General features: G+C 71.7%; 37 protein-coding genes and 1 pseudogene. 22 read left to right on the top strand and 16 right to left on the bottom strand.

Annotation, left to right across the window (positions count from 1 at the left end; genetic code table 11):
* The first annotated feature begins 315 nt into the window (after window positions 1–315).
* From ABT116_RS06035 to ABT116_RS06065, 7 genes are all read left to right on the top strand, one after another.
* Window positions 316–2004 carry an ATP-binding SpoIIE family protein phosphatase gene (locus ABT116_RS06035; protein ID WP_351628453.1) on the top strand — a complete coding sequence of 563 codons (1689 nt, stop codon included), beginning with the start codon at window positions 316–318 and terminating at the stop codon, window positions 2002–2004.
* A gap of 88 nt (window positions 2005–2092) precedes the next feature.
* Complete coding sequence (locus tag ABT116_RS06040; RefSeq protein ID WP_351628455.1) at window positions 2093–3643, top strand: sugar ABC transporter ATP-binding protein; 1551 nt, start codon at window positions 2093–2095, stop codon at window positions 3641–3643.
* Window positions 3643–4698: an ABC transporter permease gene (locus tag ABT116_RS06045; protein ID WP_351628457.1), complete on the top strand. Its 1056-nt coding sequence runs from the start codon at window positions 3643–3645 to the stop codon at window positions 4696–4698. The genes ABT116_RS06040 and ABT116_RS06045 overlap by 1 nt, the downstream gene beginning before the upstream one ends.
* Before the next feature lie 46 nt (window positions 4699–4744).
* Window positions 4745–5908, top strand: coding sequence for a substrate-binding domain-containing protein (locus tag ABT116_RS06050; RefSeq protein ID WP_351628460.1), 1164 nt, complete (start codon window positions 4745–4747; stop codon window positions 5906–5908).
* Between the two features lie 166 nt (window positions 5909–6074).
* Window positions 6075–7181: an NAD(P)/FAD-dependent oxidoreductase gene (locus ABT116_RS06055; protein WP_351628463.1), complete on the top strand. Its 1107-nt coding sequence runs from the start codon at window positions 6075–6077 to the stop codon at window positions 7179–7181.
* 132 nt (window positions 7182–7313) lie between these two features.
* Complete coding sequence (locus ABT116_RS06060; protein WP_351628465.1) at window positions 7314–8717, top strand: cytochrome P450; 1404 nt, start codon at window positions 7314–7316, stop codon at window positions 8715–8717.
* A gap of 468 nt (window positions 8718–9185) precedes the next feature.
* The gene (locus ABT116_RS06065) at window positions 9186–10667 is read left to right on the top strand and encodes an MFS transporter (protein ID WP_351628551.1); all 1482 of its coding nucleotides are present in this window, start codon (window positions 9186–9188) and stop codon (window positions 10665–10667) included.
* Window positions 10668–10693: 26 nt separating this feature from the next.
* Here ABT116_RS06065 and ABT116_RS06070 read toward each other — a convergent pair whose 3' ends face one another.
* Window positions 10694–11785, bottom strand: a complete 1092-nt coding sequence (locus ABT116_RS06070) for an SGNH/GDSL hydrolase family protein (protein WP_351628468.1) — start codon at window positions 11783–11785, stop codon at window positions 10694–10696.
* 256 nt (window positions 11786–12041) lie between these two features.
* On the opposite strand from ABT116_RS06070, the gene ABT116_RS06075 reads away from it, so the two are divergent.
* Window positions 12042–15470 carry an NACHT domain-containing protein gene (locus tag ABT116_RS06075; RefSeq protein ID WP_351628471.1) on the top strand — a complete coding sequence of 1143 codons (3429 nt, stop codon included), beginning with the start codon at window positions 12042–12044 and terminating at the stop codon, window positions 15468–15470.
* Window positions 15471–15537: 67 nt separating this feature from the next.
* Here ABT116_RS06075 and ABT116_RS06080 read toward each other — a convergent pair whose 3' ends face one another.
* The 5 genes from ABT116_RS06080 to ABT116_RS06100 all read right to left on the bottom strand — a co-directional run bounded on the left by ABT116_RS06080 (window position 15538) and on the right by ABT116_RS06100 (window position 22312).
* A complete protein-coding gene (locus ABT116_RS06080; RefSeq protein WP_351628473.1) occupies window positions 15538–18450 on the bottom strand; it encodes an ATP-binding protein in 2913 nt (970 codons plus the stop codon).
* A 193-nt stretch (window positions 18451–18643) separates the two neighbouring features.
* Window positions 18644–19648 (bottom strand): (-)-alpha-amorphene synthase, encoded by a 1005-nt coding sequence (locus ABT116_RS06085; RefSeq protein WP_351628475.1) that lies wholly within the window; start codon window positions 19646–19648, stop codon window positions 18644–18646.
* Entirely contained in the window at window positions 19632–21020 is a 1389-nt protein-coding gene (locus tag ABT116_RS06090) for a cytochrome P450 (RefSeq protein ID WP_351628479.1), read from the bottom strand. Before ABT116_RS06090 ends, ABT116_RS06085 begins: the two co-directional genes overlap by 17 nt.
* Before the next feature lie 347 nt (window positions 21021–21367).
* On the bottom strand, window positions 21368–21838 hold the full coding sequence (locus ABT116_RS06095; RefSeq protein WP_351628492.1) for an SRPBCC domain-containing protein: 471 nt from the start codon (window positions 21836–21838) through the stop codon (window positions 21368–21370).
* A 69-nt stretch (window positions 21839–21907) separates the two neighbouring features.
* Complete coding sequence (locus ABT116_RS06100; protein WP_351628495.1) at window positions 21908–22312, bottom strand: DUF779 domain-containing protein; 405 nt, start codon at window positions 22310–22312, stop codon at window positions 21908–21910.
* A 150-nt stretch (window positions 22313–22462) separates the two neighbouring features.
* Here ABT116_RS06100 and ABT116_RS06105 point away from each other — a divergent pair, with 150 nt between their 5' ends.
* Window positions 22463–23398, top strand: a complete 936-nt coding sequence (locus ABT116_RS06105) for a phosphotransferase family protein (protein WP_351628498.1) — start codon at window positions 22463–22465, stop codon at window positions 23396–23398.
* A gap of 6 nt (window positions 23399–23404) precedes the next feature.
* On the opposite strand, the gene ABT116_RS06110 is transcribed toward ABT116_RS06105, so the two are convergent.
* Window positions 23405–25444 (bottom strand): CocE/NonD family hydrolase, encoded by a 2040-nt coding sequence (locus ABT116_RS06110; RefSeq protein WP_351628501.1) that lies wholly within the window; start codon window positions 25442–25444, stop codon window positions 23405–23407.
* Between the two features lie 16 nt (window positions 25445–25460).
* Window positions 25461–26774, bottom strand: coding sequence for an ATP-grasp domain-containing protein (locus ABT116_RS06115; RefSeq protein WP_351628503.1), 1314 nt, complete (start codon window positions 26772–26774; stop codon window positions 25461–25463).
* Between the two features lie 210 nt (window positions 26775–26984).
* Here ABT116_RS06115 and ABT116_RS06120 point away from each other — a divergent pair, with 210 nt between their 5' ends.
* From ABT116_RS06120 to ABT116_RS06130, 3 genes and pseudogenes are all read left to right on the top strand, one after another.
* On the top strand, window positions 26985–27155 hold the full coding sequence (locus ABT116_RS06120; protein ID WP_351628506.1) for a hypothetical protein: 171 nt from the start codon (window positions 26985–26987) through the stop codon (window positions 27153–27155).
* 41 nt (window positions 27156–27196) lie between these two features.
* Window positions 27197–27316, top strand: a pseudogene (locus ABT116_RS06125) (NAD(P)-dependent oxidoreductase); the annotation flags it as partial.
* 97 nt (window positions 27317–27413) lie between these two features.
* Window positions 27414–27581, top strand: a complete 168-nt coding sequence (locus ABT116_RS06130) for an SDR family oxidoreductase (protein ID WP_351628508.1) — start codon at window positions 27414–27416, stop codon at window positions 27579–27581.
* Window positions 27582–27587: 6 nt separating this feature from the next.
* Here ABT116_RS06130 and ABT116_RS06135 read toward each other — a convergent pair whose 3' ends face one another.
* Both ABT116_RS06135 and ABT116_RS06140 read right to left on the bottom strand, forming a co-directional pair.
* Window positions 27588–29984: a SpoIIE family protein phosphatase gene (locus ABT116_RS06135; protein WP_351628511.1), complete on the bottom strand. Its 2397-nt coding sequence runs from the start codon at window positions 29982–29984 to the stop codon at window positions 27588–27590.
* Between the two features lie 198 nt (window positions 29985–30182).
* Complete coding sequence (locus ABT116_RS06140; protein WP_351628513.1) at window positions 30183–30809, bottom strand: LysE family translocator; 627 nt, start codon at window positions 30807–30809, stop codon at window positions 30183–30185.
* Between the two features lie 111 nt (window positions 30810–30920).
* Between ABT116_RS06140 and ABT116_RS06145 the strand changes: the two genes are divergently transcribed.
* Window positions 30921–31373, top strand: coding sequence for an Lrp/AsnC family transcriptional regulator (locus ABT116_RS06145; protein ID WP_053674366.1), 453 nt, complete (start codon window positions 30921–30923; stop codon window positions 31371–31373).
* A gap of 24 nt (window positions 31374–31397) precedes the next feature.
* Here the strand turns inward: ABT116_RS06145 and ABT116_RS06150 are convergent, their stop codons facing one another.
* Window positions 31398–32336: an aminoglycoside phosphotransferase family protein gene (locus tag ABT116_RS06150; RefSeq protein ID WP_351628515.1), complete on the bottom strand. Its 939-nt coding sequence runs from the start codon at window positions 32334–32336 to the stop codon at window positions 31398–31400.
* Window positions 32337–32518: 182 nt separating this feature from the next.
* On the opposite strand from ABT116_RS06150, the gene ABT116_RS06155 reads away from it, so the two are divergent.
* From ABT116_RS06155 to ABT116_RS06165, 3 genes are all read left to right on the top strand, one after another.
* Window positions 32519–33355 (top strand): alpha/beta fold hydrolase, encoded by an 837-nt coding sequence (locus ABT116_RS06155; protein ID WP_351628518.1) that lies wholly within the window; start codon window positions 32519–32521, stop codon window positions 33353–33355.
* Between the two features lie 114 nt (window positions 33356–33469).
* Window positions 33470–34453: a helix-turn-helix domain-containing protein gene (locus ABT116_RS06160; protein WP_351628521.1), complete on the top strand. Its 984-nt coding sequence runs from the start codon at window positions 33470–33472 to the stop codon at window positions 34451–34453.
* A gap of 203 nt (window positions 34454–34656) precedes the next feature.
* Window positions 34657–35319, top strand: coding sequence for a DUF5701 family protein (locus ABT116_RS06165; RefSeq protein ID WP_351628524.1), 663 nt, complete (start codon window positions 34657–34659; stop codon window positions 35317–35319).
* Between the two features lie 6 nt (window positions 35320–35325).
* Here ABT116_RS06165 and ABT116_RS06170 read toward each other — a convergent pair whose 3' ends face one another.
* Complete coding sequence (locus ABT116_RS06170; RefSeq protein ID WP_351628526.1) at window positions 35326–37650, bottom strand: helix-turn-helix domain-containing protein; 2325 nt, start codon at window positions 37648–37650, stop codon at window positions 35326–35328.
* A 145-nt stretch (window positions 37651–37795) separates the two neighbouring features.
* Here ABT116_RS06170 and ABT116_RS06175 point away from each other — a divergent pair, with 145 nt between their 5' ends.
* The gene (locus ABT116_RS06175; protein WP_351628529.1) at window positions 37796–38554 is read left to right on the top strand and encodes a DNA alkylation repair protein; all 759 of its coding nucleotides are present in this window, start codon (window positions 37796–37798) and stop codon (window positions 38552–38554) included.
* Between the two features lie 48 nt (window positions 38555–38602).
* Window positions 38603–39586, top strand: a complete 984-nt coding sequence (locus ABT116_RS06180; RefSeq protein WP_351628532.1) for a BtrH N-terminal domain-containing protein — start codon at window positions 38603–38605, stop codon at window positions 39584–39586.
* A gap of 70 nt (window positions 39587–39656) precedes the next feature.
* On the opposite strand, the gene ABT116_RS06185 is transcribed toward ABT116_RS06180, so the two are convergent.
* Window positions 39657–40757: an AI-2E family transporter gene (locus ABT116_RS06185; protein ID WP_351628535.1), complete on the bottom strand. Its 1101-nt coding sequence runs from the start codon at window positions 40755–40757 to the stop codon at window positions 39657–39659.
* 215 nt (window positions 40758–40972) lie between these two features.
* Window positions 40973–41188: a hypothetical protein gene (locus ABT116_RS06190; RefSeq protein WP_351628537.1), complete on the bottom strand. Its 216-nt coding sequence runs from the start codon at window positions 41186–41188 to the stop codon at window positions 40973–40975.
* 263 nt (window positions 41189–41451) lie between these two features.
* Here ABT116_RS06190 and ABT116_RS06195 point away from each other — a divergent pair, with 263 nt between their 5' ends.
* Window positions 41452–42234, top strand: a complete 783-nt coding sequence (locus ABT116_RS06195; protein ID WP_351628540.1) for a class I SAM-dependent methyltransferase — start codon at window positions 41452–41454, stop codon at window positions 42232–42234.
* A 50-nt stretch (window positions 42235–42284) separates the two neighbouring features.
* Here the strand turns inward: ABT116_RS06195 and ABT116_RS06200 are convergent, their stop codons facing one another.
* The gene (locus tag ABT116_RS06200) at window positions 42285–44189 is read right to left on the bottom strand and encodes an SMI1/KNR4 family protein (protein WP_351628542.1); all 1905 of its coding nucleotides are present in this window, start codon (window positions 44187–44189) and stop codon (window positions 42285–42287) included.
* Window positions 44190–44457: 268 nt separating this feature from the next.
* On the opposite strand from ABT116_RS06200, the gene ABT116_RS06205 reads away from it, so the two are divergent.
* The 3 genes from ABT116_RS06205 to ABT116_RS06215 all read left to right on the top strand — a co-directional run bounded on the left by ABT116_RS06205 (window position 44458) and on the right by ABT116_RS06215 (window position 54612).
* Window positions 44458–49677, top strand: coding sequence for a family 43 glycosylhydrolase (locus ABT116_RS06205; RefSeq protein WP_351628544.1), 5220 nt, complete (start codon window positions 44458–44460; stop codon window positions 49675–49677).
* A gap of 275 nt (window positions 49678–49952) precedes the next feature.
* Window positions 49953–52385, top strand: coding sequence for a SpoIIE family protein phosphatase (locus tag ABT116_RS06210; RefSeq protein WP_351628546.1), 2433 nt, complete (start codon window positions 49953–49955; stop codon window positions 52383–52385).
* 478 nt (window positions 52386–52863) lie between these two features.
* On the top strand, window positions 52864–54612 hold the full coding sequence (locus ABT116_RS06215; RefSeq protein ID WP_351628549.1) for a hypothetical protein: 1749 nt from the start codon (window positions 52864–52866) through the stop codon (window positions 54610–54612).
* Between the two features lie 68 nt (window positions 54613–54680).
* On the opposite strand, the gene ABT116_RS06220 is transcribed toward ABT116_RS06215, so the two are convergent.
* Window positions 54681–54771: adenosylhomocysteinase (locus tag ABT116_RS06220; protein ID WP_351628554.1), on the bottom strand; the 91-nt coding region annotated here is incomplete at its 5' end.

Consider the following 54771-nt stretch of genomic DNA (forward strand, 5'->3'; position numbering starts at 1 on the left):
ATGGCCTCCACCTCGTAGCGCTGCGGCGTGAGCGGGTGCTCGGCGCGGGCGAGTTCGGTGAGGGTGCATTCCGCTGTCTCTGGCGCAGCAGAGTATGTGGGTGCTCAACCAGATGGACACCGACGCCTCGACCTACAACATCCCGATGGCGCTGCGTCTGGCACCGGCAGCGGTCGGCGTCGCGGCGAGTCCGATGCCGCCGTCCCGGGCGGCGGGGCCCGGGGTGTTCCCGAGCCCGACGGGGCCCTCGCGGCCGACGGAGGCGGGAGCGCCGCGGGCGGGCAGTCCGAGGCGGCCTTCCCGGCCCGGGGTCTGGTGATGCTGGGGGAGCCGCAGGTCGGGGCCTACGCCCTCGCGGCGCGCCGCCGCCTGGAGCTGCTGTCCGAGGCCAGCACCCGCATCGGCACCACCCTGGACGTGCGCCGCACCGCCGAGGAACTGGCCGAGACCGCGGTCCCCGGACTGGCCGACTTCGTCACCATCGACCTGCCCGACGCCGTGCTGCGTGGCGAGGAGTCCGCCGACCCCCTCGCCGACCTGCGCCGCACGGTCGTCCACGGCATCCGCGAGGGTCTGCCCTTCACGCCGGCCGGCAAGCGCATCGACTTCGGCCCGGCCACGCCCCAGCTGCGCTGCCTCAGCAGCGGTGAGGCCGTGCTGGAACCGGACCTGAAGGCCGCCGCGGGCTGGCTCGCCCAGGACCCCGAGCCGACCGCACGCCTGCTGGCCCACGTGCACTCCCTCATCGCGGTGCCCCTGCTCGCCCGCGGTGTCGTCCTGGGCGTCGCCTGCTTCTACCGCGCGGGGGGCTCCTTCGGCGACGACGACCGCTCCCTCGCCCAGGAACTGGCCTCCCGCGCCGCCCTGTCCATCGACAACGCCCGGCGCTACACCCATGAACGCACCATGGTCCTGGCCCTCCAGCGGCGGCTCCTCCCGCACGGCCTGCCCGACCAGGACGCCGTCGAGGTCGCCCACCGCTACCTGCCCGCCGAGTCGGACGTGGGCGGCGACTGGTACGACGTCATCCCCTTGCCCGGCACCCGCGTCGGTCTCCTCGTCGGCGACGTCGTCGGCCACGGCATGCTCTCCGCGGCCACCATGGGGCGGCTGCGCACCGCCGCCCGCAGCTTCGCCGAGCTCGACTTCCCGCCGGACGAGGTCCTCACCCACCTGGACAACCTCGTGGGCCGCCTCGACCGGGAGGACCCCGACGGCAAGGGCGCCGGCGTCATCGGTGCGACCTGCCTCTACGCCGTCTACGACCCGGCGGCCCAGACGTGTCTGATGGCCCGCGCCGGCCACCCGCCCCCCGCGCTCGTCCGCCCCGACGGCACCGTGACCTACCCCGACCTGCCGGCCGGGCCTCCGCTCGGTCTCGGGGGCCTGCCCTTCGACGCCGTCGAGGTCGACCTTCCCGAGGGCAGCCAGCTCGTGCTGTACACCGACGGGCTCATCGAGGACCGGCACCGCGACGTCGACGTGGTCCTGGAGCAGTTGCGCGAGGCCCTGGCCCACCCCGAGCGGGCCCCGGAGGAGACCTGCCAGGTTGTCCTGGACACCGTGGCGCCCGCGCACCCGCACGACGACATCGCCCTGCTCGTCGCCCGCGTCCACGCCCTGGACCCCGGCCGCATCGCCGCCTGGGAGCTGTCCGCCGACCCGGCTCTCGTCGGCGAGGTACGGGCGTCCGCCGTGCGGTGGCTGTCCGACCGGGGGCTCGACGAGGCCGCGTTCGCCGCGGAGCTGATCCTCAGCGAGCTGATCACCAACGCCGTCCGGCACGGCGCCGAGCCCATCCGGGTGCGACTGCTGTATGACCGGACCCTGATCTGCGAGGTCTCCGACGCCAGCAACACCGCACCGCACCTGCGCCGGGCGGCCAGTACGGACGAGGGCGGACGCGGCCTGTTCCTCGTCGCGCAGCTGTCGCAGAGCTGGGGCACGCGCTACCTGCCCGAGGGCAAGGTCATCTGGGCCGAGTGCGGGCTCGACACGGTGTGAGGCGACCATCGGCCGGGGGCCGGGGAGGCCACTCCCCACCGGAGCCACAGCAGGCTGAAAAATGCCCGGAATGCTGTAATTTGATCGAGTGCGCGACGCTCCCGACACGCCCCCGGAGACGGCTTCGCCCTTCGGGCCGGAACCCCTGGTCCGGATCCGCGGACTCAGCAAGCGGTTCGGCGGCACCGTCGCGCTGGCCGGCGCCGACCTCGACGTCCATCCCGGCAGCGTCCTGGCCCTTCTCGGGCCCAACGGCGCCGGGAAGTCCACCCTCATCAAGATCCTCGCCGGAGTCCACCACGCCGACGCGGGGCAGGTCACTGTCGCCGGGGAACCCCTCGGCAGCCCCACCGCCGCCCGGGCGATGTCGTTCATCCACCAGGACCTCGGTCTCGTGGAGTGGATGACGGTGGCCGAGAACATCGCCCTGACCACCGGGTACGGGCGCCGGTCCGGGCTGATCTCCTGGCGGCGCACCCGCGCGCGCTGCGCCGAGGCCCTGCGGGTCGTCGCCGCGCACCTCGATCCGGACACGCCGGTCTCCGATCTCGCCCCCGCCGACCGCTCGCTGGTGGCGATCGCCCGGGCCCTGGCCGCCCGCGCGCGGCTGATCGTCCTCGACGAGCCGACCGCCCGCCTGCCCGCTGCGGACTGCGCCCGGCTCTTCCGTGTCCTGCACGACCTGCGTGACCGCGGACACGCGGTCCTCTACGTCAGCCACCGCCTGGACGAGGTCTACCGCGTCGCCGACACCTTCGCCGTCCTGCGCGACGGCCGGCTGGTCAGTCACGGCCGGCTCGCCGAGCGCAGCCCCGCGCGTCTGGTTCACGACATCGTCGGCGAGACGGACGGACCGGTCGCCCGCCGCCGTGCCGGAACAGCGGCCGGCGCACCCCCCGTCCTGACCCTCGACGGCGTGCGCACCGCCCGGGCCGGGCCCGTGACCCTCGAACTGGCCGCCGGGGAGGTCCTCGGCCTGGTCGGCCTCTCCGACGCCGGGCACATGGACCTGGGCCGCGCCCTCGCCGGTGCCCGCCCCCTCCTGGACGGGCGGGCCGTGCTGCACGGACGGCCGTACCACCCCCGTACGGTTGCGGAGGCCGTCGCCCTCGGGGTCGGCCTGGTGCCGGGCGACCGGCTGCGGGAAGGCTGCCTCGCCGAGCTGACCGTGCGGGAGAACCTCCTGGCCAACCCCCGCGCGGGAGGCCTGCCCGCACCGCGCTGGATCGGCCCCGGCGGCGAACGGGCCCGGGCCGCCGCCCTGATGGACCGCTTCTCGGTGCGCCCCCGCGACAGCGAGACGCCCATCGCCACACTGTCCGGCGGCAACCAGCAGAAGGTCATGCTCGGCCGCTGGCTGCGGACGGACCTGCGGCTGCTGATCCTGGAGGAGCCCACCGCGAGCGTCGACATCGGCGCCAAGGCCGCGATCCACGACCTGCTCCACGAGGCGCTGGAGGCGGGCCTCGCGGTGCTGCTGCTGTCGACCGACTTCGAGGAGGTGGCGAGCGTGTGCCGGCGCACCCTGGTCTTCGTGCGCGGAACCGTGACGGCCGAGCTGAGCGGCCCCGCGCTCACCGTCGCCGGACTCACCCGGGCGGCCTCGGCCATGCCCCCGTCCCCGGCCGGGCACCAGTGATGCCCCCGGCCCGGCCGCGACGCCGTCCCGGCGGCCACCACATCGGCGCCTACGGCCTGCTCGCCCTTACCGCCCTGCTCTACCTGGCCTTCTCCCTCGCCCTGCCGGACACCTTCCCCACGCTGGACACCCTCGACTCCATCCTGTCCAACCAGTCGATCCCGGCCGTCCTCGCGCTCGCCGCCATGGTGCCTGTCGTCACCGGCGCGTTCGACCTCTCCATCGGCTACGGCCTGGGCCTGGCCCATGTGATGGTGCTGCAGCTCGTCGTCAACGAGGGCTGGCCCTGGCCGCTCGCCTGCCTCACCGTGCTCGCCGGAGGGCTGGTCGTGGGCGTCCTCAACGGTGTCATCGTCGAGTTCGGCCGGATCGACTCCTTCATCGCCACCCTGGGTACCGGCAGCATGATGTACGCCGTGACCGGCTGGATCACCGACGGCGGCCGGATCGTCCCCGGCCCGCAGGGCCTGCCCTCCGGGTTCACCGACCTCTACGACTCCTCGTTCCTCGGCCTCCCGGTCCCCGCCTTCTACGTGCTCGCCCTCGCGGCCGCCCTCTGGCTGGTGCTGGAGCGGCTGCCGCTCGGCCGGTACCTGTACGTCGTCGGGTCGAACCCGCGCGCCGCCGACCTCGTGGGCATCCCGACCCGCAGGTACACCGTCTACGCGTTCGCCGCCTCGGGCCTGATCGTCGGCTTCGCCGGGGTGCTGCTCGCCGCCCAGCAGCAGATCGGCAACCCGAGCGTCGGCCTCGACTACCTGCTGCCCGCCTTCGTCGGCGCCCTCCTCGGCTCCACGGCGATCAAACCCGGCCGGCCCAACGCCCTCGGCACCGTCGTCGCCGTCGCCGTGCTAGCCGTCGGTCTCACCGGCATCGCCCAGCTGGGCGCCGAGTTCTGGACGGTCCCGCTGTTCAACGGCGGCACCCTGCTCATCGCCGTGGGCCTGGCCGGATACGCCGCCCGCCGCCGGCTGCGCGGCGGCGCGGCCCGCGACACGCCCGCCGCGCCGCCCCCGTCCTCTCCCGCGCGGGAGGGCGGCACGGCCCCGCCCTGACCCCTACGGCTCGCCCCGCCGCGTCGATCCCCTCACTGGAGCTCCCGTGCACCACACCCGCAAGGCCGCCCCCGCAGTCCGCGCCGCGCGGCTCGCCTCCTGCGCCCTGCTGGCCACGGTCGCCGTCCTCACCGGCTGCGAACGCGGCTCCTCCGACGACACGGACGAGAGCACCACCGGCCCGAGCGGCTGCCCCGCCGTCCACACCCGGGCCCGGGAAGCCGTCACCCGGGCCGAGCGGACCGACATCCCCTGGGGCGGACCCACCAGCGGCCCCCGGGCGGTGTCCGGCAAGACCCTCGTCTACGTCGCCCAGACCATGACGAACCCCGGTGTCGCGGGCGCGGCCGACGGAGTGCGCGACGCCGCCCGTGCCATCGGCTGGAACGTCCGGGTGATCGACGGCGGCGGCACCCCGGCCGGAATCCAGGCGGCCATGAGCGAAGCCGTCGCCCTGCGGCCCTCGGGCATCGTCATCGGCGGGTTCGATCCCGACTCGACGGCCCAGCAGACCGCCCGGGCCAACGCCCAGGGCATCCCGCTGATCGGCTGGCACGCGGTCCCCGACCCCGGCCCCAGCCGCCGGCCCGACCTCTTCACCAACGTCACCACCCGCGTCGAGGACGTGGCCCGCATCAGCGCGCAGTGGATCATCTCCGACTCCAACGGCCGCGCCGGGGTCGTGCTCATCACCGACGCGTCGATCCCCTTCGCCCGGAACAAGTCCGACCTGATCCGCGAGGAACTGGCCGACTGCCAGGGCGTGCGGCTGCTCTCGGTGGAGAACATCCCGATCCCCGACGCGAGCAGCCGTACCCCCCGGGAGATCTCCTCCCTGCTCTCCCGCTTCCAGGACCGCTGGACCCACTCCGTGGCCATCAACGACCTGTACTTCGCCGACGCCGCCCCCGCCTTCCGCGCCGCCGGTGAGAAGGGCTCCGGCCCGCCCTTCAACATCGGGGCCGGGGACGGTGACCCGTCCGCCTTCCAGCGCGTCAACAGCGAGCAGTACCAGGCCGCCACCGTGCCCGAACCGCTGTCCCTCCAGGGCTGGCAGATCGTCGACGAGTTCAACCGCGCCTTCTCCGGCCGCCCCGACAGCGGGTACGTGGCCCCCGTGCACATCGCGACGGCCGACAACAGCGAAGGGGCCACGGCCTGGGACCCGTCGGGCTACCGGGAGTCCTACCGGAAGATCTGGGGGAAGTGACGGCCGCTCAGGTGACGATCCCTTCACGGAACATGCACGGAACCCCGGAATCCCTTTAACTTTCAATCGCTACTGTCACGTCAGTCGAGTGGCCGCCGGGGGCCGATCCGAGCGGGGCCCGTCCGCGGCGGCCCTCGCTCCCCTCACCAGGTACAGGAGACTCGGTGTGCATGACGGCGACGTAGTGGTGATCGGCGGCGGCTACGCCGGTGTCCGGCTGGCCAGGCGGCTCGACGGCACGGCCCGGGTCACGCTGGTGGACCGCAAGGAGGTCTTCTTCCACCGCATCGCCTCCCTGCGCGCCGGGGTGCACCCCGAGTGGACGCACGCGCCCTTCATCCCCTACGACCGGCTGCTGCGCCACGGCCGCCTGGTCACCGGCAAGGCCGTCCGCGTCGACACCGCCGAGCGGCAGGTCGTCCTCGCCACCGGCGAGCGGCTGCCGTACGACGTGGTCGTGATCGCCACCGGCGCCGACTACCCCGAGCCCGCCCGCTTCACCGGCACCACCACCGAAGAAGCGGCCAAGTCGTTCGCCGAGCACCAGCGCGACGTCGCCACGGCCGAGCACGTCCTGGTCGTCGGCGGCGGCCCGGGCGGCGTCGAACTCAGCGCCGAGATCCGCCTCGCCCGCCCGGACGCCCGGGTCACCCTCGCCCACTCCGGGTCCGCGCTGCTCGACTCGGCGGGCACCACCCGCCCGGGACGCAAGGCCCTGGCCTGGCTGGAGTCCCACGACGTGGAGGTGCGGCTCGACTCCTTCATGTCGCCCGGCACGGAATTCGGCACCTACCGCGACGCCCGCGGCACGATCGTCGAGGCCGACCTGTCCTTCTGGGCGACGGGCACCACCCCCAACACGCTCTGGCTGCGCCTGGCCGGACACGGCGACTGGCTCAACGCGGCCGGCCGCGTGAAGGTCGACCCCACGCTCCGGGTGGAGGGCAGGCCGGACGTGTTCGCCGTCGGCGACGTGAACGACGTCAGCGAACTCAAGGTCACCCCGGCCGCCCTCGCCCAGGCCGACACCGCCGCCCACAACATCCGTACCTACCTGCGAAGTTCAGGCAAACACCGCAGGGAACCGCGCCTCTACCGCCCGACTCGGCGCACCCCGCTCATCGTGCCCTTCGGGCCCGCCGACGGACTGACCGTGCTGCCCGTGCCGGGCGGCGAGTCCGCCGTCCTCGGCAGCCGCACCACCACCCTGGCCAAGGCCAAGAGCCTCATGACGCCCTACATGCGCCGTCAACTCGGTTACACGGCCGCCTGACCCGGACCGGGCCGTCCCCGCCACCCACCCCCGGCCGTTACCCGCGAGTTCAGCCTGGGGTAGGGTCCCCACCGTTTCCGGCTACCGGCTGATGGTGTGCCGGTACAGGGCGTGTCGGAGGGTGGCAAGAGGATGGAATCCCAGCGGGGTGACGGCGGATCCGTGGACCTGGAGGGCACGGGACTGGAGACGCTCGCTCCCGAACCGCTGCTGACCAGGGACTACGAGACACGCCCCGCGCTCGTGTACGAACGGCTGCGACAGCAGCACGGCCCGGTCGCGCCGGTCGATCTGCTGGGGGTGCCGGCCTGGCTGGTCCTCGGTTACCGCGAGTCGCTCCAGGTGCTCCAGGACGACGACGGATGGCCCAAGGGCCTGGAGAACTGGCGGGCCCGCACCGAGGGCAGGGTGCCGGCCGACTGGCCGCTCGGACCCTCCCTGGAGGTCAACCACATCCTGATCCAGGGCGGCCCCGGCTACCGGCCGCTGCGCAGCGCGTGGGACGTCGCCCTCAAGCCCTTCCAGGACCCCCGCCACCCCCAGGCCAAGCGCCTGAAGTCAGCCGTCACCGCCTACGCCGACGAACTGATCACCCTCGTCGGACAGGGGGGAAAGACGGGCGTGGCGGACCTGTCCGCGCAGTTCTCCCGGCCGCTGCCGCTGATGGTGGCCAGCCATCTGCTGGGCTTCCCCGGCTCGCAGGGCGACGACGCGCTGATGGACATGTGGCGCGTGCTCGACGCGGGCCAGGACGCCGAGGCCGCGCTGGAGCGCCTGCTGGCGACACTGGCCGAACTGGCCGCGCTGAAGCTCCAGAAGCCGGGCGACGACTTCCCCTCCTACCTGCTGGCCGCCCACCGGGACCTCTCGCTCGACCAGCTCGCCCGCGAGCTGTTCATGCTGCTCGGCATGACGTCCGACCACGTCGGCATCCTCATCTCCAACACCGTCGTGGAGGTCATCTCGGGCGAGGGCAGCGTGCGCGCCAGCCTGTCCGCCGGGATGGTGAGGGAAAGCATGAACCGGGTCGTCATGCGCAAGCCGCCCCTGGTCAACTTCGTCCCGCGTTTCGCAGCCCGGGACACCCCCCTCGGCAACTACACGATCAGGGCCGGCGAGCCCGTGTGGGTCTCCCCGGGCGCCGCCCACGCCGACCCGCTCTTCGCCGACCACGTCGCCTCGGGCACCACCATCAGCACCCGGGCCCACCTGTCCTGGGGAGCCGGGCCGCGCCAGTGCCCGGCGCGGGAGCTCGCCTCCGCGGTCGCCGCGGCCGGGGTGGGGCGCCTGTTCGAGCGGTTCGACCACCTCGACCTCGCCCTGCCCGCCGACCAACTGCCGTGGCGCTCCTCGCCGTTCATGCGCGGCCTGCGCTCCCTGCCCGTGCACTACGAACTCGCCTCCGCGCCGCCCCCGCGGCCGTGGGCGGACGACCCCGCACCCGGGGTGGCCGAGGATGTCCTGCCGGACCCGTCCGCCCGGCAGCGCTCCTCGCTGTGGCGGTATCTGACGGGCCTCATCCGCGGGGGCCGCTGAGCTGCGAGGACCGGAGCCGAACACCCGGGCCGCATCGGCGTTCCGCACGGTCCCCGGGATGACGCCTCCACACCGTACGCGTGACGAAAGGTGCTGGTCGGCGGCCCACCCGTGCCGGGATGCTCGTGTCGGATCCCGGGACCGGGCACGAGGGTCCGGGGCGCGCCGCGTCGATCCGGTTGCGGCCACCGGTCTTCCGCGTGATCGCCGACAGGTGGTTGCCTACCGTCGGCGGGCAGCCGCAGCACCTTCCTCGTGCGGGTCAGCGGATCGGCTCCCGCGTCCAGCGCGAACTCGGGGTCGAGGAACCGCTGCCCCCCGACCAGCCGCTGCCGGGCCGACGGTGATCGATTGGTGGGGCGCGAGGGCCGGGCGTACCGTCGAACGGTGGACACCGCAGGCAGCAGCCCGCAGCCGGCTTCACCACAGACGACCACCACCAGGGAATCCGGTGGTGGCGGAAGCACGATGGCACTTCTCGTCATCGCCTCGTGCCAGTTGATGGTGGTCCTCGACATCACCATCGTGAACATCGCGCTGCCCCACATCCAGAGTGCGCTGGACTTCTCCACCACCAGTCTGTCCTGGGTGGTCAACGCCTACACCCTCACCTTCGGCGGTCTGCTGCTGCTCGGCGGCCGGGCCGGCGACATCCTCGGCCGGCGGCGCGTCTTCATCTTCGGCGTGCTGCTCTTCGCGCTCGCCTCGCTGCTCGGCGGATTCGCCCAGAACTCCGGCCAACTCCTCGGCGCACGCGCCCTGCAGGGCGTGGGCGGCGCCATCGCCTCCCCGACCTCGCTCGCCCTGATCAGCACCACCTTCCGCGAGGGGCCGGAACGCAACCGGGCCTTCGGGGTCTTCGCCGCGGTCTCGGCCGGCGGCGGCGCGATCGGCCTGCTCGCCGGAGGCATGCTGGTGGAGTGGCTGAACTGGCGGTGGGTGCTGTTCGTCAACGTGCCCATCGGCCTGCTCATCGTGCTCGCCACACCGCGCTTCATCAGGGAGTCCGAACGCCACCCCGGGCGTTTCGACATCGCCGGCGCACTCACCTCGACCGCGGGCATGGTGCTGCTCGTCTACGGCTTCATCAGAGCAGCGCAGGAAGGCTGGCGCGATGCCCTGACCGTCGCCTCATTCGCCGGGGCGGTCGTGGTCCTGGCGGCCTTCATCATGATCGAGCGGCGTTCGAAACAACCCATCACGCCGCTGCACATGTTCGCCGACCGCAACCGTGCGGGCACCTACGGCATCATGCTGTGCCTGGCCGCCGCCATCTTCGGCATGTTCTTCTTCCTCACGCTCTTCGTGCAGGACGTGCTCGGGTTCAGCCCGCTCGCGGCGGGACTTGCCTTCCTGCCGGTCAGTGCGGTCATCGCCGTCGGAGCCGGACTGGCCTCGCGGTTCCTGCCCATCTACGGGCCCAAGCCGTTCATGGTGGTGGGCGCGATCCTGGCGGCGGCCGGCCTGGCCTGGCTGACCCTGACCGACGTTCACTCCACGTACGCGGGCAGCGTCCTCGGCCCGATGCTCGTGTTCAGCCTGGGCATGGGCATGGAGTTCGTGTCACTGACCCTCATGGCGCTGTCCAACGTGTCCACGCCGGAGACCGGTGCGGCCTCCGGGCTCCTCAACGCCACCCAGCAGGTCGGCGGCTCTCTCGGCCTGTCCATCCTCGTCACGATGTTCGGCACGGCCAGCACCAACGAGGCGAACCGGCAGGTCCCGGACTTCCTCCGGCAGGCGACCCCGGCCGAACGCATCCGCTTCGAACAGACCGGGCAACTGCCCAAGCCCTGGTCCGACGAGGTCCTCACCGCAGGTGTGTCGGCCGCCTTCATCATGGCGGCGATCTTCACCGCGGTGGCCGCGCTGATCGCCCTGGTCGTCATCCAGGTCCGCCCCTCGGACCTGGAACGTCTCAAGGGAGGAGCGGGCCCCGGCCCGATGTGAGACCCGCCCCCTGACCTTCAGGCCCGCTACGAGCCGATCCGCGCCGCGATGACCGGCGCCAGCCGGTCGGCGATGACCCGGTGCCCGCGGTCGTTGGGATGCACCGAGTCCGTCAGATCGCCCGACCCCAGCCAGCCGGTCGTGTCGACGAAGGACACCCGCGTGTCACCCGCGGCCACGGCGGCCTTCACCGCGGCCTCTGTCTGCGGGACGAACCGCCCGCGGAACGTCTCCAAAGCGAAGATCCACGCCTGCGGATACGCGGCCCGCACCTTGCGCAGCAGGCTGCTGTACGCCGACTGGAACTGCGCCGCACTCACCCCGTGCCCGACATCGTTGGTGCCGAGATTGATGACGACCGCGTCGGCCCGGTAGCGGGAGAAGTTCCAGTCGGGCGTCGCCGCGTTCGGGTTGAGCTTGGTGAACTGCCGCTCCAGCCCCACGCATCCGTCCGCCGCGGCGACCAGACATGCCCCGCCCTGCGCGATCTGCGTGTGCTCCACGCCCAGCCGCTCCCCGATCAGCCAGCCGTACGCGGTACGGGCGTTCTGCGAGCTCGTCGTGCCCACGGTGATGGAGTCGCCGACGAACTCGACCAGCTTGGCCGGGGCCGGTGGTGCGAACGTCGTCGCGCCACTGTCCAGGACCAGACCCTGGAAGACGGCGTCGCCCTTGTAGGACCCGGCCACCACCTGGTAGTTGACCTGGAGCGTGTGGTTGCCGGGGGCCAGGGCCGTCGGGGTCAGGTTCACCGTCCCCCTGACGTCGTCGTAGAACCGCACCGGACCGTTGTCGATCCGCGCCCACAGGTCGATCGTGTTCCGTTGCTTCAGCTTGACCGTCCGGCCGGTGAAGCCCGCCCGGTAGTAGGCACCCGCCCAGTACGGGGTGTAGGCGGTGGTCGAGCCGGTGGTGTCCCAGCGGCCGACGAACTTGATGTTCGGGTCGCCCGGCTGTCCGGGGGCGGCAGCCGTCACCGTGGTGCCGGTGAATCCGGGCTGCGCAGCGGCGGCCTGCGCGGGCGAGCCGTCCGCCCAGGAGAGCAGGCAGGCCATGAGCACGGCGGCGAGGAGGGCCGGCACGGCGTGTCTCGGGAAGGTGTGGGGGGAGGTCTGCACGGGATTCCCTTTCACGTAGGGATGGACCGCAGGGATGGGCTGGGAGCGCTCCCATAGGCGGCCGTTCGAGGGAAGCAGTGAAACGGTTCAGCGTCAAGCACGCGGCCGTTGAGGGGAGTCGAGGCGGAAGCACCCGGCTGCCGCTCGCGCGGCACTGGCGCCATACGGCCGGGTGGCGGGTGCCCGCGGCGCTTCCGTCGGGTGAATCCGAGGCCGCCCGTGCCCGAACCGTCCCGCACGGCGGAAGCCTCACAGGGTGAGCGAAGGAGGAGGAGCACCGCACCGGCGGCTCGGGCGGGTGCTGCGCGACGGGCTCGGGGTCCGCGGTGCCCTGCACCGGCGCCGGCTGATGCGGCAGGGCTACGACCGCACCAGGACCTGGCGGGTCCGCAAGAACGGCGGGTACGTGGCCCTGCTGGTGCTGACGTTTCTCGGGGCACTGCTCCTGCTGTTCCTGGCCATCACGGCCCTCATCACCCTGCCGCAGGAGAAAGGCTTCGAATCCCCCGTCCGATGGATCGACCAGCAGTGCAAGGCGGACGGTTTCAGCTGCACCGTCCTGCAGTCGCTCTTCATGCCGTTCCTCACCCTCGCCCTGGCGACCGTCACCTATCTGTTCTTCCGTTTCAGGTATGTGCGCCGGGCCTACGTGCGCAAGGCACTGGAGGACCCGCACGAGCTCGTGGAGACCGCGGGCGGCATCTTCGGGCGGGTCGTCGGCCGCGACCAGCTCTGCTCCGTCCTCATGGAGGACCTGCGCGACCGCCGCTTCCGCCGTACGCACGTCGTCGTCGGCGGCATCGGCACCGGCAAGACGGCGCTGGTCGTGCTGCTGACCCAGCGGCTCGCCGAACGCGGGGCGGTGCCCGTGCCGCTGCGGCTGCGCGCCGCCGACACGAAGCTGGACTTCCGCGAGCTGGCCTTCGAGCGCTTCTGCCGGGAGGTGCAGGGCACCATCCGCTCCGGCGCGGAAGCGGAGAAGGTGTGGCGGCGGCTGAGCCAGCAGGGGCGGATCGTGGTGCTCGCCGACGGTCTGGAGGAGGCGCTCACCGGCGGCGACCTGACGGAGGAGCGCGACACCATCATCCGGCTGGCCATCCGCCGTGCCAACGAGGAGGGCCTGCCGCTGATCATCACCTCCCGGCCGCACGATTCCCTGCGCGGCATGGAGGCCTCGCTGACCGAACTGGAGCCGCTGAGCGAGGAGGCCGCCCTCACCTACATCTCGTCCGGGGGCGCCGGGGAGGACCGGCAGCGGCTGGACTGGATCGTCGAGCGGGCGGGCATCGCCGAGGCCCCGACCTACCTGGAGATCGCCGCCGAACTGCACGAGCAGGGGCTGCTGGAGCGCGCCCTCAGCGTCCCGACGGAGGAGGAGGCGGTGGAGACCCGGGGCGGCGACCGGGCATCCCTGCGGTTCCATCTGTTCGAAACCTGGCTCAGCGCCCTCATCAATGGCCGCTTCCGGCCGCACCTGCCGCTTTCCCCGGAGGAGCGCCGCTCGACCGTCCACTACCTGTCCGCGCTCGCGTGCGTGGGACTCGCCCTCGACACCTCCGAGGTGCGGTTCGCCGACGTGGTCGACGAGCAGGACCCGGGCCGCTCCCGCTTCCCCGAGATCGTCCGTGAACTGGCCCGCAGGGTCGGCGACAGTGGCATCGACCTCAGGCTCGCCGCCCACTGGGGAGCCCGGATGGAGCTGGTCGAGCTGGGCGGCGACCGCGTCCGTTTCCAGCACAGTGTGATCCAGGCCCAGCTGGGGGCCCGTTTCCTGAACGCGGTGATCCACCCCGACGTCCCGGCAGAACCCCGGGAGGGCTCGTTCTTCCCGGCGGCCCTGCAAAGACCGGGCCGGGAGCTGCTCATCGCCATGGTGCTGCACTCCCGGCTGCCCGACGGCGCGTGCGTCCACGAGGAGCCGGGCGCGGCGGGTCCGGACGGGACGTGCTGGTGCCCGGTGAGCGCTGCCCGTGACCTGCTGATGGAGGCCGCCTGCCAGGCTCAGACGGCCCGCAACTCCGGCCCCGGCGACGGCGACCGGCAGGAGGTGCGTCCCCTCTTCGGCCGCACCCTGCACAGCAAGGCCCTGGAGCTCTATGCGGCCGCCCTGGAGATCGACAGCGTCGACGCCGAGCCGGAGCAGCACCTGATCGCCATGCGGCTGTGCACCTCCTGGCCGGACCTGCGGGCCCGCGACCCGCACACCCTGCAAACCGCCAAGGCCCTGCTCGTGACCCGGTTCGGCGAGGCCATGCGCGGAGTCGCCCAGCGTCAGACCCTCCGGCCCGCCTACCTGGAACTGTTCGAGATCGCGCGCCTGGAGCCCTCGTACGCCGTCCGTCTCGCCATCGCGCAGGAGATCGGCGCGGGCGGCGACCTCGCCTTCGAGGCGCTCCAGCCCAGACTGCGGGGACCGCAGGTGGTGGAGAGCGGACGGGTGGAGCGGGAGTCCGACTGGACGGAGGAGATCTGGGGCGGCCAGCAGCCCGAGGTCGTCGGCGAGCGCGAGAGCCGACGCCGCCGGCACGGCGAGGGCCAGGTCGCCCGTATGAAGCGGGAACTGAAGGAACGTGAGCAGCAGCGGCGTCAGGAACGCCGGCGGGAGCGTGAGGACCGCGAGGCCGAGGAACGGCAGTGGCGGGACAACACCCTGTGCGCCTGGCTGGTCCCGCTGCTCGTCGGCTCGGTCACCACCCACCGGCACCAGGACACGCCGTACGCCTTCCTGGAGAGCTGGGTGCGCCGCGTCGGCATTCCCGAGGACAGCCCCAACGCGCGCGCCGGACTCGACCTCAACGTGGAGGTGGCACTCGCGCAGGGCTTCAAGTACGCGGCGAACCGGCGGCACCGTCATCCGCACGCCCGGTCCGAAGCCCGCGAGTACCTCAGCGAGCAGGCCTGGGACATGCTCAAGCGCACCCGCTTCTGGTTCACCCGCCTCACACTGCTGCACGCGCTGACCCTCTGGGACCTGCCCGACGGCGCCACGGCCCCCCGCCCGGCGAGCGGCCACGGTTCCGACCCCGCCCAGCAGGTCCGTCAATGGCTGGCCCGGCCGGACGGCGAACCGGAGCACCCCTTCGTGACGGCGGCCGGGAAGCTGTGCGTGTGGGCGCTCGAGACCCGGCAGCCCGAACGGTTCCTGTGGGTCGACGAGTCGGGCGTCGCCGCGCACGTCGGCTCCCAGACGGCCCGGGGCGAGGCCCGCAAGCACAACCTCTGGATCCCGCCCTCCACCGGCTGGAGCGCCCTCCACCCGAGCGCGCAGCAGCTGCTCGCCGACGTGCTGCTGCTGCTCAACCTGGCCGAGCGCGGCGACTGGCCCACCGACCGCATCCGCCGCCTGCAGCACACCGCCCGCCCCGACCTGCCGCCCTGCCTCACCCTGGACCGCAGCCCGCTCGACCCCGGCCGTACCACCGTCCGCACGGCGTCCTCCCAGGCGGGCTCCAACTGCCGCGACGACTGCGCCTTCGAACTGTGCCCCTACCCGCCCAAGGGCCTCGACGGCCAGCGCGTCGAACTCGGCGAGGCCTTCTGCCGCGCCCAGGCCACCCTCCTGTCCCCCTCCCGCTCGGGCCTGCACCCCAAGGCGTCCTGGCAGCGCCGTACGAGCACCGCGCAGTTGCGGGCGTTCTGGGAGTCGATGGGGCATCGGGCGCAGCACAATGCGCGGCCGCGGTGAAACGGGCACCGGTGCGGTGCGGAGCCGTCCGGGCGTTGCTCGACGGCGTGCCCGGGACGGACACCTGTCACGGCCGCGGCCTGGGGAACGTCTCCAGCGCCGCGGCCAGGCCCGTCGCGTCCGTGCCGATCTTGCGGTAGACGGACGAGAGCAGCTGCCGCACGCCCTCCTCGGTGAGGTGCAGTTCCTTGGCCACGACCGCCGAGGCGTGGCCCCCCACCGTCATCTCGGCGGCCTTGCGTTCCCGCGCGGTGAGCGTGTCCGTCTGTGCGTAGCGCAGGGGCAGCGGCCGCAGTCCGGCTGCGGACAGTTCCCTCCTGGCCCGGGCGGCGAGGCCTTCGGCACCACAGTGCACCGCGCCCTCCAGGCCTTGGTAGAGCCGGTCGGCGGCGTGGTGCAGACGGCCGTCGCGGGCCAGCGCGGCACCGTGGCCGACCAGGGCACGGGCCAGTTCGTACGCGGCGGGCGACTGTTGCAGATGGTCGACGGCCTGCGCGTGCAGGTCGAGCCCCGCCTCGCCTCCCGTCACCTCCGCCTGTGCGTGGAGCGCCTGGCCGATCGCGGATGCCGCGCCGAAGTCCCGGGCCCGCTTCACCGCGTCCCGGGCGTGGCGCACCGCCCGGTCGGGAGCACTGCGCGACAGGGCCGAGGCCAGTCCCAGCTGCCAGGGGCACCACGCGGGGTTGCGCCACTCCCGGCCCTCCAGCCATTCGCCGACGCGGGTCAGCAGGGGAGCGGCCTCGTCGGCCCGGCCCTCCGCCAGGAGCAGCTCGGCGTAGACGGTGCGCGGGTCGGGGTAGATGACGGCGTTCGGGATGACGTCGCCGTAGCGGTACGTGTCGGCGAGCCGGCGTGCCGCCACGACGCGGCCGCGGGCCAGGAGCGTCTGGATCAGGATGCCGACGGCGAAATACTGAGCGGGCACCGCGCCTTCCACCCGGTCGGCGATGCGCAGGCCCTCCCGCACCAGGTTCTCGGCCTCGGCCAGACTGCCCCGGCGGTAGCGGATGTACCCGGAGAGCGTCTGGCCCAGGGCCAGATGGGAACCGCGCCAGCCCTTCGACTGGCACTCGGCCATGCCCTTCGCGAACAGTTCCTCGGCACGCCGCGGCTGGTCGCAGTACATGAACACCAGCGCGACCGAGACGGGCACCTCGAAGCCATGGTTCTCATGGGTCCAGCTCAGCCCGCCACGCAGGGCCTTCTCGGCGTACGCGAGGGCCTTCTGGCGGGGTTCGCCGCACATCATCGCGTCCCAGGCGCGCGACCCGATGATGTAGCGCTCCTCCAGAGCGCGCCCGGGCAGGCGGTCGGCGAGCCGGGCCAGCTTCCGCGAACGGGCGGACGAGTCCGGCTCGTCGGTACGGAACGCGCTCCACACGAAGTGGTCGGCCTGCATCCGCAACCGGATCCGAGGATGGGCGGCGGCCCGGTGCGCCTCGTCCGCGGCCACCGTCGCGGCCTCCGCCATCCGGTCGGTGTGGGCCAGAGCCTGGGTCAGCCGGTACACCATCGAGGCACGCAGCTCGGGGTCGATGCCCGGGTCCGCGAGCGCCTCCCGCAGATGCGTCACGGTCGCCGTCGGCTTGATGAGGAAGGTCGCGCAGGCGAGTTCGTGCAGCAGCCCGGCGCGCTCCTCCGGCAGCGGTGGTTCCTGCAGGGCCCGGTTGAGCAGTCGCCGGGCCGCCTCCGGGGCGCCGGAGTGCAGTGCTTCACGGGCGGCCTCCCGCAGACAGGCCACGGCCTCGGCGCTGCCTTCGCAGGGAACCTCCAGCAGGTGGCGGGCCGCTGCGGCGTGGCCGAGCCCGGCCGCCCGGACGGCCTCCGCCGCCGAGTTGTGCAGGCCCTCCCGCAGACTCGGCCCGATGGACCGGTAGATCGTGGTGGCAATCAGCGGGTGAAGGAATTCCAGGGTCTCTCCGCGCACCTCGCCGTCGGCCAGCACACGGGCGGCGCGCAGCTTCTCCGTCGCCTCGGCCGCCGCCGTGCTGCCGATCGCCGCGATACGGGCGGCCAGTTCCGGTGAGATGGCCCGCCCGAGGACGGCCGCGGCGTAGGCGAAGCGGACGGTGGTGGTGCCCAACCCCTGAAGTTGCTCGATCAGGCCGGGTCCCTTCACCGCGGCGGCCAGGTCGCGCATCGTGGGCAGGTCCTCGCTCGTGCCCCTCAGATTGCGCTCGCCGAGCCTGATGGAGAGTTCCACCGCCTCGAACGGGCTTCCTCCGGTGACCTCCCAGCATTCCTCGCAGAACGCGTCCTCGGCCTCCTCGCCGACCTCGTCCCGCACGATCCGGGCCACGGCCGTGGCACTGAGCGGCGCCAGGGTGAAGGGACGGTTCCCCAGGTCGGCGGACGGGGAGCTGAAGGCCGCCGCCTCGAGCGGCAGTTCGTCGGGCCGGAAGGCGACCACGATCAGCAGCGACAGGTCCACGGCCCGCGGCGCGAACGAGGCCAGCCAGGTCAGGGACTCGACGTCGGCCCAGTGCAGATCGTCCAGGAGCAGGACGACGGGCGTCTTCGTCACCGCCAGGCGCGTCATCACCCAGTCGAGACCGTCCCGGACCCCGGTCGGGTCCGGGACATGGCCGCTCGGCGTGGCGACCAGACCGAGAGCGGCGGCGACGATGTCGTACCAGCCGCCCAAGAAGGTACGGAGCTCCCCTTCGTCCATCGACGCCAGCGCGGGCTGGACGACCTGGCGCACCAGGTGGAACGCCAGCTCCTGCTCCTTCTCGCCGCCCCTGCCCGACAGCACGGTGAACCCCTGCGCCCGGGCACGGGCCCGGGCCTCGGTCAACAGCGCGGTCTTGCCCATCCCGGCCGGGCCGGTGAAGGCGAGGAGCCCACCGCGCGGTGCTTGAGGCACGCCGTCGACGGTGTCCCGCAGGCCTGTCAACGCCGAGTCCAGGGCCCGGAGCTCCTTGCGGCGCTCGAGCAACGGCCGTGTCTCGGGCGTGGGTTGCCGCAGCTCGTTCGCCATGTGCCGTACCGCTTCCTGTCGTCGGCCATCGGGAGGCAGCGCGAGCGTACGCCTCCCGATGGGCACCGTTCCGGAATCCGGAACGAGCACGACAAAGAAGGGTGAATGACCTGCTATCGCCGCGTGAAATGCGGGCCGGGCGGGTACCGTGGCCCGAATGGGCGCCCGGCACGCACCCTGACGACGCGCCCTCTCACCGCAGGCCCGAAGTCGCCGCGTCCGCGTAGCGCGGCACGGTGCGGGACCAGTAGTAGCAGCCACGGATCCAGCCGGCCATGCCTTCCACGTAGCCGACGCCCGAAGGGCTCAACTCCGGTTCGATCTCGGCGTAGAGGCTCTCGAACTCCCGGATCGTGCGGTTGATCTGCTGGATGGCCAGGGTGACGGCCACCGGCAGAGGGCACTGGTGGGCCCGCTGGTAGGCGAGCGCAAGGTTGATCATTTCGCCGGACCGCTGCTCCTTGACCGCGGAGAAGAGGTCGGGGATCCACACCGCGGCGTCGGCCGACAGCCGGCTCAGCTGCCGCATGACCGGGTGATGGAGTTCCTCGGAGGTCAGCTCGCACGGCTGCGCGGCCTCGCACAGCGGGTGGAAGGGCTCGACGCCCGCGGTGAGGGACCGTATCGAGGTGCACAGCCCGGACCGCAGGGGGGAGGGATGAGCCTGGGCCACCGCCTCGTACAGCAGCCCGTGCACGTACTCGCGGCTCTTCCACGCCCACCGGGCGGCCTGTGCGGGTGTGCACCGTGCGCGGATCTGGCGGTAGAGGTCGGACAGGGCCACTCCGAGCGGAGTGCTGGGCGGTGCGCCGTCCCGCAGGATCGCGATGCTCTCGCCCAGCATGGGCAGCAACCGGCCGGGCCGGTGCCGGCCGACCTCCTCGGCCCGGTCGTCGAAGACGAACTGGTAGGCGATCTGGTGGGCGACGAGCTGCAGGATGCCGGGATCCGCGTCCGGGCTGTTGTAGGACGCGAGTTCGGCCGGGCGGGTGTGGGAGATCATGGCCGAGACGCCCGGTTCGCCGCTCAGCCCGGTCGCGCGCAGCCACTCGTCGACACCCGCCGTGACCGCCGCCTCGTGCGGACTGCGCCGGAACGGGAAGGGCATGTAGAGGTGAGCGTCGATCAGCTCCACCAGAGTGGACGCGGGAAGCACGTCCTGCGCGACGGCCGCCCTTTCCTCATGCGTGGTGGACACCGTTGTCACCGTCCCTCCGTGTGCTCTCCGCCCCGGATGCCGCCGTCACGGTTCCGGGCGCGAGGGCGAGGCCGTGCGGCGCGCTGCCGCCCGGTGCGTCCGCCCGTGATGCGCAGATCATCGTCAGGGACCTCGGCCCCAGCGTCGCCCCGGGGCGCGGTGATGCGACGCGCCCGGCCGGATGCCGTAGCCGCCAGCGACCGGCGATGGTCGCCAGGGCCACCGTCATCTCGGCCATGGAGAACAGGTCACCGATGCACTTGCGGTTGCCGGCCGCGAACGGGATCAGCGCCCCGCGCGGGCGGGCGGCGGCCTCGCCCTCCAGCCAGCGCTCGGGCAGGAACCGGTCGGGCTCGGGGAACGACGCGGGATCGTGATGCAGGAGATAGGGGCTGTACAGGACCGTGGTCCCCCGCGGCAGCCGGCGTCCTGCGAACTCCGTATCCCGGGTGGTGACCCGGGTGAAGAGCCAGCCGGGCGGGGAGTGGCGCAGCGACTCGGTGAGGACGGCCCGGGTGTAGACCAGCCGCGGCAGATCGTCGACGTCCGGTAACCGGCCGGCGAGGACGGTGTCGACCTCGGCGTGCAGCCGCCGCTCGACCTCCGGGTGCCGGCCCAGGAGACTGAAGGTGGAGGCCAGACACATCGAAGGGCTCTCGGAACCGGTGAGCAGGAGGGACACCAACTGGTCGTGGACCTCCCGGTCGGTGACCGAAGGACCGCCGTCCGCGTCCGCCGCGGCGTTCAGCAGGAGCCCCAGCAGATCGTCACGGGGAGTGCCCCGGCGGCGCTCGTCGATGGCCGTGTCGATGAGTTCGCGCACCCGCTCGACCGCCCGCCGGTAACGGCGGTTGGCGGGTGTGGGGAGACGGAACAGGGCGTCGACCGGTACGACCGTGCGTACGAACAGGCCTCGGACGATGGCGGCGAGGCAGTGCCGCACCTCGTCGGCCGCGGCAGGACCGAGCGAGTCGGACAGCAGCAGCCTGCTGATCAGCCGGGTCGTCAGACCCAGCGTGGCGGCACTGACATCGACCCGCTGCCCGCTGCGCCAGTCCCGGCACAGCGACGCGGCCTCCTCGGCCATCACATCCGTCTGCGCGGCGACACCGGCGGGGCGGAAGGTGGGTTGCAGCAGTCGGCGCTGACGCCGGTGCTCGGCATGCGGGCAGGTGACGACGCCGTCACCCATCAGTGCCCGGAGCCTCTCGTACTGCGGGCCGCCCTTGTCGAACGTGCGGGTGTCCCGGAGCATCCGGTGGACCAGTTCCGGGTGACACACCATCCACGCCCGCTGGGGCCCGAGGCGTATCTCGACCAGATCGCCCTGCCCGGGAAGAGAATTCAGAAAATCCAGCGGCCGACGGAACAAGGCGATACCGTGGCCGATGGATGGGAATATGCCTGGAGCAGTACCAACCGTCCATGCCTGTTCCGTTTCGGGAACGCAGCTGTTCATGGAATACCACCTGCTTCAGTCGACCTGGGAAAACGGTGACGTTTCACCGATGCGGCGCTTGCCCCATGTCCTGCCCAGTCCCAGTGGCCGCCGACTTGGCGAACCCTTTCTCCAGGGGGGCGCACGGGTGCACGGGGCAGCGCTGGGTGAATCACTTCCGAAGCACGTCTTGCGACAGGCGGTCTTCGTCCCTCACTCCGGCTTCTCGGGCAGTCCTCGTATCTTTTCCATATACACACATCCGGAGGAGAAATGCCGTTTCAGAGGGAGCCGTCGCCCTCCACGAGCCGTGCCAGGTTCGCCAGGGCCATGCGTGTGCCCGTCTCGTTGTCGGCGGCGGGCACGGCGTCGGGGATGCCCTCGTGCACCATCAGGACATCCGTGCCGCCGCCCTCCGCATCGGTGAGCGTGGTCGTCAGCGTCATGGCGCCGCCCAGCTCCGGGTCGGCGGTCTCGAACTCCAGCACCTCCACCACCTGCTCGTCCGGCACCAGCCGCGCGAAGTGTCCGTGGTAGATGTCGGTGCGCCCGGCCGACTTCCCGGACGCGTCCGGTGCTTCGTAGGTGAGCGAGACACGGAACCTGCCGCCCTCGCGGGCGTCGAACTCGTGCACCTCGCCGCTCATGCCGGCCGGCACCCGCCAGCGTGCGATCGCCTCCGCGCTCACCAGCGCCCGGTAGACGGCGGCACGAGGAGCGTCGACGTGGCCGGAGACCCGGGACGTGTACATGGGACCACCCTAGGCGCTGCCCCGGAGATCGGGTCGCGGACGCGGGCGGGCGGTCCGCACGAAAACGGCCTACGCGGTGTGGTCCGCCCCGTTCGGCAGGGGCGGTTCCGAGGCGAGGCGGCGCAGCTCCTCGTCGGTGAGGAGGCGGGAGCGGAGCAGGAAGCGGACGCCCTCCGGGGCCTCCAGCGAGAAGCCGCTGCCGCGGCCGGGAACCACGTCCACGGTGAGATGGGTGTGCGACCAGTACCTGAACTGGTCCGCGCTCATCCAGAACGGCGTGTCCCCGGCCACGTATCCCAGCAGGACGTCCGAGGCACCCACCCGGAACTCGCCCCGCGGGTAGCACATCGGGGCGCTGCCGTCGCAGCAGCCGCCGGACTGGTGGAACATCACCGGCCCGTGCGTCCCGGTCAGACGCCGCAGCAGCTCCTCGGCGGCGGGGGTGAGTTCGACACGTCCTGTGCGCACGGTCATGTGGTCCTCCTTGCGGCGACGGTGGGTCGGGAACCGGTCCGTATCGCGAGTCCTCCAGTATCCGCCGCCGTACGGGCAGGGGCCATGAGGAGGGAGCGGCAGGGATGGCCTGCCGACCGGCGCGGGGACCCGACCGGGGGCGCTGGTTGAATGCCGGACGTGACCGACACCGACACGCACCAGTCCGACCGCTGGGTCCGGTACTTCGCCCGACGTGGGTATCCCCGTGCCCGGCGGCTCGCCGCCGGCATGGAGGGGACCGTCTACCTGCTCCGCGACGGGCTCGTGGCGAAGGTGTGGGACGGGCGCCCTCCCGAGAACTTCGGCCTCACCCGACGGCTCTACGCCGACATCGCCGCGCATCCCCTGCCCTTCGGCACTCCGGAGATCCTCGACGTCGAGGAGCACGACGGAGTGCTCGTCAGCTATGAACGCGAGCTCGGCGGGCGCCCGTTGCGCTCGGACCAGGACGGCGGCGGGCCGGCCGCCCGTGACCTCCCCCGCCGGGAGACCGACGCCCTGCTCACCGTCTTGCGCGCCCTGGCCTCGGTCCCGGGCAGCGAGGCCATGCGGCGCCTGGTGATCCAGGGAGACGACCGGCCGCTGTGGCAGGGCCACTCCCGCTTTCCCGACGCGCTCGCCGCCCTCGTGGAACGGGCCGCCGGCCGGAACCGCGACGCCCTCGCCGCGCAGGTGCCCCGACTTGCGGACGTCGTGTCCCGCACGGCCGCCGCGCTGCGGGCGCTGCCCGACCGGGCCGACAGCGTCGTCCACGGCGACCTGGTGCCGCCCAACATCCACATGGACGAGGCCGGGCGCCCGGTCGCAGTCCTCGACTTCGGGTTCTGCACCACCGCCGGCGATCCCGCCTTCGAGGCCGCGGTCACGGCCGCCGTCTGGGACATGTACGGACCCGACGCCGACCGTCACACCGCCGAGCTGACCCGTCTCTTCGCCCGGGAACTGGGCCATGCCGAAGAGGACCTGATCCTCTACCGGAAGGCATACGCCCTCATCACGTACGACCTCTTCGGCATGGGCCCGCACGACGGGCACTTCCGCTGGTGCGCCGCCCTGCTGCGGTGACGCCGACTACAGCAGGTCGCGGGGGACCGTCTCGTTCCAGGTGCGGGAGAAGACCCGGCGGTCGGACTCGTACGCGTCGAGGGTCGCGTCGACGAAGAAGTCCGTCTCGTCGCACGTGAGCCGGGTGTGGGTGACCACGCGTACGTCCCAGTCGTCCCGACCGAAGCGCATGGTCCACGTGGTCTCGCCGCCGACCGAGGTGAAGTCGTCGGCGACCGCCGTGTAGCGCTCGTGGGCGCGGCGGCCGGACTCCAGGCCGATGTCCTCGAAGCGGACCGTGCCCCGGTCCTTCACGATGTCCAGCTCGGAGCGGTAGTCGATCAGATCCCGCTTGACGTCCCAGCGTTCCTCCGGGGGCGTCACCTGGGTCATGGCGAGCGGGGGAGTGCCCTCGGGTTCGCCGAAGGGCGACGACGGCACCTCGTCGGGCTCCTCCACCGGCCGCACCGGCAGGGTGAGCGTGCTGGAGTGCTCGTGGACGCTGAGCAGGGCCGGCTTCGGTGCCGGCCAGGCCAGCGGCCAGTAGGACGTCGACAGGGACAGCCGGATGCGGTGGCCGGGCGGGAACGCCTGCGCCACACCGTTCAGCGGGATGGTGGCCCGGTAGCGCCGCCCCGGCTCCAACGGCTCAGGATCCTCCGTGCTGTCACGGCGGGTCAGGTTCAGGATGCCGTACGAGACGCGCGTCGCCGCGCCGTCGGGGCTCACGTCGGACAGCCGCGCGGCCACCATGGCGACCGGCTCGCTGACCGACAGGTCGAGCTCCACGCTCGGCGAGCCGAGGATCTCCACCGGCTCGGTCAGCGGTTCGGTGTCGAAGACGAGCGAGCCGCCGTCCTCTTCGCGCTGGTCGTAGGGCAGGTCCGGGGGCGCGTTGTAGGAGGCCCACTTGCCCGCGAACTGGCCGACGGACAGCGGCGAGCGCACGGTCATCGCCGCACCGCCCTCGGACTCCTGCGCGGTCGCGTCCCGCGCGGGCCCGATCGTGTGCCGGCTGAGCGGGTGCGTGACGGGCCGGATGTGCGGGGACGGCCAGTGCGGCTCGCCCACCCAGCGGCCCGGCCGCTCCTCGTACGAGGTGGAGGGCGGCACGCTGTCCTGCATCCACGCCTGGAGCATCGGCCCGTCCATGACGCCGTTGTCGACGCCCTTGAGCCAGTGGTCCCACCACCGCACGAGCTCCTGGAGGTAGCCGATCGCGGGGCCGGGCTCTCCGAGGTGGGGGAACTTGTGCGACCAGGGGCCGATCAGCCCCTTGCGGGGCACGTCCAGGTTCCCGAGCAGCCGGGTCACGGCGTTGGAGTAGCCGTCCGCCCAGCCGCTGGAGGCCAGGACCGGACATTGCACGCTCGTGTAGTCCTCGCACACCGAGGCGTGCCGCCAGTAGTCGTCGCGGCGCTGGTGCCGCAGCCACTCCAGCACCCAGGGCTCGGTGTTCTCCAGCCGCTCGTGCCACATCTCGCGCCAGCGGTCGCCGACCACGGCCGGGTCGGGCGGGCAGGTGCCGTAGGCGAACATGGTGCCCGCCTCGGCCAGGTTGTCCGACAGCAGGGCGCCGCCCATGTAGTGCATGTCGTCGGAGTGCCGGTCGTCCGTGAAGGACGCGATGGCGATGGCCTTCAGGCTCGGCGGCCGGCGGGCCGCCACCTGCAGCGCCGCGAACGCCCCCCAGGAGATGCCCATCATGCCCGTGCCGCCGTCGCACCAGGGCTGCTCGGCCAGCCAGGCCAGGACCTCCTCGGCGTCCGCCTGCTCCCGTTCCAGGTACTCGTCGCGCAGCACACCCTCCGAGTCACCGGTGCCGCGCAGGTCGACGCGGACACAGGCGTAGCCGTGCCCGGCGAGGTAGGGGTGGTGGATCGAGTCCCGTACGGCCGTCAGGTCGCGCTTGCGGTACGGGATGTACTCCAGCACCGCCGGCACCGGCTCCTGGTCGGAGGAGGTGGGGCGCCAGATGTGCGCGGAGAGCCGGACCCCGTCGGACATCGGGATCGTGACGTGCTCTTCTTCCTTCGTCTCGTACGGCAGGTTGCTCACGTAACGCATGGAAGTGACGTGCTCCTCACTTTCGCGCGGCGTCGGTCTCGGCCGGGGCGTCCTCGAAGGCCAGGCCCAGGGCGGCCACGCAGTGGTCGAACTTCTCCCGCAGTTCCGCCTCGTCGGCCCCGCCGGTGTAGATGTGCGCCAGCTCGTAGCTGTAGCTGTCCTGCCCGGGCAGCTCCGAGAGCCTGTCGCCCTGGCCGGGGATCACCTCGATGCGCACGCCCGGGGTCTCCCGCTCGATGCGGGCGATCTCCTCGGGGCCCGGCACCCGGCGCACCACACCGTCGGTGAACCAGCGGTGGTACCACTTCGCCGCCATCGCGTACGAGCCCTCGCGGTGCGGCATGTGCGGGTCCTCGCCGAGGGCGAGACGGACCATGCAGTGGTGGTTGGGCACGCCGTCGACGTACTGGAACAGCTCCGCGTGCGACTGGGAGTGCCGCGGGTTGATCTCCAGCAGGTTGATCTCCTGGGTCCGCGGGTCGTAGAAGTACTCGATGCTGAAGGTGGCCGAGTCCATCCCGATCTGCCGCATCACGCGCTCGCTCACGTCGTGCAGCTGCGCGATGACCGGAGGCGGCAGCATCGAGGGGTACTGGTGGCGCAGGAAGCAGGAGGAGTCCGGGTACTGGATGGAGTCCAGGACCCCGTAGACCGTCACCTCGCCCTGGTGGACGTAGCCCTCGACGGCGACCTGGACGCCGGACATCGCCTCCTCGGCGAGACAGACCCGGCCGCCCACACCGTGCATCTCCGGCGGCAGGTCGATGCGTTCGAGGATGTGCTCGAAGGGACGGCCGATGCGAGAGATGCCCCCGCGGATCTCGGCGACCGCCTTGCGGAACTCCTCCTCGTCATCCACTCCGAAGGCGAGCTCGGAGGAGTACGAGAGGGCGGGCTTGAGCCACATCGGGAAGGTCACGTCCTCCGGCGGGCGCGGCGGCTCGGCCGACAGGTCGACCTGGCCGAAGCGCGGGTGCCGGTCGGTGGCCTTCTGCTGCTCCAGCCGGCTCCAGTACTTGTGCTCGCACTTGACCACGGACTCCAGGCTGGTGCTGCGGGTGTCGTAGCGTTCGCTCAGCATCGGGACGAGAGTGCTGACCGGGAAGTCCCAGTAGCCGACGATCGCGTCGATGCTGCCCTCGAACGCGTCGAGCACGCCGCAAGCCTTGTCGAGCAGTGCCGGCAGGTCCACCTCGCCGACCTGGAGCTCCTCGATCGTCAGCAGCTGGTGAAAACGCAGCTGGTCAGCTCCCGGGACCTGCTGAAGCGTGGGCAGGTTGGCTTCGTCGAGCCCGATCACGAAGACGTTCTTCACCGTCTCGTCAGACACGGCTCTCCTTCCGACGGCGTACGGCCCGAAGGCCGGCTTGCAAGATCGTCGGAGTACCCCTGGTGCCTCCCGGCATTCCGCTCCGGGCACCGCGCCCGTTTTGGACGAGAAGGGACATGCCTGCCGCAGTGGTGGGAACGCGGGGCGGGCAATGACGACGTGGCCGGTGAGCCGAGCCGCGCCGTGGACGACACCGGCAAAGGGGAAGATGTGCAGCCCGAGCAGGAAAAGTCCGCACCCCAGGTCGTGTCCGAGCCGGACCCGCTCTACGACTCCGACAAGCAGGCGCGGCCCGGCCTCGAGGCCGACATGCGCACCGAGCCGCGCTACCGGGCGAGCCGTTACCGGGCCAGCGGGAAGCTGGAGGGGAGACCGCGCTGATCACCGGCGGTGACTCCGGCATCGGCAGGGCCGTCGCCCTCCTGTACGCGCGCGAGGGCGCCGACGTCGCCGTCGTGCACCTGCCCGAGGAGCAGGTGGACGCCGAGCGCGTGCGCGGTGAGGTGGAGGAGCAGGGCAGGCGCTGTCTGCTGCTGCCCGGCGACCTCACCGACCCGGAGTTCTGCCGTGCGGCCGTCGAACGGACGGTGGCGGAACTCGGGGCCGACCTGGACACCCCTCAACGAAGCGGATCCGCACATGCCGCCGGACGGGCTCGCCCGCATCGGCAGCGAGGCCCCGCTGGAACGCGCGGCCCAGCCCGAGGAGATCGCGCCGACGTACGTCTACCTCGCCTCCGACGCCGACTCCAGCTACACCGTCGGCGAGGTCATCGCGGTGACCGGCGGCATCGTCGACACGCGGTAGCCCGGCTCACACCCCGGCGGGCAGGGGCTGTTCCGCCCAGATGGTCTTGCCCGTGGCCGTCTGGCGGCTGCCCCACCGCTCCGCGAGCTGGGCGACGAGCAGCAGCCCGCGCCCGCCCTCGTCGAAGACCCGGGCCCGGCGCAGATGGGGCGCGGTGCTGCTGCCGTCGGACACCTCGCAGATGAGGGTCGCGTCGCGGATCAGCCGCAGCTCGATGGGGGCGCCGCCGTACCGCAGCGCGTTGGTGACCAGCTCACTGACGATCAGTTCGGTGGCGAACTCAGCCTCCGTCAGCCCCCATTCGGCCAGCTGCTCGCCCGCCATCTTGCGCGCCCGGGCCACGGCCGCGGGGTCCGGTGGCAGCTGCCAGGTGCGGACCTTCCCGGCGTCGAGCACGGTCGTCCGCGCCAGCATCAGCACGACGTCGTCGTCGGGCCGGCCGGTCAGCAGCGTGCGCAGCACCTGCTCGCAGGTTTCCTCCAGCGCGCCCGCGGAGCCGCTCAGTGCCTGGCGCAGCAGGGCGGTACCGACCTCGATGTCGTGCCCGGGCGCCTCGAGCAGGCCGTCGGTGTAGAGGGCGAGCAGGCTGTTCTCCTCCAGCTGGATCTCGGAGGCCTCGAACGGCAGGCCGCCCAGGCCCAGCGGCGGCCCGGCCGGCAGGTCCAGGAACCGCACGCCGCCGTCGGGCGTGACCAGCGCGGGCGGCGGATGACCGGCGCGGGCCATGGTGCAGCGGCGGGACACCGGGTCGTACACGGCGTACAGGCAGGTGGCGCCGACCTGCCCCGGCGTCTCCTCCGCCCCGCGCACCTCCGGGCCCTCCTCCCGGTCGAGCCGGATGACGAGGTCGTCCAGCTGGGTGAGCAGCTCGTCGGGGGCGAGATCGACATCGGCGAGCGTGCGTACCGCCGTCCGCAGGCGGCCCATCGTGGCCGACGCGTGGATGCCGTGGCCGACCACGTCGCCCACCACCAGGGCCACGCGGGTGCCGGACAGCGGGATCACGTCGAACCAGTCACCTCCGATGTCCGCACCGGACCCGGTCGGCAGATAGCGGTAGGCGATGTCCATCGCCGCCAGGTCCGGAAGCCGCTCGGGCAGCAGACTGCGCTGGAGCGCCAGCGCCGTGCGGCGTTCCCGCGTGTAGCGACGGGCGTTGTCCACGCTCACCGCGGCCCGGGCGACGATGTCCTCCGCGAGCAGCAGGTCGTCCTCGCTGAACGCGTCGGGGGTCCGGTGGCGCAGGAAGTGCACCATGCCCAGGGTCACGCCCCGGGCGCGCAGCGGCACCATCATCACCGAGTGGATCAGATACCTGGACACGGTCTCGGCGCGGGCGGGGGAGGACTCGAGCCATTCCAGGAGATCCGGATCCCCCGGCCGGTGCCGGGCGCCCCGCTCGGCGGCCAGGGTCCGCAGTGGAAGCGTCCCCACCGGGTAGTGGATCGCGCCGCCCGGCGCGACCACCGACTCGGGGCAGCCTTCCAGTACCGACCGCTGCGCGCTGCGCCTCAGCACGACCGGCGTGTTCGGCGGCAGCGGTCCCGGCTCGTCACCCCGGGCCACGGATTCCAGCAGATCCACGGTGACGAAGTCCGCGAATCCCGCGGTGACGGCCACCTCAGCCATCTCCTCGGCCGTCCGGGTCACGTCCAGGGTGCTCCCGATCCGCAGACTCGCCTCGTTGATCACCGCCAGCCGCCGTCGGGCCCAGGACTGCTCCGACGTGTCGAACACGGTGGCCGACATGCCCTGGACCGTGCCGGTCTCGTCCTTGAGCGGCGAGAGGAACATGGACCAGGCGTGCGGCCGGATCTCGCCCGGGGCCTTGCCGTGCTCCTCGTGGAAGATCATCTCGCCGGTGCGCAGGACCTCCCGCTGAAGGCGGTCATAGGTGTCGAAGGGCGGGTTCGGTTCGATCTCCCACAGGGTCAGGCCCCTCATCTCCTCCTCGGACCTGCCCATCACCTCCGTCATGATGTCGTTGGCGCCGACCAGCCGGGCATCCCGGTCGTAGACCGCCACCGGCACGGGGAGCTGGGCGAGCGTGAGGTCCCACAGGGTCAGGGACCCGTGCGCGGCCCGCGGATACGCCGGTACGGTGCCGGTCACGAGCCAGAGCCGCCGGCCCGCCGCGTCCCGCAAGGGCGTCCCCCGCAGCCGGACCACGACCCGGTCACCGTCCCGGTGCCGCAGAGACACCTCGCCGGACCACGGCCGGCCCTCGGCCACGTGCCGCCGCGTGGACTCCGGAAGGCCGGTGGTGAGCAGGTCGGTGACGGGCCTGCCCACGAGTTCGGCGGGTTCGTGTCCGAGCAGGCGGCGGGCACCGTCGCTCCACACCATGATCACCCCGCCGGCGTCGACGACGACCGCCAAGTCCTCCGGTACGCGTCCCTGCACGGTGCCTCCGGATGTACCTGCCTTCTCGGTCCCTGCACCCGATTGTCCCGCTACCGGCTCGCTGAGGCTCGTCTGCCGTCAGGCACCACTGTGACCAGCGCGTACGTTCCTCCCGCGCCGACACCGCGCGCACCGACCGCAAGCACCTGGTCGGCCTGCTGCCTCTTCCGCGCCCCGGCAGGGGGGCCGCCCGGGCCCTCAGCCGGCCAGGCGTTCCACCAGCAGGAACCCGCCGATGGCGATCATCATCGCGCCGGACATCCGGGTCACCGCCCGGGCCGCGGAGGGCCTGGTCCTCAGGACCGTGCGGGCGAGGACTCCGACGCTGAGGTAGACGACGGCGCAGGCGGTCATGTGCAGCGAGCCGAGCAGGCCGGTCTGGCCCGCGACCGGCCAGGCGCCCGCGGGGTCGATGAACTGCGGGAACAGGGAGAAATAGAGCAGCAGGGCCTTGGGGTTCAGTCCGCTGATCCCTATCCCCCTGAGCAGGACCCGCGCACGGGAGGACCCCTCGGCACCCGGTTCCTCCGCGCCGGCCGTCAGGGCCGCCGGCTGCCGCAGCACCCCCCAGCCGAGCCACACCAGATAGCCGGCCCCGGCCACGGTCAGCGCGGTGAGCAGCGTCCCCGAGCTCGCCACGATCACCACCAGTCCCGCCACGGCGAGCAGCGTGTACCCCGCGTATCCGGCGACCAGCCCGGCGACGGCCGGCACGACCGACCGGTCCCGCAGACCGGCAGTGATCGCATAGGCCCAGTCCGCGCCGGGGGTGAATACCAGCAGGAGATCCACTGCCAGAAAGGCCGCCAGCGTGGTCGTGTCCATCGATCGTTCCCTCTCACGTGCTGTGGTGCGAGAGGAAGGCTAGGCCGGATCTGCCCGAAAGTGTTCCCTTCTTTTCTCCTTGATCGCATGATCTGGGGCAGAATCTTCTCCATGGATGCCATGGATCGAAAAATTCTTACCGAGCTGCAGCTGGACGGCCGTCTCACGGTCACCGAGCTGGCGGCGCGCGTGCAACTGAGCGTCTCGCCCTGCCACCGCAGGCTGCGTGATCTCGAACGCGACGGTGCGATCCGCGGCTACCGCGCGGTGGTGGACCCGGCCGCCGTGGGCCTGAACTTCGAAGCCCTCGTCTTCGTCACCATGCGCCTGGAGGACGCCGACACGGTCTCCGCGTTCGAAGAGGCGGTGGCCGCCGTCCCGCACGTGCTCCAGGCCCAGCGCCTGTTCGGCGACCCCGACTACCTCCTGCGCGTCGCCGCCACCGACCTGACCGCCTTCCAGCAGCTCTACGACCAGCAGCTCGCCCGGCTCCCGGGCGTACAGCGCCTCAACTCCACCCTCGTCATGAAGCACGTCGTCGACGACCGCCCGCTGCCCGGATGAGGGGACCCCCGCGGGCCGCCGACCTCAGCCGCCCAGCCCTCCGGCGAACGGCATGGACCGCCACTGCTCGACGGCCGGCCCCAGCGCGTCGACCAGCAGAGGCAACTGGGGCGCCAGCGCGAGACAGGCCACCGCGCGGGACATGCCCACGGCGTTGACGACCCGCAGGACATCCTTGTCCAGCTGCCGCAGACCGAGGCGCCCGGCGGCGGCGTCGTACGCGGCCTCGCACTCGGGGCCGAAGGCCGACAGGTCCCACTCGACCGGTCCGAGGGTGGTCAGTTCGAAGTCGGAGTACAGCACGCCGTCCGGGCCGGAGACGATGTTGGCGGCCGGGGCGTCACCGTGGACCGGCTGGAACTCGATCCCGGGGAACACCGCCTCGAACCCCGCGCGTGAGGCGACCACCGGCTCCAGCACCTCCCACTCGCGCCGGGCCCGGTCGAGATCGGCCGGCTCCAGAAGATCGGGACGCCCTTCCAGTGCGGCAAGGCCGTCGGTGACGAACCGCGGTTCGGCCGCCGTGAGAAACGGCAGTTCGCCGGGGTAGGAGCGCAGCGCGGCGTGCAGGTCGGCGACCAGCCCGGCGTGGTGCACGTAGTCGGGCTCGGAGCTCTGGTCCAGCTCGACGAACTGCCAGAACGTCATCGAGAACCCGTCGCGCCGCACGGGCTCCCGCGGCACGAGCGGACTCGGCGGGATCACCGGGTGCCCCTGATCCGCGAGCCACCCCACCACGTCCAACTCCTGCCGCTGCCGCGCGGCCTGGGAGTCGGCGTCGGCGTACGACGGCAGGACGGTCGGCACCCTGACCACCACCGGTGACGGAGCCAGGTGCACCACGACGGAGAACACGTCGTAGATCACCCTCGCGTCGCCCACGTCGAGCCCCAGATCTCTCCCCGCACCGACGGCGGCGGCGAGGGCACGGGACGTACGCACGGACATCTGATCAGGTGTCATCAACCCTTCCATGGCGCCGATGGTGTCACGCCGGGTGCACAGGGGCACCCGGAAATGGTTCACGGCCCGCGTGTGCGCGCCAGGTCAACCACCGGTGCGCTGCAAGGCAATCGGGGCGTCCGCGCGCGGCCTAGCGTGGCCGTGTCCCTTGCACCAGCCGCTCGGAAACGAGGAAGCAGCACATGCCGTACATCACCGTGGGCCAGGAGAACTCCACCGCCATCGACCTGTACTACGAGGACCACGGTTCCGGGCAGCCGGTCGTCCTCATCCACGGTTTCCCGCTCGACGGGCACTCCTGGGAGCGGCAGAGCGCCGTCCTGCTCGACGCCGGCCACCGCGTGATCACCTACGACCGGCGCGGTTTCGGCCAGTCCTCCCAGCCGACCACCGGCTACGACTACGACACCTTCGCCGCCGACCTGAACACCGTGATGGAGACCCTCGACCTGCGGGACGCCGTCCTGGTCGGCTTCTCGATGGGCACCGGCGAGGTTGCCCGGTACGTGTCCCGTTACGGTACGGACCGGGTCGCCAAGGTCGCCTTCCTCGCCTCCCTGGAGCCCTGCCTGCTCAAGTCCGACGACAACCCCGACGGCGTCGCTCCGAAGGAGTTCTTCGACGGGGTCGTCGCCGCGGTGAAGGCCGACCGCTACGCCTACTACACGGACTTCTACAAGGACTTCTACAACCTCGACGAGAACCTCGGCACGCGGATCAGCGAGGAGGCCGTCCGGCACAGCTGGGACGTCGCCGCGGGCGGCGGCTTCTTCGCCGCGTCCGCCGCGCCCGCGACCTGGTACACCGATTTCCGCGCCGACATCCCGGCGATCGACGTGCCGGCCCTGATCCTGCACGGCACGGGCGACCGCATCCTGCCCGTGGAGGGGACCGCGCGCCCGTTCCACAAGGCCCTTCCGGCCGCGGACTACGTGGAGATCGAGGGCGCACCGCACGGTCTGCTCTGGACCCATGCGGAGGAGGTCAACTCGGCCCTGCTCGCCTTCCTGGCCAAGTGACCGGATTCTTCCTCCGATTCTTCCTGGACCGCCCCGGGGCGGCGTGGTGACATCGTCAAGGTCGGCAGCGGATCCCGCCCGCCGGCCTTCGATGATCTCCAGGGGGGAATCCAGGTGTCCGTCGTCCTGTCCACCGCGTCACTGCCGGCGGCCGAACGGGGGGAGCGCTGGCACCACGCGGTGTCCCGGACCTTCATCCCGCTCGACGTGCGACTCCTCGAGGACGATCCGTCGCCCGGCAGCATCGTCAGCCACCGGCTGGGTTCCTTAGGGGTCTCGCAGGTGCAGGCGGGCCCGCAGGTCGTGACCCGCAGCAGGCGGCTGATCGCCCAGGACGGCAAGGAGTTCCTCATCCTCACCCTGCAGCGGCGGGGCAGCGCCCTCAAGGAGCAGGACGGGCGGGAGGCCCGCATCGGGCCGGGCGACTTCTCCCTCTCCGACTCCTCCCGGATGTTCCGGAAGAAGGTGCACAACGCGTTCTGCTTCACCTCCTTCCACTTCCCCCGCGAGGATCTCCGGGTGCGTGACGAGGACCTGCGGGCGCTGACCGCCACGGCGTTCTCCGCCCGGGAGGGCAGCGCCGCCCTGGTGGGGACCTACTTCGCGCGTCTGGCACGCGAAGCGGCGCATCTCGACGCCTTCGCCGGCCGTCAGTTCGCCGCCACGGCGCTCGACCTGCTGGCGCTGCTGATCAACGAGCGGAGCGGCCGCTTCGTCCCCAGGGCCCCGGAGAACGCCGCCGCCACCCTCGTGCGCGTCAAGGACCACATCGCGCGCCACCTCGCCGATCCCGGCCTGGCACCGCCCGGGATCGCCGCGGCGAACTTCATGTCGGTCCGCTATTTGCACAAGCTGTTCCAGTCGGAGGGCGTGACGGTGGGGGAGTGGATCCGGACGCAGCGGCTGGAGCGGTGCCGCCGCGATCTCCTGTGCTCCCCGGCCCTGGGGCAGGGGGTCGCGGCCGTCGCCAGGCGCTGGGGCTTCACGAGCCCCAGCCACTTCAGCCGGGCCTTCCGCGCGGCCTACGGGACGACGCCCCGCGAGTGGCAGCTCCATGGCCTGTCCGGCGAGGGGACAGGCACAGCCGTAGGGACGTGAACACACCCGGGCGCAGGCAGGCAGGGGGACAGGCGCGGGGAGAACGGAAGCGGCGGAGCGGGAACGTCCCGACGGACCGGCTCGTTGCCCATGAGTTCGCCCGCGTCCGAGTTCGCCCCGCCGGTGCTCGGCCGCGTCCGAGTTCGCCCCCGCCCGTATTCGCCCGCGTCCGAGTTCGCCCTGGCGTCGACCCGAGGAGCATCGTGCCCGACACCACATCCGACCCGTCCACCGTCCTCCCCGCACTCCCGGCCCTGAGCGCGCAGGCCGAGCGGCTGATCGAGCTGGGGGTGCACGAGATCGGCGGGCTGTCCGCCGAAGAGATCCGCACGTTCGCCGCGGAAGCCGGGGCCGATGGCGACGGCGCGCTGCTGGCCGTACATCCGGACCGGGCCCCCGCCTCCGCCCTCACGCCGCTGCTCCGCCGCGACGGTAAGCCGGGCTTCGTCGTCGTCGACATGCCCGACGTCGACGAGTTCGAGCCCAGCGCCCTCGACCTGCCCGACGCCCCGCTCTACCTCGTCACCGGCATCGACCGCGGCGACCACCTGGCCAACTGGTCCCCGGACGAGGCCCTGCCCGCCCTCACCAAGGAGGACCGCACCCCGCTGGTGCTCACGGAGGGCATCCACTGGGTGCTCCAGCAACCCGAGGCACTGGAGCGCAACCGCTGCTTCATGACCATCGGCTCCCGGCTGCGCAAGCCCAACGGCACTCTGGACGCCCGCACCCCGGCCCTCTGGATCAGCAACGGCACCGGCCGGGACGGCCGCGAACGCCGCAACGCCCCCAAGGTCGGCTGGTGCTGGTGGAACAACCGGCACACCTGGCTGGGCTTCGCCTCCGCGACCGGCCGCAGAGGCTGAGGCCCGTCACTGCGTGAACCGGGCGAGCGGCGCCGGCCGGCCCGCGGCCAGTGCGGCGAGCCCCGCGAACGCCTCGTCCCGCACGTCGGCGGGAGCATGGCCCTCCATCGCGAGCACGGCACGGTACTCGGCGGCGGCCTCGGCCGACTCGCCGAGACGGGCCAGCGCATGAGCCAGATGCAGGTGGACCTTGCCCGCCTGCTTGTGCCATCCGCGGGCGTCAAACTGCCCGCGGATGGACCGCAGCGCTTCGGCGGCCTCCTCCCACCGCTCCTCGTCGAGATGGACGAACGACACCGCGTAGAGGGCCGTCAGGACGGTGAACTCAGCCACGTTGGGCGGAATCCGGTCCCGGTGGCGGGGATCCCCGAGCGCGTCCATGATGTCCCCGCAGGTCTCCACCGCCGCCTGCGCGCGTCCCGCCCCGCGCAGCACCCGGATCATCCCGCAGGAGACCTGGAGGTACCCGTTGACGTCGTCCGCCGCCGTGAACAGCTCCGCGGCGCGCAGATAATGGTCGGCCGCGAGCGACAGGTCGTCGGCGGCGTCCCGCAGCCAGCCGAGATACGCGTGGGCCCAGGCGTGCTGGAGGACGTCCCCGGCCGTCCGGGCGAGACGCAGCGCGGTCGTGGCCGCCTCCACCGCCTCGTCGTGCCGGCGCGCGCAGGCCCAGTACGCCCAGGCGAGGTAGTTGCGGTGGGCCGCCTCCAGCGCGGCGTCCCCGAGGGCCGCCCCGGCCGCGGCGGCCCGCTCGTAGACCTCGACCCAGTGACCCCAGGACACCCAGTGGTCGGAGAACCAGTGCATGGCCTCCGCGACCTCGACCACACGCCCGTGCTCGCCGTGCGCCGCGGCCTCGCGGTACGCGGTCAGCCAGGTGTCGCCCTCGGTCCTGATCCAGCGCGCCGCCTGCTCGCGGTCCTTGAGGGCGACCAGCCGGCCGGGGTCCGCGGGTGGCATCCCGTAATCCGGTTCGTACCAGCGGCCGGCGAGGACGGCCGTGTCCAGCAGCCAGTGCCGCAGCCGGGACCGCGCGGCGAGCGACCTCTCCTCCCCGTCCTCCGAGCGGCGACGGGCAGCCGCGTACAGGCGCAGCAGGTCGTGCAGGCGGTAACGGTTCTGACGAGACGTCATGAGCAGCCCGGCCTCCAGAAGTTCCTCCAGGAGATCCTCGGTGTCGGGCAGGGGCACGTCCGCGAGCACGGCGGCCGGGGCGGCGCCGAAGTCACCGGCCGGCAGGAGCGACAGCAGCCGGAACATCCGGGCGGCCTCGGGGGCGAGACGGGAGCAGGACAACGCGAAGGCGGAGTTCACCTTCAGGTCGCCCGCGCTGAGCGCGTCGAGCCGGCGGTCCTCGTCCACGAGCCGGCCGGCGAGCCGCTCAAGGCTCCAGTTGGTGCGCGTGGCGGCCCAGTTGGCGGCCACCCGCAGCGCCAGCGGCAGATGCCCGCACAGCTCGGTCACGACGTCCGCGGCCCCCGGCTCGGCGTCCACGCGCCCGGCACCCACGACAGAACGCAGCAGGGCGGCGGACTCCCGCGGGCTCAGCGCCCCGAGCGTGACCCGTCGTACGCCCTCCAGACCGGCGAGCGTGCGTCGGCTCGTCACCACCACGAGCAGCCGGCCCGCACGCGGCAGCAACGGCCTGACCTGGGCCTCACTGCCCGCGTTGTCCAGCACCAGCACCGCGCACAGCCCTGCGGCCACGTCGTGGTAACGGGCCAGCCGCTCTTCGGCGGTCAGCCGGGCCAGCTCGGCGTCCTCGACGCCCCACGAGCCCAGCAGCCCGGCCACGGCCTGTTCCGCCGACAACGGCCGCGCGTCCAGACCCCGCATGTCCACCAGGAACGCCCCGTCGGGGCAGGGCGACGACGGCTCCTCGGCCAGCCGAACCGCCAGCGAGGTCTTGCCACTCCCGGGCGGGCCGGACACCACGGCCACCGGGGGCGCGACCACGGCGCCCTCGGCGGCCTCCCGCGCGAGAGCGCGCAGCTCGGTGAGTTCCGCCTGCCGGCCGACGAAGTCCCGCACGCCTCTCGGCAGCGTGTGGGGCGAGGCCCTGACCGGCTCGGCGAGCCGCGCCCCGGGCCGGGCCGCGCGGGCGGCGGCGAGGAGGCCGGCGTGCGCCGCGTCGTCCAGGTCCAGGCCCTGGGCGAGCGCGGTGATGGTGCCCCGGTGCGGACGCCGGCTCCGGCCCCGCTCCATGTCGCCGATGGCCCGCCCCGAGATCCCCGACGCCTCGGCCAGTTCCTCGATCGTCAGCCGGCGACTCTGCCGCATCGCGCGCAGCAGCCGGCCGAACGGCGCCGTGATCCCCACCCCAGTGCCCACCGCGCGATGATACGGGGACGACCGGCGCTCACGCGGCGGAGGGAGGGCCCGCCCTCGCCCGAGACTCCTGTCTCTCTCACTTCGATCGAGGTGATGGATGGGACCGAGGTCATGGAGGGATCGACGTGATGGAGGGATCGAGGCAATGGACGTGGCAGCCGCCGCCGGGGACCTCCTGGCGTCCCTGGCGGTGCGGGGCGACGCGGATTTCGCGGCCGGAACGCAGCGGTACTTCCCTCAGGAGATCCGCGCTCTGGGCGTGAGCAACGCCTCCGTCGTCGAAGTCGCGAACGCCTACTTCCGTGAGCGGCCGGACATCCCCCCGGCGACGCGCCTGGCCCTGACGGAAGAGGTGCTGTCACGCGCCTCGCACCACGAGGAGGTCCTGCTGGGTTTCGCGCTGCTGCACAAGGTCGCGAGGGCCGGCCTGGGCGACGAACTCCTCGACCGCTGTGAGTACTGGCTCGAAACGTATGTCTCCAACTGGGCGCAGTGCGACGACCTGTGCCTGAAACTGCTGTATCCGTTCTTCCGCGGGCACCTCGACCGGATCCCCCGGACGCGGCGCTGGGTCGCGTCCCGGTCGCCCTGGGCGAGACGCGCCGCGAACGTGGCCGTCGTGAAGTTCGTCCGGCGAACCGTGGGGCGGACCGTGTTCGAACTGCCCCTGTCGCACGTCTTCGACAACTGCACCCGGCTCATGGACGACGAGGACGTGTATGTGCAGAAGGGCTGCGGATGGCTGCTCAAGGTCACCGCCGAGGTCCATCAGGACGAAGTGGCCGCGTTCCTGCACACATGGCACACCCGAATGTCCCGCGATACCTTCCGCTACGCGATCGAGAAGATGGATCCGGAAACGCGGGCTTCCCTGATGGCGCTGGGCAAGAAGGCCCACGGGTAAGGTCTGCGGGCCGGTATGTGACAACAACCGTCCCCAGAGGGAGAAGCAGTGCTGATCCTCGAAGCGCAGCCCTACGTCGGTCATCATTGCGAATCGACATCCCTGGTCAACCTTCTTCGGCAACACGAGATCGGATTGTCGGAGTCGCTCGTCTTCGGCCTCGGCAGAGGCCTGTCCTTCACCTACTGGCGTACCAAGCAGATGCCGACGCCGTTCCTCGGTGGCCGGATCAAGCCGGATCGACTGACCGCCCATCTCACCGAGGCGCTCGGTCTTCGACTGACCGTCAGGGAGACCTCCTCGGAAAAGCGGGCCCGCGAACAACTGCTCCAGGAGCTCGACTCGGGGACAGTTGTCGGTCTCAAGCTCGACCGCTACGACCTCGACTACTCCACGGACGACTACCGGTTCGCGGCCCACTACGTCGCCTGCGTCGGCTACGAGGACGACCGGTTCGCCCTCGTGGAGACCAGGCCGCTGGGGCTGCGGTGGGCCTCCGGCGCGTCCCTGGCGCGTGCGCGCAGCGCCCGGGGCCCGATGAGCTCACGCAACCTCTCGTTCACCATCGCCCCTCCGCAGGGCCCGCTGCCCGACCTCGGCGAGGTCGCCCGCCGGTCCGCCAGGGCGACAGCGGAAAGCTTCCTGAACCCACCGATCTCCAATCTGGGGTTCAAGGGAATGCACAAAGCGGCCGACCTCATGCCCGGCTGGATCGACGACCTCGAATTCCCGGAAGAGGCGCTCGTCGAGATCTCCACGATCATGGAGGAGGGCGGAACGGGCGGCGGTTTCTTCCGCACCCTGTGGGCGGACTTCCTCGCCGAGACCGCCGAACTCACGGGTGCGGGGGAGTACCAGGATCTTTCGGACGCATACCGCGTGGTGTCGGGGAAATGGACCCGTGTGGCGGAACTCCTCCGCGAGGCGGGAACCACCAGGGACCGGGCCCCCATCGAGCGCGCGTCGAAGCTGGTGCATGAACTCGCGGAGGAGGAACACCGCCTGATGCGGCGGCTCTCGGACCCCTGCTGAGCCCCGGCCCCTCACTTCGGGGTTTCGTGGAAGGACTTCGGCGAGACGAACGGGGGCACCCGCGAGGCACTCAGGCAGCCTCGCCCGTACGGCTTCGCAGCGCCTGGTACACGGACCACACCACGGCCACGAGTGGTACGGCCACCACCGCACCGATCACCCCTGCCGCGACCGCCCCGCCGACCACTGCCAGGGCGACCACCACCGGGTGCAGTCGCACGGCCCAGCTCATCACGACGGGGTGCAACACGTGGCCCTCGAGCTGGCCGATGACCACGACCAGCGCCACGACCACCAGGGCGATGAGCGGCCCCTTCGACGCCAGCGCGACGACCGCCGCGATCGCCAGGGCGATGGGCGAACCGATCAGCGGGATGAACGCCGCCAGGAACTCCAGCAGGGCCAACGGCACGGCGAGCGGCACCCCGAGGGCGAACAGCGCGATGCCCACGAGGACCGCGTTGGTCGCCGCCACCAGCAGGATGCCGTGCGTGTAACCGGTGAAGGTCCGCCAGGCTGCGCCGGCCCCGACCGCGAACCGCTGCCGGGCCCGGTCGGGGAGCTGGTCGCACAGCCACTGCCACTGCTTGTCGCCGGAGTGCGTGAAGAAGACCGCGCAGAACAGGGCCAGTGCGAGCACGGTCAGCACTTCGAGCAGCCGGCTCGCGCCGCTGACCGCCGTACTGATGAGGGTGGAACGGTGGTCCGACAGGAGTTTGCCGATGCGGGACTGCAGATCGTCGAACGCGTTCGCGGGAAGCCGGAAGGGCGGCTCCTCCAGCCGCCGTTCGATCCGGTCGATCCCCGCCACGAATTCCTTCTCCAGCCCGGTCCGCTGGTCCGCGACGGTCTCACCCACCAGGGCCAGCGCCCCGAGGACGAGGACGATGCCGCCGATGAGCGCGGCGGCCACCGCGAGCGGCCGGGGCATGAACCGGGCCAGCAGACCGGCGACGGGGCGGAGCACCGCCGTGATGACGAGACCGAGGAAGACGGCGACGGCGACGCGGTGGAACTGCCCGAGCACGGAGAAGGCGACCCGGACGACGATGCCGACCGCGATGAGCCGCCACGCGTACGCGGCCGCGGTCCGCAGCACGCCCGGCACGCGCGACTCGGCGTCGTCCGGGCGCGGCAGCGCCGAGCCGGGTGGATCGGAGGGCGTCGACATCTCATGCCCGTACCACCCACCGGCCGCCGAACCGCGGAGCAGACCCGGAATTCCCCCGAAGGCCGGTACCGGCCGGCGCGACGCCCGCCGCACGCGCCGCGGCAGCCGGTGTGTCCGACTGCCTCTCACAGGGCGGCGACGGACCCCGAGCGGGCTCCTCCCGGTCCCTGGAGAAGAATTCCCTGGGCGCGGCGTATGCCCTGTACCTGTGCGCTCTAGTCGCTCCCGCGTGCCAGGACACGGCGGGCGGCCTCGGCCTCTGCCGCCGCCGGCGACAGTTCGTCGAGGGTGTCGAGCTCGTCGTCCGCTTCCAGTTCCCGTTCCCAGGCCGCCGCGAGGCGTTCCTGCTCCTGGCGTGGCCTGGCACCGACCGCTTCGCGGTGCTCCGGGTCCAGAGCTGCCAGGAATCGTCCGAGCGGGTCCGTGGGCATGCGGGGCTCCTTGTCGTGGGGAGGGGGCGCGACCTGCCCCAGCATGGCCGAACCGCTGCGACCCGGCCGCTCGACACAGCCGGGGAACACCGCGTTGGCCCCTTCGCCCACCCGCGCCGGGCCCGCCGCCCGCTTCGGGCAGGCCAAAGGCCGAACGCGTGCGGCGACCGGCCGGGAAGAGCAGGTCGTTCTCCTTCGCGATCACCGGTCACGGATGACAGGGTGGACGGTGTCCGTCGACGCGCACTTTCCGGGAGCCCGCCATGGCCAGCAGTTTCCGTCCTGACTTCGGGCTCACCGCGCACGACTACGGCCGCCACCGCGCCGGATTCCCACCGCAGATCGTCACGCACCTGTACCGGCACGGCATCGCTTTCCCCGGCACGGACGTACTCGACCTCGGTACCGGCACCGGTGCGCTGGCCCGGCTGTTCGCGCAGGCGGGTGCGCGGGTGACCGGTGTGGACCCGGCGGCACCGCTGCTCGAACAGGCCCGGGAGCTCGACAGGGAAGCCGGGGTGCGGACCGACTACCGGGTGGGCACGGCGGAGTCGACGGGGCTGCCGGACGCGTCGTACGACGTGGTGGCGGCCGGCCAGTGCTGGCACTGGTTCGACGCGCCGAAGGCCGCGGCCGAGATCAGGCGGCTGCTGCGTCCCGGTGGCCGGGCGGTCATCGCCCACTTCGACTGGCTGCCCCTGCCGGGCAACGTGGTCGAGGCGACCGAGGAGCTGATTCTCTCCTTCAACCCGGCCTGGACGTTGGGCGGTGGCACCGGCCTGTACCCGCGCTGGCTGACCGACCTGGCCACCGCCGGCTTCACCGGCATCGAGACCTTCTCCTTCGATCTGGCCGTGCCCTACCCGCCCGAGGCGTGGCGGGGCCGGATCCGGGCCAGTGCCGGGGTCGGCGCCACTCTGCCGCCGGACGAGGTGGAGCGCTTCGACGACGCCCTCGGCCGTGTGCTGCGCGAGCGTTTTCCCGGCGAGGTGATCCAAGTCCCGCACCGTACCTGGGCCGTTGTGGCCACGAGGGGCGACGGCTGAGCACGCTCGGCGGTCGGCCCCAGCCTGCTTGCTGCCGGGCAGGCGTCTTCTCAGCCCACCCGGATCACCATGTACGTCTCTCCGTCCCTGGGCGGTCGGGTCCATGAACGCGTGACGAACGTGTGCAGCCGTCCGTTCACGAGGGCATGGCGCGGCAGACGGGCGCCGAACTCCTCGGCCACCGCCTCCAGCAGCGACCGCTCCACCGCGCCCCCGCCCTCCGGGTCACCGAAGAACCGGCTCGGGTCCAGCGCCGCCGGTATCTCCCCGCTCGACCGGACCTCTCCGTCCGCGTACGTGCAGGAGTACTGCTCGGCGCCGTCCCGCGCCACCGAGAGGTGGAAGAACGGCTCTCCGTGCCTTGGTCTCAGGCCGCTCCACACCACCACGGCGCGGCTTCCCGCGGCGGCGGACGCGGCCGGGGAGACGAACCGCCGGCGGTCGAACGACGCCGGATTTGCGTCGAAGGCGAAGCTCCAACCGGCACCGGCCCGGCCGACCGCCATGAGAGCCCTGTCGTCGTAGGAGGAGGATTCCCTGTGGTCGCGCAGCCGTGCCCAACGTGCCTCCCAACAGGTCATGGGTGCGCTCAGCACGCTGCCGTCCCCGTCGCCGTCCCTGTCTGCGAGACGTCCGGGCATCTCCTCGGGCTCCACCCCCTCCACCAGGACGAACCGGTAGGACGTGCGGTTGTTGCCGGGGTCGGGCTCGGCGAGCCACGCCAGGCCGCCCGGGTCGAGCCCGGCCGACGGACGCGGCGTGTCGCCCGCCTGCCCGCCCCGAGGCGTGGACAGCAGTTCCCGGCCCCGCTCCGGGGTCAGCAGTGGCCCGAGCACGGGGTCGGCGATCCAGCCCACGGGCGCCAGGTGATCGGGTCCCAGCGGCTCCCACAGGGGCATCGCGTCGATCAGTGTCCGCCACGCCCCGTCGGTGTCTCCCCACCGCGCCGATTCCCGGGCCCGCTCGACCGCCTCCCCGACCGGTCCGGCCGCCGTGTACCGGTACGTGTGGCTGCGCACCTGATCCAGCAAGGCGTGAGCCAGTGACACCACGTCCCCGTCGGCGCCCCGCAGATGGAACGTCAGGCTGGAATCTCCCCGGTAGGAGTGCGCCGCGTGCTCCGCGATCAGTGCCGGCAGCAGCTCGGACGCATACCGCGGATCCGTCGCCAGGCCGTCGAAGTGGACCATGTAGGTCTGCCCGAGCAGGCGCCGGATCTGGTCACCCAACCCGGCGGCCCGCGGTCTGCCGTACCCCTTGGCCTCGTCCATCGCCGTCACAGCCCGCTCCCAGCCGCCGCGCAGTGCCTCGATCCGGGCCTCCTCCAGTTGCGCGTCCAGCCTGCGGGTCGTGTCGTTCACGAACACCGGCTCCTCCGCGCCCCCGTGCGAGCGCAGGCTGTGGAACTCCCGGTACGCGTCCCGCATGAAGGCAGCGAAGCTCGCGTGCCGCTCGGGTGGCATGGCACGCCAGCTCGCCCACGTGTACACGGCCCACTCGCCGTCCTCGTCCACGTCCTCGGGGTCCATGAGGACATAGGTGGCGTCGGACTCGACGTCGAGCTGCAGCCCCCGCCGCCAGATCTCCGCCTCCCGCCGCTCCTCGGGCCCGGCGTCCTCGTCCAGGTACTCCTCGAACGAGTCCGCGAGCCCGGACGCGTCGGCGTGCCAGTGCGCGGACTCCGTCCCCGCCAGCAGCCACACGAACCCGCCAGCGTGCCGCCACCCGTCGGTGACCGCGAGGAACTCACGGTACGACGGGGGCATCCGCCGGCCCAGGCGCTCCTCCATGGCCGCGATCCGCTCCTCGGACGCGGGTGGGAACCCCAGCCACCGCGCCTGCAGCGCGGCCTCGTCGTCCGCTCCCCGCGTCGCGTCCTCCGGCAGGGAATCCGCCCACTCCCCACTCCACCTGAGCAGGAAGGACCACCAGTCGAATGCCGTGGTGTCCGTCATGGGCCCGATGCTGCCACCCGCCACTGACAACGCTCCGCCGGCTGCCGTGGCCGACGGTGGGTACCTGCGAAGGACTTGTTCGACCTGTCGGACATTGTTCGGAACCTCTTGACGCTGCCCCGGCCGTCGGCTGAGACTCTCGCAACACGCGTTCACCTGCGCGTAACACCGGGCCCACGGCAGGAGTTGCCGTCGCCTGGTCATCTCCGCGCCTACCGCTCCGCCCTGTCCGTCATCAGCCATGCCTCAGCAGAGGACCCCAGAAGACATGACGCACGTCGCACGACTTCGCAGCCGCGCGAGACGTTGGGCGGGCCCCCTCGCCGGACTGACCGCCGCGTCGATGCTGCTCGCCCTCGCCGGCCCCACCGCCCCCGCGCAGGCGGCCCCGGAGGCACCGGCGCCCGAAGCGGCGGACCTCACCGAGGACCTGGCCCTGTGGTACAAGCTCGACGCCGGCAGCGGCGCCACCGTGACCGACGCCTCCGGCAACGGCCGCGACGGCACGGTCAGCGGCGCCGCCGACTGGTCCGCATCCGGTCAGGGCCTCGCCTTCAACGGATCGGACACCTACATCAAGGTGCCGGACGACGTCATGAAGGGCATGGACTCGATCACCGTCTCCATGGACGTGCTGATCGACTCCGCCCAGAGCACGCCCTACTTCCTCTACGGCTTCGGCAACACCAGCGCGGGCAGTGGCAACGGCTACCTGTTCACCACGGGCAACTCCTTCCGCACCTCCGTCGCGACGGGCAACTGGTCGACCGAGCAGACCACCAAGGCGTCCGACTCCCACAACCTGACCCGCGGCGTGTGGAAGCACATCACCTACGCCCAGACCGGCTCCACGGGCGTGCTCTACGAGGACGGCGTCGAGGTCGGCCGCAACACCTCGGTCACCACCACGCCCGGCGCCATCGGCTCCGGCACCACCAAGGCCAACTACATCGGCAAGTCCGTCTACGACGGCGACAAGCTCTTCAAGGGCCGGATCCGCGACTTCCGCGTGTACGACCGGGCCCTGGACGGCTCGGAGGTCGAGCAGCTCTCCCTCCCCGTCGCCACACAGGGCGTCGCCGACGACAAGGAGGCCCTCAGCCTCGGTGACACCAGCGGCGTCACCTCCGACCTGGACCTGCCGAGGACCGGCCCGGCCGGCGGCTCCTCCATCACCTGGGCCAGCGACAACCCGTCCGTGGTGTCCGACACCGGCAAGGTGACCCGCCCCGAGGCCGGCTCGCCCGACGGCCGAGCCACGCTCACGGCGACCCTGAAGAAGGGCACCGTGACCGGCACCAAGACCTTCGACGTCACGGTCCGGCCCGCGCTCGACGACGCCGCCACCACCCGGGAGGCCGCCGAGGCGCTCACGGTCCACAACCTCGACGACGCCCGCGGCAACCTCACCCTGCCGGGCACCGGCAAGTACGGCACGGCCGTCACCTGGTCCTCCGAGAAGCCGGACGTCGTCTCCGCCGACGGCGAGGTCCACCGCCCCGCGCACGGCGACGGCGCCACCACCGTCGACCTGACTGCCACCGTCACCAAGGGCGAGGCGAAGGCGACCCGCGTCATGACGGCCAAGGTGCCCGAACTTCCCGCCGAGGCGGCCCTCAAGGGCTACATGTTCAGCTACTTCACCGGCGAGGGCACCTCCGACGGCGAGCAGCTCTACGCCGCCCTCAGCAAGGGCAACGACCCGCTGCACTGGCGCGAACTGAACGACGGCAAGCCGGTCCTCACCTCCACGCTCGGCGAGAAGGGCCTGCGCGACCCGTTCATCATCCGCTCCCCGGAGGGCGACAAGTTCTACCAGATCGCCACCGACCTGAGGATCTACGGCAACGGCGACTGGGACGCCTCCCAGCGCACCGGCAGCAAGTCCATCATGGTCTGGGAGTCCACCGACCTGGTGCACTGGACGAACCAGCGCCTGGTCAGGGTCTCGCCCGACAGCGCCGGCAACACCTGGGCGCCGGAGGCGTTCTACGACGCCGAGCGCGGCGAGTACGTCGTCTTCTGGGCGTCGAAGCTGTACGACAACGCCGACCACTCCGGCGACACGTACAACCGCATGATGTACGCCACCACCCGCGACTTCTACACCTTCAGCGAGCCCAAGGTCTGGATCGACCGCGGCTACTCGGTCATCGACTCCACGATGATCCGGCACGACGGCACGTACTACCGCCTGTCCAAGGACGAGCGGAACAACACCTCCTCGACCCCCAACAGCAAGTTCATCTTCGAGGAGAAGAGCGACTCCATCCTGAACCCGTCCTGGACCCCGGTGGCCGAGGGCATCGGCAAGGGCGCGATGAACGCCGCCGAGGGGCCGCTGGTGTTCAAGTCCAACACCGAGGAGAAGTGGTACGCCTTCCTCGACGAGTTCGGCGGCCGCGGCTACATCCCCTTCGAGACGACCGACCTCGACTCCGGCACCTGGACCCCCTCCACCGGCTACGACCTGCCCGCCAAGCCCCGGCACGGCACCGTGCTGCCGGTCACCCAGGCCGAGTACGACCGGCTGCTGCGCGCCTACCAGCCCGACCAGATCGTGAAGAGCGTCGAGGACGTGTCGGTGAAGACCCGGGTCGGCGACGCCCCGGTCCTGCCGGCCACGGTGATCGCCGAGTACGCCGACGGCGTCAAGCGGCCCGTCTCCGTCGACTGGGAGGACGTCCCTGCGTCGAAGTACGCCCAGGCCGGCACCTTCACCGTCACCGGCAGCCTGCCCGGTGGCGCCGCGATCCCGGTCCGGGCCGAGGTCACCGTGTCCGAGGAGGGACCGGACGTCCCGGCCGACCTCCTGCTGCACTACGACTTCGACGAGACGGGCGGCAACATCGCCCGTGACTCCAGCGGCCACGGCTACCACGGCACGTACGTCCGCACGCCCGACTTCGGCACCGGTGTCGACGGCGGCTCGTTCAAGATGTCCGGTGACTCGTCGAGCTCGCCGTACGTGAGGATCCCGAACGGCGTGCTGAAGAACGCCGGGAGCGTGACCGTGTCGACGTACGCCAAGTGGAAGGGCGGCAGCAGCTTCCAGTGGCTGTTCGGGCTCGGGCCCGACAGCGACAAGTACCTGTTCGCCACCCCGTCCAACGGCGGCTCCAGCCTCTACTCGGCCATCACGAAGGCGAGTTGGTCGGCGGAGTCGAAGCTGACTGCCGGCTCGCAGCTCACGCCCGGCCAGTGGCGGCACGTCACGGTCACGCTGGACGGCGCCACCGGCACGATGATCCTCTACGCCGACGGTGTCGAGGCGGCCCGCACGACGACCACCATCAAGCCGTCCGAGCTGTACGACGCGGCCAAGGACCACAGCGGCTACATCGGCCGGTCCCTGTACGCGGCCGACCCGTACTTCGGCGGCGAGGTCGACGACTTCCGCATCTACGACCGGGCCCTCACGGGCACCGAAGTCATGCGACTCAGCGGCAACACCACGGGCATCGCCAAGGCGACGCACCCGGCGCTCAAGGTCGACGCACTCATCGACAACGCGGCGGGCACGATCACCCTGCCGATGAAGGCGGGCACCGAGCTCACCGCACTCGCACCGGAGTTCACCCTCGCCGAGGGCGCGACGATCAGCCCCGCCTCCGGCAGCGTGCGTGACTTCACCAGGCCGGTGACGTACGAGGTCACCGGGTCGGACGGCAAGAAGCGCACCTGGAAGGTCTCGGCGCTGATCATGAAGACCCCGGTCCTGCCGGGTCTGAACGCCGACCCGAACATCGTCCGCTTCGGCGACACCTTCTACATCTACCCGACGACCGACGGCTTCGAGGGCTGGAGCGGCACGCAGTTCAAGGCCTACTCCTCCACGGACCTGGTCCACTGGAAGGACCACGGCGTCATCCTCGACCTGGGTCCCGACGTCAGCTGGGCGGACAGCCGGGCGTGGGCGCCGGCGATGACGGAGAAGGACGGGAAGTACTACTTCTACTTCTGCGCCGACGCGAACATCGGCGTCGCCGTGTCCGACTCGCCCACCGGACCGTTCAAGGACGCCCTGGGCAAGCCGCTGCTCAAGGCCGGTGATTTCCGCGGCCAGATGATCGACCCGGCGGTCTTCACCGACGACGACGGCAAGCAGTACCTCTACTGGGGCAACGGCCGCGCCTACGTCGTCCCGCTGGGCGACGACATGACCTCCATCGACACCGCGCAAGTCAAGGACATCACCCCGAGCGGCTACAACGAGGGCACCTTCGTCATCAAGCGCAAGGGCACCTACTACTTCATGTGGTCGGAGAACGACACCCGGGACGAGAACTACCGCGTCGCCTACGCGACCGGCCCCTCGCCCACCGGCCCGTGGACCAAGCAGGGCGTCATCCTGGAGAAGGACCTGTCCCTGGGCATCAAGGGTCCGGGCCACCACTCCGTCGTCCACGTTCCGAACACCGACGACTGGTACATCGCCTACCACCGCTTCGCCATCCCCGGCGGTGACGGCACCCACCGCGAAACCACCGTCGACAAGCTGGAGTTCGGCTCCGACGGCCTGATCGAGAAGGTCGTCCCGACCCTCGGCGGCATCGACCCGGTCACCGTCGTCCACGCCGGGCCGGACGCCACCGGCACCGAGGGCGAGGCGATCACGCTCGCCGGCACCGTCTCCGGGGCGGGCACGCCGAAGTGGACCGTCCAGGACGGCGCCCCGTGCGCGGTCAAGGACCCCGCCGCGGCTCGCACGACCCTCACCTGCACCGACGACGGCGCCTTCCAGGTCACCCTGACCGGCGGGCGCGGCAGCGACACCGTGACCGTCGAGGTCTCCAACGCCGCCCCGTCGATCACCGCCGCCAAGGGCCCCGGCTCGCCCGTCTCGGTGGGCAAGGCCGCCGTCGTCACCGCGTCCTTCGACGACCCGGGCACGAGCGACCGCCACACCTGCACGGTCGACTGGAAGGACGGCAGCCGGCCGACGGCCGGCACGGTCACCGACTCCGGCTGCCGCGCCGCACACGTCTACGACGAGGCGGGCATCCACCGCCCGGTCGTCACGGTCAGCGACGACGACAAGGGCACGGACACGACCACGCTCGCGGAACTGATCGTCTACGACCGTGCCGCCGGGCCCGCCACCGGCGTCGGCACGATCACCTCGCCGGCCGGTGCCTACCCGGCCAGGCCGGGGCTGACCGGGAAGGCGGCGTTCACCTTGGCCGCCCAGTACCGGAAGGGAGCCACCGTCCCCACCGGCAAGGCCACGTTCATCTTCGGTCCGGCCAAGCTCACCTTCCGCTCCACCGGCTCCGACTGGCTCGTGGTGAACGGCTCCCGGGCCTTCTACCAGGGCACCGGCACGGTCGGCGGCAAGAGCGGCTACGCCTTCAGAGTCACCGCCACCGACGCCCCGGACACCTTCCGCATCAAGATCTGGAAGAAGTCCACCGGCGACGTCCTCTACGACAACAAGACCGGCGCCGGGACGAAGGGAGTCATCACCGTCGGAAACCACCGGCGCTAGGCCGGCCGGCGACAAGGGCGCCTGACAGGAATCCGACCTGGTCAGGCGCCCTTGTGCTGCGCGCCGACGCCGAGGCCGACCCACGAGGCGCCCCCGCCGCGGATGGGGCCCGGCCGGTCCCCCGGACGGCCCCGCATCCGTCCCTGCCCGGGGCACGGACGGGAGCCGACGCCGCCGGTTGAGCGAGGCGGGCCGCGGCGGGATGCTGAAGGCACCGCCCGTGACGGGTGGCACAGGCCGTGCCGGGCGCGGCAGGAACGAAGTCGGGACAGCCCATGGACAACCAACCCGACACGAACACGGGCGGAGGGGGCGCGCCGGCGCCCGAGGACGTCGCCGTCGTCATCGACGCCCGCGGGGCCGTGCTGGTGTGGAGCGCGGGAGCCGGGCGGCTGCTCGGGTACGAGCCCGAGGAGGTGGTGGGCCGGCCGGCTGCCCACCTGCTGTCCGCGAAATTGCCCGTGGCGATGCGGCGCCACCTGGCCGCCGGTGAACCGTGGACGAGTGACATCGGCCTGCGTAAGCGGGACGGAGGCCGCGTCAAGGCGCAGCTGAGGGGCACCCCGCTGGCGGACGCGCGCGGCAGGACCGCCTGGGTCGTCACCCCGGCGGCCGTGACCTACCCCGCAGGGCCGACCGAAGAGGAGCCCACGGAGCTGTGGGATCTCACGCTCGCGCAACTTCCGCTGCCGGTGGCCGTCTACGACCGTGAGGCACGCTTCGTGACCTGCAACCAGGTGATGAGCCGCGCCATGGGGCTCAACCCGGGGGAGATGAGGGGCAAGACCCTGTGGGAGATCTACCCCACCCCGCCCCTGGACGAGATCGACCGCCTGCAGCGGCAGGTGGTGCGCACCGGCGAGATGATCGTCCGCGAGGAACAGCCCTTCCGGGCCTCCGGCGAGATCCGCGATCACGCGTGGTCGGTCTTCCTCTCCCCGCTGAAGAACGGGGCGGGGGAGACGCTGGGCATGTCCGCGCTGGTGATCGACATCACCGAGCAGTACTGGGCCCGGCGCCGCCTGGCGGTGCTCAACGACGCCAGCACGCGGATCGGCAGCACCCTGGACGTGACCCGGACGGCCGAGGAACTGGCCGAGGTGGCGGTGGACGGGTTCGCCGACTTCGTCACCGTCGACCTGCTGGAGGCGGTCGCCCAAGGCCATGAGCCGCAACCCGTACCACCCGACACGCAGGTCGTCTTCCGCCGCACCGCGCAACGGTCGGTGCTGCCGGGGTGCCCGGAATCCGTGGTCCCGGACGGCGGCATCGACGTCTGCCCGCCCGGCTCGCCCCCTGCCCGGGCACTGATCACGGGCCGGGGCGCCGTGTACCGGATGGGCGATCCGCTGCTGGGCGACTGGTCGGCGGCCCACCCGGCCCGCGTCGAGAGCGTGCGGAGGTTCGGAATCCACGCGGTGATGATGGTGCCGCTGCGCGCCCGGGGCGTGACCCTCGGTGTGATGCACCTGCTGCGGCACCGCACCGCGGACGCCTTCGGTGAGGACGACCTGCTCCTGGCCGAGGAGATCGCCGCACGGGCGGCGGTGAGCATCGACAACGCCCGCCGCTACACCCGCGAGCGCCACACCGCGATCACCCTCCAGCGCAGCCTTCTGCCGCCCGGGCCGCCCCGAGCGCAGGCGCTGGACCTCGCCCACCGGTACTTTCCCGCCGGTTCGGGGGACGAGATCGGCGGCGACTGGTTCGACGTCATCGCACTGTCCGGGGGCAGAGTCGCACTGGTGGTGGGGGATGTCGTGGGCCAAGGGGTGCACGCCTCGGCCGCGATGGGCCGCCTGCGCACCGCGGTCCGCACGCTCGCCGACGCCGACTTCGCGCCCGAGGAGCTGCTCACCCGCCTGGACGACCTGGTCATCCGCCTCGACCGGGAGGAAGGCCCGGACACACGCGGGCAGGGGGAGGGGACCTCGGCAGAGGTCGGGGCCTCCTGCCTCTATGCCGTCTACGACCCCGTCGCCGGCCGGTGCGACATGGCCCGGGCCGGGCACCCGCCGCCCGTCCTGGTGAACCCCGACGGGACCGCACAGGTCCTGGACCTGCCCGCCGGGCCACCTCTCGGCCTGGGCGGCATGCCCTTCGAGGCCGCCCGGATCGACGTGGGGGAGGGCAGCCTGCTCGCCTTCTACACCGACGGCCTGGTCGAGACCCCCGGCCGTGACATCGACGTCGGACTGGAGCTGCTGAGCGAGGCGCTGCGGCGCCCGGCCGCCGGCCTGGAGGAAACCTGCGAGGAAGTGCTGCGCAAGGTGCGGGCCGAGCCCGCCGCCGACGACATCGTTCTGCTCCTGGCCCGGATCCGTGGCCTCGGCACCGACCGGGTACACGTCTGGCGGCTGCCCGTGGATCCCGCGGCCGTCGCCGGGGCCCGCCGGATGGCGAGCGAGCAACTGGCCGCCTGGGGGCTGGCCGAGCTCGAGTTCCCCACGGAGCTGATCGTCAGCGAACTGGTCACCAACGCCATCCGTTACGGCCGTGCCCCCATCGAGTTGCGCCTGATCCGCGCCGATGTCCTCGTCTGCGAGGTCTCCGACGGCAGCAGCACCGCCCCGCTCCTGCGCCGCGCCCGGGTCTTCGACGAGGGCGGCCGCGGACTGCTGCTCGTCGCCCAGGTCGCCGAGCGCTGGGGAAGTCGTCACACCGCGCAGGGCAAGACGATCTGGGCCGAACAGCCGCTGCCGGATTGACCGCCCCGGCAGTGGCGTTGTGCGGCTTACGGGGCTGTACGCTGCACCTTTCCTGGTGGAAGATCCGACTCTGGGGTAGGGTCTCGACGCGACGGTCCTGGTCGGCAGGCCACAGCCCGGCCGCCGGTGACTCACCCGCCGTTCGCCGGGGCGTCAGGACCGAAGCTCCCCCTTGGTGCCGCCAGGGAACACATCTCGAGACCACTCGATGCGATCTTTGTCATTAGACTCGCCTAGGATGACATTCTGAAGGCGGCAACGTGTCACGGCGGACGACACCCGTTGAACACCTGCGCGGCAGCGGAGCGCTCCGAGACCGGTTCGGAGGCAGCGTCAGCGGCGGCGGATGTGCTGGAGCCAGCCGGCGTGGCCCCCTCCAGGATGTACCGGACAACCGTCACCGCTCTGGCGAAGGGCACGGGAACCCGGTAGTCGGAGGCCACCGCGTATGGGTGACGCAACGGATGGGACAGCGGAGATGAGCAGCGTAGTCGAGCGCTATCAGGCACTCGAGGAGCACCTCGCGGGCGGCCGCCAGGTCGTGGTGACGGACGTGCTGGACGTGCCCGCGGGCGAGCTGCGGCAGGCGAACGAGCACGACGTCGCGGTCCTGCTGCTGCTCGGTGAGTTGTGCGCCCGCATGGACAACGGCACATCGGCGGCGCCCGTGTTGCTGGCAACGGCCGACAAATACGTCAACACCTCCTTCTTCTACACCGGAAGGATCCTGCCGCGGACCCGGGAGCTGATCGAGCTCCTCGACCGCGCCGTACGCGAGCGATCGTTCGAGCTGCTGATGGAGGTGGCCGACCACCTCAGCCAGGGGTGGGCGAAGTACACCGACTCCATGTTCCCGTCCGCGTTCGCCCGGCTCGCCGAAGAGGCCGGGCTCGAAGGGAAAACCGAGTCGTTCTCCCGCGTTTCCTTCGTGTTGTGGCGCGATGGTCTGGAGGCCGCCGCCGAGAACGACGCGGAGCGAGCGCTGCCCCTCTTCAGGGACTCGCTCGAGCGCTACCGAAAGTACGGCTACTACGCGGACGCGTCCTGGCTGCACACGGACCTCGTCATCGCCCATCTGCTCGCCGGGCAGAAGGAAGAAGCCCACGCCGAGCTCGAGGCGCAGCGGAACTACGTGGAGAAGGTGCTCGAAGCCCACCCGGTCGTCGCACCGGAGACGGGGCGGTCGTTCGCCTTCCACCTGGGCGACGTGCAGAGCGGCGACTACAGCACGTTCGTGGAGTCATCGGTCCTGCGCCCGACCGTGTTGACCGAACGCGACCGCGAACTCCTCATGCGCTATGTCCGCACCAGCGAGTTCCTCATCTCCGCCTGCCGGTACGGCGTGCAGCGCGACTTCGACGCGGCACTCGACACCTTCTCCTTCGGCTGGGGGACCTATCAGCAGTCGCCCTACCCGAGGATTTTCCGTCACCTCGCCGACGGCTACCTCGAGGCCCCGGAGAAGTGGAACGTCCACCTCACGGCGTACGAACAGTGGCACCGGATGCTGCGCACCTACCGTGTCCGGGTGCGGCCCCACGTGCTCATCGACACGGCTGCGACGCTGCATGACCGTCTGAAGTACGCCGAGTTGCACACCTGCGCCTCCCTCGTCCTGCTGGACACCGCCGTACTGCACTCCCGGCTGCACGGCAGGGGCGAGTCGGTGGACTGGATCACGCGCTATCTGCAGGATCTGCGGCCGACCCTGCCGGACGTCCTGGGCGCCGTGGCCGACTACCTGCAGGCACCGCACAGTATGGAGCGCCGCCAACTGCTCAGCCGCTACATCGGACTCCGGGCCGGACATCTCGTGCCGGAATTTCTCTCCCTCGACCTGGGCGAAGAGCAGCTGCCGCAGCCCGACCGGCTGGAGGTGACGCTCTACGACCGGCTGCTGTCGGTGGAAGGGGTCACCGTGCACGAGAACGCGCCGCAACCGCTCATCGACACCCTCCGCGTACTGGGCCGGGACTTCTCGGAGAGCATCGCGCAGGGAACCGCTGTCCCCTTCCTTTCCGCTGCCGAGCTGTCGGACCGAACGAACCGAACCTCCGCGGCACTGGCCCAGACGGTACGTCGATTCCGCAGTGCCTGTCAGGAGCGCTTCAGCGAAGTGGCGGACTACGACATGGCACAGGACGCCGTGATTCAGGGACGCCCCGGCTACCGGCTGAATCCGCAGAGCATTCATCGCTTCACCGAGTATTCGACTGAGGCCGTCTGACCGTGCAGAAGGCCCGGGGGCCCGGACGGGCCCCCTAGCCTTTGGACAGCGCGGGACGGAGATGCGGCTCAGTAGCGGTAGTGGTCGGGCTTGAAGGGGCCCTCGACCTTCACGCCGATGTACTCGGCCTGCTCGGGGCGGAGCGTGGTCAGCTTCACG

It is taken from the genome of Streptomyces sp. NPDC002130, assembly GCF_040296465.1.
Taxonomy (GTDB): Bacteria; Actinomycetota; Actinomycetes; order Streptomycetales; family Streptomycetaceae; genus Streptomyces.

Bases quoted from the DNA above. Each gene is read 5' to 3' on its own strand.
- ABT116_RS06045 (WP_351628457.1), top strand. From the start codon at position 3,643: ATGCCCCCGGCCCGGCCGCGACGCCGTCCCGGCGGCCACCACATCGGC.
- ABT116_RS06060 (WP_351628465.1), top strand. From the start codon at position 7,314: ATGGAATCCCAGCGGGGTGACGGCGGATCCGTGGACCTGGAGGGCACG.
- ABT116_RS06065 (WP_351628551.1), top strand. From the start codon at position 9,186: ATGGCACTTCTCGTCATCGCCTCGTGCCAGTTGATGGTGGTCCTCGAC.
- ABT116_RS06080 (WP_351628473.1), bottom strand. From the start codon at position 18,450: ATGGCGAACGAGCTGCGGCAACCCACGCCCGAGACACGGCCGTTGCTC.
- ABT116_RS06095 (WP_351628492.1), bottom strand. From the start codon at position 21,838: ATGTACACGTCCCGGGTCTCCGGCCACGTCGACGCTCCTCGTGCCGCC.
- ABT116_RS06100 (WP_351628495.1), bottom strand. From the start codon at position 22,312: ATGACCGTGCGCACAGGACGTGTCGAACTCACCCCCGCCGCCGAGGAG.
- ABT116_RS06105 (WP_351628498.1), top strand. From the start codon at position 22,463: ATGCCGGACGTGACCGACACCGACACGCACCAGTCCGACCGCTGGGTC.
- ABT116_RS06110 (WP_351628501.1), bottom strand. From the start codon at position 25,444: ATGCGTTACGTGAGCAACCTGCCGTACGAGACGAAGGAAGAAGAGCAC.
- ABT116_RS06130 (WP_351628508.1), top strand. From the start codon at position 27,414: ATGCCGCCGGACGGGCTCGCCCGCATCGGCAGCGAGGCCCCGCTGGAA.
- ABT116_RS06140 (WP_351628513.1), bottom strand. From the start codon at position 30,809: ATGGACACGACCACGCTGGCGGCCTTTCTGGCAGTGGATCTCCTGCTG.
- ABT116_RS06145 (WP_053674366.1), top strand. From the start codon at position 30,921: ATGGATGCCATGGATCGAAAAATTCTTACCGAGCTGCAGCTGGACGGC.
- ABT116_RS06150 (WP_351628515.1), bottom strand. From the start codon at position 32,336: ATGACACCTGATCAGATGTCCGTGCGTACGTCCCGTGCCCTCGCCGCC.
- ABT116_RS06155 (WP_351628518.1), top strand. From the start codon at position 32,519: ATGCCGTACATCACCGTGGGCCAGGAGAACTCCACCGCCATCGACCTG.
- ABT116_RS06175 (WP_351628529.1), top strand. From the start codon at position 37,796: ATGGACGTGGCAGCCGCCGCCGGGGACCTCCTGGCGTCCCTGGCGGTG.
- ABT116_RS06185 (WP_351628535.1), bottom strand. From the start codon at position 40,757: ATGTCGACGCCCTCCGATCCACCCGGCTCGGCGCTGCCGCGCCCGGAC.
- ABT116_RS06190 (WP_351628537.1), bottom strand. From the start codon at position 41,188: ATGCCCACGGACCCGCTCGGACGATTCCTGGCAGCTCTGGACCCGGAG.
- ABT116_RS06195 (WP_351628540.1), top strand. From the start codon at position 41,452: ATGGCCAGCAGTTTCCGTCCTGACTTCGGGCTCACCGCGCACGACTAC.
- ABT116_RS06200 (WP_351628542.1), bottom strand. From the start codon at position 44,189: ATGACGGACACCACGGCATTCGACTGGTGGTCCTTCCTGCTCAGGTGG.
- ABT116_RS06205 (WP_351628544.1), top strand. From the start codon at position 44,458: ATGACGCACGTCGCACGACTTCGCAGCCGCGCGAGACGTTGGGCGGGC.
- ABT116_RS06210 (WP_351628546.1), top strand. From the start codon at position 49,953: ATGGACAACCAACCCGACACGAACACGGGCGGAGGGGGCGCGCCGGCG.
- ABT116_RS06215 (WP_351628549.1), top strand. From the start codon at position 52,864: ATGAGCAGCGTAGTCGAGCGCTATCAGGCACTCGAGGAGCACCTCGCG.